This window comes from Citrobacter sp. CK188, assembly GCF_030333525.1.
GTDB classification, from domain to species: Bacteria; Pseudomonadota; Gammaproteobacteria; order Enterobacterales; family Enterobacteriaceae; genus Citrobacter_B; species Citrobacter_B koseri.
Genome location: NZ_JAOWFU010000034.1, coordinates 1 through 57,671, shown reverse-complemented (window position 1 = coordinate 57,671; position 57,671 = coordinate 1). Strand labels below are relative to the sequence as shown.

The window sequence follows — 57,671 nt, the reverse complement described above, 5'->3', positions numbered from 1 at the left end:
CGACTTTAAGCGGCGTTTTACCGCCATTAATAAACCAGCTTGCCGCATGGGCGCCCGCCATCATCCCGACTTTCCACAGTCCTGGATGGCTGTTGGCATAAGCGAACATTTTGATCGCCCGTCGCTCGGCTTTCGGGGTAATGCCCTCTTCGGCCATCACTCTGCGATGGCGCAGGATCAGTTTTGACAGCGGAATGCGCACCGGGCAGACACTGTCGCAGGCCGTGCATAATGAACAGGCATACGGCAGATCTTTAAAATCCTTATAACCGCCGAGCAGCGGGGAAATCACCGCGCCGATAGGGCCGGGATAGATTGAGCCATAGCCGTGTCCACCAATGTGGCGGTATGCCGGGCAGGTGTTCATACAGGCTCCGCAGCGAATGCAGCGCAGCACGTCGCGAAATTCAGAACCGAGTACCTGGGAACGCCCGTTATCCACGATAACCAGATGGAACTCTTCCGGCCCGTCAACGTGGCCTGCCTCGCGTGGGCCGGTCAGCCAGGTGTTGTAACCCGTCAAACGTGCGCCAACGGCGCTGCGCGCCAGCATGGTGATCAGTACGTCCACCTCGGCAAAGGTGGGGGCGATACGCTCCATCCCCATCACCGCAATGTGTGTTTTCGGCAGCGTGGTACACATCCGCGCATTGCCTTCGTTGGTCACCAGGCACACCGATCCGGTTTCCGCCACGGCGAAATTACAGCCGGTAATACCGATTTCAGCGCTGAGGAAATCCTCGCGGATCTTCTGGCGGATGAATAAGGTCATCGCTTCTGGCGTTTCCGGGCCGTCATAGCCCAGACGTTCATGCAGTACGCGACGGATCTGATAGCGATCCTTATGGATTGCCGGAACCACAACGTGTGAAGGCGGGTCCTGATCCAACTGGAGAATATATTCGCCCAGATCGGTTTCGATCACCTGAATTCCGGCATCCTGCAATACATGATTGACGCCAATCTCTTCGGTCACCATCGACTTGGACTTCACTACCTTGCGCGCGTTTTTACTTTGTGCGACCTGTAAAATGTAGCGGGTGGCTTCTTCTTTGGTTTTGGCGAAGTAGACGTGTCCGCCGTTTTCTGTCACTTTCTCGGTGAGTTGATACAGGTAAGCGTCGAGATTACTCAGAACGTGATCGCGGATCTGGCTGGCACGGTCACGCCATTCGTCCCAGTGCCCTAACTCATCGACCATTTTTTGCCGATTCGCGCCGATACGCTCCTGCGCATTGGCCACGGCTTTGCGCATGATCGGATCTTCAATTTGCTGACGAATGCGCAGTTTAAATTCTACATCGCTGGTTTTTATCGACATCTCTTTCCCCTCAGCGGCTCATCAGCACTTCAGCAATATGCATCACTTTGACCGGCTGGCCTTCCCGTTGCAGTCGACCGCCAATGTTCAGCAGGCAACTGACGTCTGCGCCAATCAAATATTCAGGCCGGGCATCCATCAGGTGTAAGACTTTCTCTTTCACCATCTCGCCGGATATTTCGGCCATTTTGACTGAGAACGTCCCGCCAAATCCGCAGCAGGTATCCTGATCGGCAAACGTCAACAGCTCCAGCCCGCGCACGTTTTTCAGTAGCGTGAGCGGCTCTTCCTTCACTCCCAGCTTGCGGGTCAGGCTACAGGATGGGTGATAGACGGCTCTGCCCTGAAGGCTGGCTCCCACATCCACCACACCCAGTTTATTAACGATAAAGGAGGTGAGATCCTGCATGCGCGCGGCGACCTTTTCCGCACGTAACGCCCATTCAGGTTCATCGACCAGATATGTCGGGTAGCTTTTTACCGCGTAGGTACAGGAGCCAGCAGGAGAGATAATCGGGTCGTCGTTGTCTTCCAGCGCTGCGATCAGGTTTTTCATCCCAGGGATCGCTTCTTTGATGTAGCCGCTGTTGATGGCTGGCTGGCCGCAACACCCTTGCTTCTCAGGGAAATTAACGCGGCAGCCCAGTTTTTCCAGCAGCAATACGGAGTCTCGTGCCATCCGTGATTTCAGCGCGTCACCAATACAGGTAACAAAGAAATTTACATTCACAATCAATGCTCCATTGCTTCACTTCTATTTAGCCCCGATGGCAACCGGCCACCGGGTCATAAATCAATAATAAAAACGACCATTGTTTTTCGGTTTATCCTACTCTATGTTCATTTGTATGACAAAATAGAATAATCCACCAATCAATACCCATATGCAATACCCGGGTTTATTTATTTCGGCATCGCTCACATTTTTATAATGAAAACTACAGCGATGTGAACGTCCGAAAAATAGTTTCAAGTGATTACTAATTTCGTCAATATCATTATTAAACAGGTTGTTAAATAACTATTTATAGGTATCTGTCTTGCTCTTAAGTATATTTGCCTGGCATTGGATTTTAATTAAAAGATTACAATAGTTACAAAACTACAAATCATAATTACTTTATTCACTGAAGCGATTCAGTTTACATATTTCATTTGACCAGCAATGTAGCCTCCCCACCATAAATATAAATCAGGTTTAATGAACCAATCAGGAATAGTAATGAACGAATATTTTATGTTTGCCCTGGCACTCTCTCCTTTGCTGCTTATGGTATTTTTAATTCTGAAATTGAAAATGCCCATCCATTATTCAGTTTTGATTTCGTTGGCATTCACTGCCGCGCTGTCTGCAATATTCTGGGACATGCCAGTACAAAATCTTAAAGCCTCGATGGGTTATGGCGCACTGAAAGGATTATGGCCGATCGTGATTGTGATCCTCGGCGCTATATTCAGTTATAACGTCATGCAGGCGACCAAAGCGCTGGATATTCTCCGCGATATTCTCGCCAGTATTAGCGAAGATAAGCGTATTCAGGTACTGCTGATTTCGTGGTGTTTCGGTGGATTCCTTGAAGCGGCTGCCGGGTACGGTACGGCGGTCGCGATACCTATCGGTATTCTCATCGCGCTGGGATTCAACCCACTGAAGGCAGCAATTGCTTCACTTGTGGCCAACACCGTCCCCACGGCGTTCGGGGCGGTTGGTATTCCGGTCTCTATCCTGGCTGAACAGGTTAATCTGCCGGTTTACACCTTAGGCGGAACGATTATTCTGCAATTAGCCCTTTTTAATATCCTGCTGCCGTTTGTCATAATTTGCATTATTGGCGGTGGCCTGAAAGCCATTCGCGGCGTGTTCCTTATTACGCTGCTTTGCGGTATCACAACGCTTGTTCCGCAGTATTTTGTCGCCATACATCTCGGGGCAGAATTACCCGCCTTTGCCGGCAGTCTGGTCAGTCTTTTTGCCGTCGCAATTGCCAGCCGCCTGCGCAAAGGGAAAACAGATCCCGAGTGGCGCATTGAAGTCAGCCACACCCGTGAAACGACGCCGCGCTCGGCGAAAGTGCTGTTCCGGGTCGGTTCTATCTATCTGTTTATTTTTGTCTTTATTCTGCTGTGCTCGCCGTTATTCCCAACGATAAAAGCGGCGGCTTCTCAGTTGGCTTCGGTGCTGCATTTTACGCTGGCCGATGGCAAAACGCTGGCGCTGAAAGTCGAATGGGTCACCACGCCCGGAATGTTGATCATCTTTGCGACCATTATTGGCGGTTTTATTCAGGGGGCATCAGCACGCGGTATGCTGGAAGTGTTTGTCAAAACCGTGTTCCAGCTTAAAAATTCCATTGTCGCGATTATGGCGATCGTCGCCCTGGCAACGGTAATGGATCTTAGCGGTATTATCTCCACGCTGGCCCAGTCGATTGTCGATCTGACCGGAAGCTCGTACGTTTTTCTCGCTCCGGTGATTGGCGCGCTGGGAACGTTTGTTACCGGCAGCGACACCAACTCGAATATTCTGTTTGGTAAACTACAAACCATTGCCGCCAGTAAATTAAATATTGATCCAAACTGGCTGGCTGCGGCAAATACCTCCGGCGCAACGGGCGGGAAAATGATTTCACCGCAAAGTATCGCCATTGCGGTTTCGGCAACCAAAATGGAAGGACAGGCGAATCAGATAATGTCTGGCACCATGAAGTACTGCTGTGCCTATATTGTGATCCTTGGATTAAAAGTTGGTCTCTTTTATTACTGGTTTATGACTTAACGTTATTTTGCGCAACGACGACTTTTCATCAACTGGCAAATGCCTCTGTTTTCCTGTAGCCACGCCACTTTGACGGGGCTATGCTTACTAGCGAAAACATAACAATTACAGAGGCAATGTCATGGATCAGGAACTACTGGATGCGGGTTACCGGGCCTATACCGGCGAGAAAATCGATGTCTATTTCAATACGGCCATTTGTCAGCACTCGGGTAATTGCGTGCGCGGTAGTGCGAAGCTCTTTAATCTGAAACGTAAGCCGTGGATCATCCCGGATGAAGTGGATGTGGCAACGGTTGTGCATGTTATTGATACCTGTCCGAGCGGCGCGCTGAAATACCGCCAGAAATAAGTGAGGAAATGATGGAGATACTCGAAGGCCACAACAAATTTTATGTGAATGATGCTGCGGGTAATCAGGTCGCCGAAATCGTATTTGTACCGACGGGCGAACATCTGAGCATTATTGAGCATACGGATGTCGATCCCAGTCTGAAGGGGCAGGGCGTCGGTAAACAGCTTGTCGCGAAGGTGGTTGAAAAGATGCGCCAGGAGAACCGCAAGGTTATTCCGCTTTGCCCTTTCGCCAAACATGAGTTCGATAAAACGCGCGAGTATGACGATATCCGCGCCTGATGCGTTTTACCGGTCATCGCCGTGGGTTTCTGCCCACGGTATTTTCCGGCGCCCCGCTGTTTATTATCGGTTTCTCATAAACCCAGCGATTACCGTGGTCGTTGATAAGCTCGTACCTGACGGTACGACAATGTCCCACTTTCCCGGATAACGCTAGCGGTTGTGAAGACAGCGGAGCGATCATCAGCGGCGTTGCGCTGGTGTTGTCGCACGCCAGCGCTGCCAGCGTGATGTACCACGGCGTCGGGTTATTAACATAAAGCTGCGCCTCCTGCGGCTGGAATGTGAAGGTCAGCCGTTCGCCATCCTGCTCTCTCAATGGCCCAACGCCCTGTGGACGAATAAACACTTTCATGCGGATGCGCAGCGGCAGAACGAGTTTTTGCCGCGTTTTTGCGTCCTGATCGGTCATCGGCGGGATCTGGTAGATATTCAGCCAGTAAAGCGACTCCCGCTCGCGCGCTAACCCAGGCTTCTCTGCGAGCTGTAACTTTACCGTCCGAATTTCCGTTGGCTGCATTTTGAATACGGGCGGTATCGCGACGATGGGCGTGATGGTCTCAGCAGGCTGACTCAGCGGATCGCCTTCATCCGTCCAGATTTGAACCAGGGCAGGGTGCTGCGCTGAATTTGCCAGCGCCAGCGAATAATGGCTCTCTCCGGCGTTAAAAATAACGCGAGTCACTTCCGTATTGACCACGGCCCGTGCGGGAGCCGCCGTCCAACCTGTCCAGACGATAAGAAGCGTGTATGTGGGCCAGTTACTGAAAACTGACCACCACCTGGAGCTGTGCATAGACCGTTCCTGCTGTTACGTTTTCCCCCGGAATCGCTTCCAGAGAGGCGGTAAAGTCGCCGCTGTAGAGGCTGGTTGAGCCGCTGGCGGTTTGCGTGGTCAGATCCTGATAGCCGTACCAGCCGCCCGCGTTGCCCGTGGCTGTGGCTATTTGGTTGGGCAGAAGATTCAGCGCATTGCCATTTTGCTTGTCGCTGTAGAGGCGAATGCCGACGCCTGATGCAACGCCGTTTACGCCATAATGATTGTCGAGTAGCCATGTATAGGCGCCGGAACCGGTCTTGAGGCCCAACTGAGAGGCCGCATTGGCTGCGGTGGGATTGCTGACCAGGAATCCCATCGCTACATATGCTCTTAAGCTGGTGGACGCCGTCGTGCCGGACAACGCCCCGGTTTCGCATTCGACGCTAATGCTAAAAGGAGCCTGACTGCTGCCGCCGCTGATGAGTTCGCCAACGCTGGTAGGCGGTAACCTGACAATGGCAGGATAGTCGTTGACCCGGCAGGCGGCGCCGCGCACGAACACGGTCTGGCTGGTTAACGTCCAGCCGCCGGGCCACTGCGCTGCGCCCCAGCCGCTATAGTTGGTTCGGCTGTCAGCGCCCTCGAAAAGCCCTGAACTCATGCCGCCGCCGTGGAAAGCGATATAGCCTGCCGGTCCCGCGTAGGGATAGGTATAACGGTTGGAACCATCAACGCCTCTGGCGCTGTCATCAACCCGAAACAGTTCAACAAATACGTCGCTAAAGGCGCTGGCTGGGACGTAGATATAGGTGCCGTCATTGAACATTTCACTTTCCGGGATTGCGCGCGCTTTCCAGTAACGGGAGTAATATTCTCCGGTTTTTAGATTGGTCAGCCTGACCGCCACGTTTTTAACGTAGGTGTAGTAAGCGCCGTCGATTCCCGGTACGTCGACCATGCCTCCCCAGTAATCGTCGCCGTTGGTGGCGTAGTATTCATATACCTGGCCGATTTCGGAAACGGTACAGCGAAACATAATCTGATTGGCCGTGACGCCCTGCGTTCGTCCATTGGGGACGAAACTGGCAGCGGCGCTGCCCAGCAACGTGCCTTCGCTCTGAAATCCCGCCCCGTTGCTTAAGGTAATGACGCCGGGCAAGCCCAGTTTCCCTTTTACATCGCCGTCCCCCACGCCGCCCCAACTGGCGCCCACATAGCCTGCGTCTTTCGCCGCCTGAGAAAGGGGGCTGGCTGACGTGACCTTAATGCAGGCGGACAGGGCAGGATGCGCAACCATGCCGCTGAATAACAGGCCGTAAAAGAGCTGTCTGATTTTCATACGTTATTCCTGACGACAAGGTAGTGTGAGCTGATACAGCGGCGCATGCGTTTTAGCCGGTAGTTGATACCAGACCTGGCACCGCTGCGTGGATTTTTGCCCCCACTGTACGAACAGCACGCCGGACTGTTCCGCCAGTCGGGCGTAAATTTGCCCGCCCTGGCCGACCATTCCCACGGATTCGCCGTGGCCGTCCGTCACGTCAGAGCCCATCGGCGGCTGGTCGCCATCGGGAAGCGTTGTGTTGATGAGCGCCGCTTTACCGCTGGTGGTCGTGAATTTCACGCGGGAAATCGCGCCGGCGTAGGGCACGATGCGCTTGCTGCCGCTCTGTAGCTCAACTTCGGCATTCATGTTTCCGCTGTCCAGGCTTACGGTGTTATAGCGATAGGGGGTCATGGAAGGGAGCAGGGCATAGCCGAAATAATCGACCGTTGCGCCTTGCCCGTTACGTACCGCCGCGCCGCGTGCGCCTGGCGCTTCGATAAGCGCAAATGTATCGCTGGTGTAGGGGCCAGCGGTGATCCCGCCGCGGTGCGCAACCAGCGTGCCGGACATCCCCAGACCATATTGCTGGTAATCGCTGCCGCGGGAGGCAAAGCCGCGAAACGCGCCGACGGCGGTTCGTTGCTCCACGTTGCCGCCCCAGGTTGCGCTGCTGCCGTCGTGCTTATCTCGCTCCAGGCCGCTATAAACGGCCCAGGATGTGGCGCTGTTCTCGCCCGTGGCGCCGCTTATCCCCACCGTGGCGGTGCGAACGTCGCGGCTGCGATTCATATCCAGATTTAGCTGCGTGCGGCTGGCGCCAACATCGAAGGGGATGGAGATCCCCAGTGAAAGCGTGTTTTCGGTGTATTTACGCTGGTTTTCGCGGTCAAAATCCTGGTCGTTTACGCTGGTGTCGTAGCGGCTGGCATAACTGCTGCGCTGTCTGGCGGCGCTAAGATTAAAGGTGATGTTGCGCCAGCTGTTGCTGTAGCCAAACTGGAGTTGGGTGATGCGCGACGCGTCGCTGTAGTAATCTGACGTACTGCCGGTGAAGCTAACCATGCCCCAGTCGCCCATCGGCTGGCTGAGCGTGGCGGAAAAGTTATTACGCTGGTGCAGCGTATCCGAATAATACGCCACGCTGTTTTTCTGCTGACGGCGCACGCCCAGCACATCCTGCAAATCACGATAACCGCTGGTGGAGTAACGGTAGGCCGCCAGCACCAGATTTGTGCCGGTGGTAAACGTTTTGCTGTAGCTGGCCTCAATGCGCCAGCCCTGCTCGTTATCGTCGTTTTCGACTCTGGCGTTTGAGTAAACGGTATTGAGGCCGAATGCCCCGACGGATGTTGCCATCACCCCGCCCAGCAGAAACGCCTGATAATCATCGGCCAGCCGTGAACCCAAATTGGCGGTTAGCGTGTTGCTCATCCCGCGCTGCAAAACGGCTTCGACAAATTTATTCTCCACGCTGTAGTAGTGGCGAACGTAGCCCATTGCCAGCTCATAGTTCCAGTTTCCCGGTCGAACGGAATCAGGAACCGCCGAGTAGGGAACGGTAAAACTTGAGATTTGCCCGTTCGCTTCGATGACATCGACGGCCAGATCGCCCTGGCCACGGGTATTGTAGAGATCGTTAATAACAAAAGCGCCGGGCGCGACGGTGGTTTCGTAAATCACTTTACCCTGCTGGCGTACCACCACGCGGGCGGTTGTGGTCGCCACGCCGCGCACTTCCGGCGCATAACCGCGTTTGCCCTGCGGCCACATCCGTTGATCGGTGTTCAGTTTTATGCCGTTGAATGAGAGGCTGCCGAACAGGCTGCTGTTGGTGTAATTGTCCCCAAACGCTATCACGCTCTCAAACTGAGGAAGAGGGCGCTGAATCGCAGTCGCTACCGCATTGTATTTGTAGTGGCTACCCGTCTGGTTGTCATCGGCATAGCGGAGGTTCCCCTGATGGCGAAATTGCCACAGCCCGATGTTGAAACCGCCATTGATATTGCTCCACAGGTAGTCGTAGCGCAGGCGTGAGTCTGTATTTTCCGTATGATAAAAATTGGTATTGTGGCGCAAAAACAGCGCGGTTTCTCCGGCGTCCCATTCGGAAACGGGAATATACCCCCGGGGAGCGTGGTAAAGCCCGGCCTGAGGAATCGTCATATTCAGGCGCAGCTTCGCCATATCCACTTGCCAACTGATTTTTTGCCCGGTCTCGCTGATGCGCAGACAGTGCGGCGTTGAAGATGCCGCAGAGGAGCGTGTGCGAATCGCGCTGGCGCGAACCACCTCAAACGGCAGACAGGGTTCGACGGCGTTATCCGGCGTGGCGGATGCGATAAGTTCGATCTTTTCCTGCTGGCGAATCAACTGGCTATTAAGATAAATATCCAGCACGTATTCACCCGCAGGCACGCTGTCTTGGGTATGATTAAAGCGCTGGAGATCCAGACCATGACCGTATGCGGACCCCTGGAGCAGCGCGGGATCAAAATAGTAATCAGCCCTGGCCGCAGCGGAAAATGCCGTAACGCATACCATCAGGCCGAAACCCGCCGGGCGATTAAAGAGGAAAATCTTCACTGATTCTGGCTCCCTGATCGTTAATCAACGTGATGCGAACACGCTGATTTGCAGCCGATCGGGCGTCGGTAAAGACATAACGCTCACTGCTGAAAGGGGCAATCATGCCTGCTTTTTGGGCGCGGGTTTCTGAGGCATTGATCAACTGTAGCCCGGCAATGGTGATGTAATAAGGCTGATTATTTTTAATGGTGATGCCGGTTTGACCTGTCCGCGTGACCTGAAGGTTCGCCAGCATTTTTTGTGGATTACCGTTTAATTCAGCCGGACGATAAAATAACTTCACCCGGTTGCGTAGCATGATCAGCAGGCTGTTTTGATTGCCCTGATCCGGGCTACGTTGGCCCACATTCGCGGGCGGAACCTGCATAAAATTAAAATAGAACAGAGATTCCCTGTCTTGTGGCAGGGACTGGGCCGCCGTAAAAACAATCCGAATAATTTGCCCTTCGCCGGGTTGAATACGAAATACCGGCGGCGTGGCGATAAAGGGAAGTTGAGCTGATTTCTCCGGCCCGTCTACCATATTGCCGTTATCGAACCAGGTTGAGACCACATAAGGGAAGGAATCTTTATTCTTTAAATGAACATCGACAGAGTTGGCTGAACCATTATAAATAATTCGCGTCCCGGTCATGGTAATACTGGCGGCGACGTGTTCACTCCAGAGTGTAAAAAAGATAAACAGAAACCCCGCGAGAGAATACAGGGCGTCGCGAATGGGGTTCATTTATTACTCCCTGGTCGAAAGAGGGCGGGACGAAATTCCCGCCTGGGTTAAATTACTGGTAAGAAACCGCGTATTGCATGGAGGCCTGCACCGTACCGGTGGTTGCTGCGCCCCCTGAGTAATATTGGGCCTTGTAGGTTGCCGTGGCTGATGTCTCATTTGCCGCCAGCGCTAAATCTCCGCCGCCATTAAACGCGTTGCGAAAATCGATCTCTGTATCACTGGTGTCGAGGATCTGAATTTCAACATCGCTCGCCGAGCCATTGCTGGCCAGGTTCCCGGTCGTGGCGCTGATGTTATTTCCGACGAAGACGGTCGAAATATTGATCCCGGAGGCTGAGCCGGTGCATCCGCTGACGCCGATGTCGAAGGTCGTTTGTCCTGCAACCTGATTGGTGTTCAAGGTGTTTACCGTGACGGTAGGCAGTAAGACGACAGGTGAGGCCTCAGAACCATTTACCGATACGGAACAGGTTTCATCAGAAACTTCTCCCATAAATGTAATGGTATTATCAGAAGCCAGCGCGCCCGCAGAATAGATCGCGGAGATCACCAGCGCCGGAATTAGGGCACGATTCAGTTTCATAACTAAACTCCATTTTCATTCAGTCGTGTTGATTTACCCTGAGAATTCAGGGTGTTCCCAATGCTCAGGGACATTCATAAAAATGGCACTGTGCTGGAATGTTGCTGTATTAAGTCAGTGTTGGCGAAAATATTGGTATTAATCCTGGTATTGAGGCGTTGAAATAGAAAAATGTGCTGCTGCACACGCCTTCTCCGTTTTTATTCAACAATGCGTCCCAGGCGACAAATAGCCCATCTGAAAATATATCTTTTTTCTTATGCCGGAATTTTAACGACAGTAATCTTAAATATGAAAATCGTTTAAAACATCCGAATAAATCTTTTGTAATAGGTGGTGGCTATTAAAAACTGGAAATAGATCGGTTGCGTCGATATTAAGATAATTAGATATTCGCTTTATTGGTATTAATGATTTAGCCGTAAAGTCGTTCCATATCGGTGTGTTAATTAATTGAATGTGTGATGTAAATAGATACCGGTTTTATAATAATCATCAGCATCACTATACTGTTTCTGTTGCTGACTATTAGGTGCGTACTCTTTACTTTAGGAATTTTATTTTATTTTGTTGGATCTTTTGGAGCTTAAAAGGCTTAGTTTCCAATAAACCCCATTTGATTAAGATCAACAATTGATGCAATCGTATTTAAGTTGCCAGTTGATATAGTGCGTTTTGTTCGCATGAAGTGTGTTTTCTGCGCGGAATTATGCTGATGTTGAGCGTGGGAGAGAACAATTTTTCCGCAATAAATCCGCAATGCCTGCGCGCTTGTCGCAAAAGCGCGGAACTGCAATACGCGTCGGGTAATAGCATCGAATTATACGGCCAGGCGACTTTCTGGAAAGATTCGTTAATGCGCCTTACTCATCAGAGCGGCTTACCGCCTGTCTACGGTCTGCTCATGGCTTGCGAAAAATTGATATGAACGGACGTGCAGCGCCCGGGTCGCTGCACGTTTGTGGAAAAAGGCGGGGAACAATTAGTGGATAATGCCCAGATAACCATGCATTCCCATATAAAGTCCCACCAGACCGATCAGTATGCTGGAGAAATAGGGGGCTTTTCTCGCCAGGGTATTAAATCCGCTCCAGCGTTTTGCGGCCTGTTGCACGCTGATGGCTGCGCCTACGCCAACGGCTACCAGCGTTAACGCCAGACCAATGCTGAAGCACAGTACCATCGTGGCTCCCAGCGTGAAGGCTTTAAGCTGGATGCAGATCAGCAATACGGTGATGGCTGCCGGGCAAGGAATCAGGCCGCCCGTCAGGCCAAACAGTAAAATCTGTCCGTTTGTCACTTCCTGGTCGTGAAAGCGGCGCTGAATATCGGTCGCATGTGCCCGTTCATGGGCATCCTGCCAGGCGTGCGATCCGTCCGTTAGCCCCTTCAGGGAAATATGAACATGCTGGTGGTCGTGGTGATGGTCGTGGTCGTGATGGTGGTGCTCATGGTCGTGATGGTGGTGAGTGTGGGCAGGAAGCCTGTTAGCCAACCCGTCCCGCTCCCCTTTCCAGGTACGCCAGAACATCCAGAACGCCGTGCTCAGAATAATGATGGCGGAGACCAGTTGTAGCCAGGGTTCCACGGATTCTGCGGTAAACGCTCTGCTGATGTACATGCCGCCCAGGGCGATAAGCCACACAACGGCGGTATGTGAAAGCGTGGCTGCCAGCCCCAGCATCACAGCCTGCTTAATCGTTCCTTTGATGGCGATGATAAACGCCGCCATCATCGTTTTGGAGTGCCCGGGTTCCAGCCCATGTAATACGCCCAACAGAATGGCGCTGGGAATGAAGAACCAGGCGTTTCCTTGCTGAAGTAATGTTGAAAATTCGCCCATGAGAATGATTCTTAGTTGTCTTATTTCCCCGCATTCTACTCCCCCCCAGTACCAAATACTACCCCCCAGTAGCGTCACAATGCTATAATTCATAATGATTTATGTTAATAAGGCGTTGTTATGTCACATACGATCCGGGATAAACAAAAACTTAAAGCTCGCGCCAGTAAAATCCAGGGGCAGGTTGTCGCACTGAAAAAAATGCTGGATGAGCCTCACGAGTGTGCCGCGGTATTGCAGCAAATCGCGGCGATACGCGGCGCGGTGAACGGATTAATGCGTGAGGTGATCAAAGGGCATCTGACCGAACACATTGTTCATCAGAGCGATGAAGTGAAGCGCGAAGACGATCTGGAGGTGATCCTGAAGGTGCTGGATTCCTATATAAAATAGCCGGGACCGGTGCCCGACTGTTGTCTTCAATGCTAACGCCGTCTTTGCAGATGAATAAGCGAGCCTTTGCATTCCTTTGTGATCATTGGGAATGCGGCTTTTTCATTGGAGAGTGGATGCGAATGAATAAACAGCGTGTTTATCTTCCCGCCCATTCTTTTCTCGATCCTCTGTTTATAAGCATAGACGCTGCGGATATCCATACTCAGTAACTCGGCGATTTGATGCGGATTTTTCCCTGCAACCATGTTACCCATAATGATGAACTCCGTCTGGGTCAGGGTATTCCCTTTTGTAAAAGACAGATGTCGCCCAATAAATACTTGTCTGATTTTTTCATTTGCAACCGCCAGTCCATCATCGTGATAAATGACGACAGAAACCGCCGGATGATGTTTACGCCAGTAGTTGGCTAACGACTGCATGTTCCGATCGCTCACCAGTACAATACCCATACGCGTGCTGGCGAGATAATCAATCCACTGTTTGTCGAGAAACAGCCGCAAAAAGCTGATAGAGAAATCGACAAAAATATAACCATTTAATCGTGCATTATGATTATTATTTAAAATGCCCTCAATAACACCTCTGTTAAAGTAGATACTTTCTTCCGGCCACATACAAAAACATGCGTTAGCACAATATTGTAAACGAGGTGATTTTTCTGGCATTATTTTACAATGTAAAGAACAACTACTGCACGTAAGGTTTTTTAATTTAACATCCAGCTCCATACAGGAACCTCCCTATCCGTAGATAATTTCATAATTTCATCCGTTTTTAAATATGTCAATACTTTGCCAGACGGCAATTAGCGTGCGTAAAAAATCGATGTATATCACTTATTGCTATTTTTCTTAAAGCCTTGCGATGCATTTATAATAGTGGCTATTTACATGCTACTTATTTTCCTGGGGCAGTGTCTCGTCAGAGACAGAAACAATTTAGCATCCAGGACTTTTATAGCAAAATCCAGGAATAGTTATATTGCAAAAATGTTTAAGATATTTTGTTAAATGGCATTTATGGACAAAAGTTGCATCAATGTTAATTGCTGTATCTTAATTGTAAAATCGCTATTGTTTTTCATAATTAATAAATTATGTATTTGTGTGCTTTTTAAGCTTATCGTAATAATATCAGGAGAGCATGAAAATGCTTTAAAAATAGTCTTAATTAAGAACAAATGATCTTTTTTGACTTAAGGTTTTTGATTTATAAGTAATTTTACCGCTGGCATTTGACAGTAATCGCATAATCAAATATTTATAGTGATCTCGATATAAGAATTTTGTAGCATGGCATTCATCATGTGAATGCCAGAAGGAATACTGTGTCGGATTTGTTAAAACACGCCAGATGTTACACAATTAATAACCTGGTTGACTTTCACCCTGGAAACCGGGCGTTATCGAATAGCGCAATGCAGAAGACCGTAACGTTACAGAGTCCTGCAAGCCTTATCCTTTTATATCTTATTCAGCATAACAACACGGTGGTTTCTCAAAACCAGCTGATTACAGCGGGTTGGGGAGAGAAGAATCATGTTACCTCGGCGAATACTTTTTATCAGACGATTCTCATTCTAAGAAATGCGTTAAGTGATATTGGGTTACCGCGCGATCTTATAAAAACCATTGCCCGTCGCGGTATGATGATTTCAGCGAATATTCAGACGGATGAGATAACCGCAAAAGCATCAGCGACCGAAGCGCCGGCGCAGATTGTTGCACCCCAAATGGAGCCGAAGGGAGACACGCCAATAAAAAAGCGCCATCTCTCGTTGCCTGCGGCGCTTTGCGGACTGGCGCTTCTGGTGGTGATGATAAGCATTGCCGCCAGCCTGTTTTATATGTCTCCAGAGTCGCTGCTGTCGTCTTATGAGGTTCTGGACTCCGAGACTTTTTCATCCTGTACCGTCCTGCAAAAAGGGAATGATGTGCTGGAGCTAAATTATATTCGCTTTATGCACAAACATCGCGAGATTTGCGATAACAATAACTATGTGTTTCTCTCAGGAATGAGCAGCGCAAAAAATATCACGGCGATTATATGCCCGGAGGATGCCAGAGAAAATCCGTCCGTAAAGTGTATAACCTACTATTCGATAAATGATGAAAATTAAAATACTGGCAGCGGCTATTATTATCACGATCTTCATTGTGGGTGGCGGAGGATTCTGGTATGCGCACAGCATTAATCCGAAAATTGATTGCAGTGGTTATGCCGTCTGGGATATTGATCATGAACTTTTTGCTGGTGATATTACCTACCAGATGCATAATCATCAGGGGATCGTGACATTAACCGGCGTGTTGAATACGCCCGACGCTCATTCTTATAAAATTAGCCGGATTATTTATTTTACGTACCAGAAGTTGCAGCAAAACTATATTATTACGACGCATAATCTGGTCCGATATCCGTCTGACGAATTGCAGGGCAGCCATGAACGCAAGGCCATGCCGCTTATTTATTTATCAAAGGACGCGACGTTCTCGTTTTTGATACAACCCTGGCGGGAAGGCTGGACGTTTACGACAGTCGGGTCGCCCTCACTATTATGCCGATAGATTAAAGACTGAGTAAAACGGCTGGCCCCTCTTCAGGTGGATGAGCCGTTTTGTATTGAGATTAGCCAAAAAACATCACGGACACGCAAAGCAGACCCACAATCAGGGTAAGCAGATTTCCCAGAGAGCGGTATGGTTTGAGCGCGGGGATCAGATAGGTCGACAGCGTCGGCATGATAAACAAAATCATGGCGATAAGCGGGCCGCTGATCGCATAAATCATCGAAATGGCGTTGGGATTAATGCAGCAAACGACAAAGGTAATCAGCGAGACCAGCATGATAGACAGGGCGCGATTAAATGCCCGGCTTTTCTTCACGCCAGTCTGAAGTAACGCCGTTCGTACTATCTCTGTTGCCCCTTCAATCACTCCAAAATAGGTGCCCAGAAACGATTTTGACATCGCGACAACGGCGACAATAATCCCTGAAATGGAGAGCCATGCCGGTGCGGCTGGCATCATAGACAGCGCTGACAGGATGGTCACGCCTTCATGTTTCGCGGCTTCAATATAGGATGGCGGAATGGAGAGCAGACAGCTGAAAACGAAAAACAGCACGCTCAGGCAAATGATCAGATAAGCCACCTTCATGATTTTTTTGCATTTACCCATGGCCTGCTCTCCGTATCTTTCACGTCTGTCGATAGCAAACGTGGAGATAATGGGCGTATGGCTAAAAGCGAAAACCATCACCGGAATGGATATCCATACCTGATGAAGTGTGTGCCGATCGAAAGACATCTGGCTGGTCAATAACGCGGGCTGCCAGCTTCCGGTCAAATAAAGTGACAGAAATAAGAAATAGGCGATAAGCGGAAACACTAAAAAGCCCATCACGCGGATAGTCGCATGTCGTCCCATCAGGAAAATCAGATTCAGAATCAATACGACGCCCAGGCTGACCAGAACACGCACCCGCAGGTCTACCGTCATCTGCTTTGCCAGCTGTTCCGTCAGGGAATTGGTTATCGCCACGGCGTAAATCAGGACCACCACGAAAAACGCAATAAAGTATAGCGAGGTGATGAGACTGCCGATCTTCTTGCCGTAATAATGCGTTACCGCACCGGTGATCCCTTCGCCAGCGGAGGTTTTCGAAGAGAGGATAAACTGGCACAGCGCTTTATGAGGCCAGTAAGTCAGAGGCCAGGCAACCAGTGCGGTAATAAACAGCACGATAGCCCCCGCGGAACCCAACTGAATGGGGAGGAAAAGGGTGCCTGCGCCGACCGCAGTCCCATATAGTGCAAAACTCCAGAGAGTTTCTTCTTTTGACCAAATTTTCGACATTATTTGAACGTATCAACTATAAAATAAACAAAAAGAAGCGCAATTTACCATAAATGGCATGGGGCTGGGGAAACTAAAGCGGTGTGCGAGGGCAGGCAGGAAGCGCCGGAACGGGGAATGTTCCGGCTAAACAGAGCATTATCAGGCAGTAACGCGCTGCTGGCGGCGTCTTACTACGCGAAGACGCAACGTGTCATAGGCCCAGTTGTAGAACATGGTGTATGGCAGGAAGAAAAGGAAGAAACCGATTTCCAGCGTGAAGGCCTGCAACAGGCTGACGTTCAGCGCCCAGGCGACAATACTTACACCAATAACGATAAAGCCGCTTTCAAATCCCAGCGCGTGCAGTGCGCGAACTTTAGCGGTGCGCGTCACTACGTGTGACGGCCAGAAGCGGTCAAACAGCGCGTTATAGATGATATTCCAGATCATCGCCGTGGTTGCCAGCAGAATGGTTAAGCCTCCCATTTCCAGCACTGAGCGCTGCATCAGCCAGGCGGTAGTCGGGGCCAGAATGGCGGTGGCAATGCCTTCGAAGCAGACCGCATGGAAAATGCGTTCGAGTAGCGAACGGCGTTGGACTAAATCATGTTGCATAGGATCAAACCTTTTTTTTCATCTCCGGGAAAACGGAATGTCAGGCATTTTATCGTTTAATATGATATCTAAAAGATAGAATCCATCGATAAAGTAGATAGTTTATGCGCTACTCTCCCGAAGCATTGATCGCATTTGTTGAGACGGTCTCCTGCGGCTCGTTTTCCGCTGCGGCGCGCCGGTTACGGAAAAGTCAGTCCACCGTCAGTACGGCGATTGCCCACCTGGAAGCCGATCTGGGGTTTTCACTGTTTGATCGCTCTTCACGACAGCCAGTGCTGACGGAAGAGGGCAAGCGGGTGCTCAGCTATGTGCAGGCTATTCTGTCAGCAAGCGATCGTCTGGATGAGGTGGCGTTATCCCTGTCTGGCGAAACGGAAACCCGTCTGACATTCGTGCTATCCGACACCCTGCATCCAGACGTTCTGGAAGAATTAATGGTGCAGTTCGACCGCCAGTTTCCCCATACGGAATTTGAATGTCTGATCGGCGAAGATGAAGATGTCATCGATCTCCTGCAAAAGGGACGCGCGCAGGTCGGGCTGATTGAAGCGCGCAATCATTACCCTACCGAGATGGGGGTGACGCGCCTGCCCATGCAGACATGGATGGGACTCTACGTGGCGGCCTCACATCCTCTGACCGCGCAGAAAACCCTGCAATGGGATCAGCTGCATACCTGGCGTGAACTGCGGCTGAATACCTATCTGGAAAGTGGCGCCAGCGTGGCGCGCGGCCCGGCCTGGTCTGCACCTAACTATTTGTTATTACTGAGTATGGCGGTACAGGGATTTGGCTGGTGCGCATTGCCTTGCGCGCTGGTGGAAGAGTTCGCGGCTGAAAAACCGCTGGTGCAACTGGATGTGCCCGGCTGGCCAAAGGCGATCTCGATTGATCTTCTCTGGAACAAGAAGTCGCCGCCGGGCGCGGCGGGAAGCTGGCTCCGCGATCATTTACAGCAGGGGCGTATACCGGCTGATTAAAATAGCTGCAATTTCCTTTGTGATAAAACTCACCATTTTTAAACAAGCAGGATAATTATCTTTAACAATCCTCTACTATTGCGGTGTTATTTTGCGCTGAGGTGGTGATGAAAGAGGTTGTGATAGTTGGGGCTTTACGTACGCCGATCGGATGCTTCCAGGGAACGCTGTCCCGCCATTCTGCCGTTGAACTGGGCAGCATGGTGGTAAAAGCGTTGATGGAGCGTACCGGCGTTGATGTACATGCTATCGATGAAGTTATCCTCGGTCAGGTGCTCACGGCGGGCGCAGGACAAAACCCGGCGCGGCAGTCAGCCATCAAAGGTGGGCTGCCCAACACCGTTTCCGCTATCACCATCAACGATGTCTGCGGCTCCGGCCTGAAAGCGCTGCACCTGGCTACGCAGGCGATTCAGTGCGGCGAGGCGGATATTGTCATTGCCGGCGGGCAGGAGAACATGAGCCGGGCGCCGCACGTTCTTACCGACAGCCGCACAGGGGCGCAGCTCGGTAACAGCCAACTGGTGGACAGCCTGGTTCACGACGGCTTGTGGGATGCGTTTAACGATTACCACATGGGCGTTACCGCTGAAAATCTGGCGCGGGAATACGGCATCAGCCGCGAATTGCAGGACGCCTATGCCCTCAGTTCCCAGCAAAAAGCGCGGGCGGCCATTGATGCCGGGCGTTTTAAAGCTGAGATTGTCCCGGTTGTCACCCAGCGTAACGGCCAGCCTGTCGTTGTCGATACTGATGAGCAGCCAAGAACCGATGCCAGCGCGGAAGGATTGGCCCAGTTGAACCCGGCATTTGATCTCCTCGGCTCGGTCACGGCGGGCAATGCCTCGTCAATTAACGATGGCGCGGCTGCCGTCATGATGATGAGCGAAGCCAAAGCGCAGGAACTGGATTTACCCGTACTGGCGCGTATTCGCGCTTTTGCCAGCGTCGGCGTCGATCCCGCACTGATGGGCATCGCGCCCGTTTACGCCACCCGACGTTGTCTTGAACGGGTAGGCTGGCAGCTGGCGGATGTGGATCTTATCGAGGCTAACGAGGCTTTTGCTGCGCAGGCGTTATCCGTCGGCAAAATGCTGGAGTGGGACGAACGCCGGGTGAACGTTAACGGCGGAGCGATTGCGCTCGGTCATCCCATTGGCGCATCCGGCTGCCGGATTCTGGTGTCGCTGGTGCATGAGATGGTTAAACGCGATGCGCGAAAGGGCCTGGCGACGCTCTGCATTGGCGGCGGGCAAGGCGTGGCGCTTGCTATCGAACGAGATTAAAACCGCCTTCATTTTCCGCTTCCCCCGTACTGGCGCTGCCAACCGCGCCAGTCGCAATATGTGCTGATATTTCCCCGCCCTGACGCCGCGGGTTGCAGCAATCCGGCGTTTCTTTTCAGGAGCGCACGCTGCTCCCATATCCACCTGATAAACCTATCTTATTGTTTTTAATTTTATTTTAAGTATCTCCGCCTGTGCCTGCTAAAGGGAAATCTCGCGCTGACGTGATCGCAATTACACTTTTGATAATAAGATGCAGAAAAAATGAAACAACGTTTTATTTGTGATTGAAAACCCGTTTCTGGAGGGATATCATTACCGCATAAAGTAAAGCGGAACGGTGTTTCGCCTTCCGTTCTGACATTCACGGTCGGTTTATTATTGGAGGTTGATGTGGACGTAAGACAGAGCATCCACAGCGCGCACGCTAAAACGCTGGACACCCAGGGGCTGCGCAACGAGTTTTTGGTCGAGAAAGTGTTTGTTGCTGATGAATACACCATGGTTTACAGCCACATCGACCGCATTATTGTCGGCGGCATCATGCCGGTAGCGAAAACGGTTTCCGTTGGCGGTGAAGTCGGTAAACAGCTGGGCGTTACCTACTTCCTGGAGCGTCGTGAACTGGGGGTGATCAACATCGGCGGGCCGGGCACGATTGCTGTCGATGGTCAGTGCTATGAGATCGGCCACCGCGATGCCTTATATGTCGGTAAAGGCGCGAAAGAAGTTGTTTTCGCCAGCGTTGATGGCGCAAATCCGGCGAAGTTCTACTACAACTGCGCGCCGGCGCATACCACTTATCCGACTAAAAAAGTGACGCCAGCCGATGTCGCGCCGGTCACTCTGGGCGACAACCTCACCAGTAACCGCCGCACCATTAACAAATACTTCGTGCCGGACGTACTGGAGACCTGCCAACTGAGCATGGGCCTGACCGAACTGGCGCCCGGCAACCTGTGGAACACCATGCCTTGTCACACCCATGAACGCCGCATGGAAGTGTACTTCTATTTCAACATGGAAGAGAACGCCTGCGTCTTTCATATGATGGGGCAGCCTCAGGAAACGCGTCATATCGTGATGCATAACGAGCAGGCGGTTATCTCCCCAAGCTGGTCTATTCACTCCGGTGTCGGCACCCAGGCCTATACGTTCATCTGGGGGATGGTGGGTGAAAACCAGGTCTTTGATGATATGGACCACGTTGCAGTAAAAGATCTGCGCTAGTCGCGGACGGCAATCATGTCTGTCCGTGACAGGCACTAAGAAAATAAGGATTAACAATGATTTTGAATGCATTCTCTCTTGAAGGTAAGGTCGCGGTAGTCACAGGTTGTGATACCGGTCTGGGTCAGGGGATGGCGCTGGGTCTGGCGGAAGCGGGCTGTGATATTGTCGGGATCAACATTGTTGAGCCGACGGAAACCATTGAACGCGTCACCGCGCTGGGCCGCCGTTTTTTAAGTCTGACGGCGGATTTACGTCAGATTGACGGTATCCCAGCCCTGCTTGAACGTGCGGTGGCGGAGTTCGGCCACATTGATATTCTGGTGAATAACGCCGGTCTGATCCGCCGTGAAGACGCGATCGACTTCAGTGAAAAAGACTGGGATGACGTCATGAACCTGAACATTAAGAGCGTGTTCTTTATGTCTCAGGCTGCGGCGAAGCACTTCATCGCCCAGGGTAACGGCGGCAAAATTATTAATATCGCCTCTATGCTCTCCTTCCAGGGCGGGATTCGCGTTCCTTCTTACACCGCGTCTAAAAGCGGCGTTATGGGCGTAACGCGCCTGATGGCGAACGAATGGGCGAAACATAACATCAACGTGAACGCTATCGCGCCGGGTTACATGGCGACGAACAATACTCAGCAACTGCGTGCTGATGAGCAGCGTAGCGCGGAAATCCTCGACCGTATTCCGGCGGGGCGTTGGGGGCTGCCTAGCGATCTGATGGGGCCGGTGGTGTTCCTGGCATCCAGCGCATCTGACTATATTAACGGCTATACCGTTGCGGTGGATGGCGGCTGGCTGGCGCGTTAATTCTGATGTCGTAAAAGCCTCGCCCCGGTGAGGCGATAACATCCGGCCTGCGCAGGGGTTCCTGTACAGGCCGGATGCGTATGGCTTACGCGTTGAGGAAATCTTCGCGTACTGGCGTGAAGGTATCCAGCAGTGTCCCCGGTTGTAAACACACGCAGCCATGCATGATATTGGGCCGTTTATATAGCGTGTCGCCGGCGCGCACCACATGCTTTTCTTCACCAATAGTAAACTCAAATTCACCGGACAAAACGTAAGTCAGCTGTTCATGAGGATGATTGTGCAACGGCCCGATTGCGCCTTTTTCGAAATTCACCTCTACCGCCATCATGTTACCGTCGTGAGCCAGAATACGCCGGGTAACGCCATTTCCCAGATCCTCAAGCGTCGTCTCATTATGAAAAATAAACATGCGGTGATCCTGTTATTTATTGAAACAATGTTTCAACTAAATTAGTTCATACCGGGGGAAAAGAAAATGGCAGACCAAATGAACTGGAAACTTGATCACAAGTTTGCTTCACTGCTGTCATCAAGGTGAGAAGGAGAAGGTAATGAAAACGATTGGACTGCTGGGCGGCATGAGTTGGGAATCGACGATCCCCTATTACCGTTTGATTAATGAAGGAATCAAAACACGCCTGGGCGGTTTGCATTCCGCCAGCCTGTTGCTGCATAGCGTTGATTTCCATGAAATTGAAGAGTGTCAGCGCCAGGGAGAGTGGGATAAAACGGGAGATATTCTGGCGCAGGCCGCACTGGGTTTGCAGCAGGCGGGCGCAGAAGCGATAGTGCTGTGTACTAATACTATGCATAAAGTGGCGGATACGATTGAGTCGCGCTGTTCACTGCCGTTTTTACATATTGCGGATGCGACAGGGCGGGCGATTGCGCGCAAAAACATGACGCGCGTGGCGCTACTGGGGACGCGCTACACGATGGAGCAGGATTTTTATCGCGGGCGTCTGGAGCAGCGATTTGCGATTGAAACCCTGGTGCCGGAAACTGACGACCGTGCGCAGATCAACCAGATAATCTTTGACGAACTGTGCCTCGGCGAGTTTAGCGAACGCTCCCGCCAGTATTATTTGCAGGTGATCGAACGTCTGGCGGCGCAGGGCGCTCAGGGCGTGATTTTCGGCTGTACTGAGATCGGGTTGCTGGTGCCGGAAGCGCAGAGCGCGCTGCCGGTGTTTGATACTGCGGCGATCCATGCGGCTGACGCCGTGGAATTTATGCTTTCGTAACCGGCTCCAGAATGGCCTCCAGCGGATCGACAAGACGCGGAAGGCTGGTTTGCAGGTGCTCGCTGAACGCATCCACCAGCGCGGATGATGGCCGGTGCAGCGGGCGGATCAGACTGACGGTAAACGGAACGTCGACACTGAACCGCCGCACGGTCACTCCGCTGGCGGCATAATCCAGCGCGGTGAGCGGGTTAACCACCGAGAGCCCGGCGCCCGCGCGCACCATCGCGCAAACCGACGCCGCGCTGTGGGTTTCCACGACCATCCGGCGTTTAACCTGGTGTTCGTTAAACAGCGCATCCAGCAGCTGGCGATAGCTGTCGGTGCGCGACAGGCTGATGTAATTCTCTCCCTGAAAGTCGCCCGGCGTCAGCACGGACTTGGCCGCCAGCGGGTGGCCGGGCGGCAGCACGCACACTTCATTTAGCGTCAACAACGCGGTGCGTTCGGTGCCTGCCGGGGTATGCAACGTCTCCGTCAGGCCGAGGTCGTGGCGTTGAGCGGAAAGCCACTCTTCCAGCAGCGGCGACTCCTGCGGCACGATGTTCAGGCTGACATCAGGATAGCGGGCGAGAAACGGTTGCAGCAGCGTGGGTAAAAAGGACTGGGAGAAAACGGGCAGGCAGACAATCGACAGCTCGCCCTGGCGAAATTCACGCAGGCTCTCCGCCGCGTTTACAATGCGATCCAGCCCATACCAGGAACGCTGCACCTCTTCGAATAGCCGTAATCCTTGCACCGTCGGGTGCAGGCGTCCGCGCGTGCGCTCAAACAGTTTAAGCCCCAATACTTTTTCGAACCGCGCCAGTTCCCGGCTGACGGTGGGCTGCGAGGTATGCAGCAGGCGCGCCGCTTCGGTCAGGTTTCCGGCGGTCATCACGGCATGAAAGATTTCAATGTGGCGCAGGTTCACGGCTGCCATCGTTGGCTTTCCCCTCAGTGGATATCATCCATATCATTTTTGCATAGACTCGCCATAAAACGATATTTTTTATTCCCTTCAGTTTGTGGCGTAATCATAAAAAATGTCTTGCCCGGAGCCTGCTATGCCACATTCACTGAATTGCACTGATACCGACCTCAACGCTGAAAATCTGCTCAGACTACCGGCGGAATTCGGCTGCCCGGTATGGGTCTATGACGCGCAGATTATTCGCCGTCAGATCGCGGCCCTGCAACAGTTTGATGTGGTGCGCTTTGCGCAAAAGGCCTGCTCGAATATTCATATTTTACGCCTGATGCGTGAGCAGGGCGTAAAGGTGGATTCCGTCTCGCTGGGTGAAATTGAGCGCGCGCTGGCGGCGGGATACGATCCGCAAAACCATCCTGATGATATCGTCTTCACGGCTGATGTCATTGACGCCGCCACGCTGGCCCGCGTCAGCGAACTGCGCATTCCGGTGAATGCCGGGTCGGTGGATATGCTGGATCAACTGGGGCAGGTTTCGCCGGGTCATCGCGTCTGGCTGCGTATCAATCCCGGTTTTGGTCACGGGCACAGCCAGAAAACCAATACCGGCGGCGAGAACAGCAAACACGGCATCTGGCATACCGATCTGCCTGCCGCGCTGGCGGTGATGCAGCGCCATCGGCTTCAGCTTGTCGGGGTTCACATGCACATTGGTTCCGGCGTTGATTACGGTCATCTGGAGCAGGTGTGCGGCGCGATGGTGCGTCAGGTTATCGATTTTGGGCAGGATCTGGAGGCGATTTCGGCGGGAGGCGGGCTGTCGATCCCTTATCACGAGGGAGAAGAGGCGGTCGATACGCAGCATTACTTCGGACTGTGGAACGCCGCCCGCGAGCAAATCGCTCGCCATCTGGGGCATCGGGTGAAGCTGGAAATTGAACCGGGACGTTTTCTGGTGGCGCAATCCGGCGTGCTGGTGACGCAGGTACGCAGCGTGAAAGAGATGGGGCGCCGTCATTTTGTGCTGGTGGATGCCGGTTTCAACGACCTGATGCGCCCGGCAATGTACGGCAGCTACCACCATATTACGGCGCTGGCGGCGGACGGTCGCTCGCTTGAACATGCGCCGCTGCTGGACACCGTGGTGGCGGGGCCATTGTGTGAGTCTGGCGATGTCTTTACGCAGCAGGAAGGCGGTAACGTGGAAACGCGTGCGCTGCCTGCGGTCGCGCCGGGGGATTATCTGGTTCTGCACGATACCGGCGCGTACGGCGCGTCCATGTCATCAAATTACAACAGCCGACCGCTGCTGCCGGAAGTGCTGTTTGATAACGGTAAAGCGCGATTGATTCGCCGCCGCCAGACGATTGAAGAGTTGCTGGCGCTGGAAGTTTTTTAACCGGCAGGCCGGATAAGGTTCCTTTGCCTGATGGCGCTACGCTTATCAGGCCTACGGACGGCGCAATATCGTAGGCCGGATAAGGCGCTTGCGCCGCCATCCGGCAAACCATCAGCAATCCGACTGAAAAAATGGCCCGGTGGTTACTGAATCACGCAGCACTAATGTTCCTGTAAACGGTGGGATCGGCTCCAGCTCCTCGCCGCTAGCCAGCCGAATCGCTTGATCGATTGCGGTGGTGATCATACTGTCGATCGGCAGATAAACGGTGGACAGCGCCGGTTCCAGCCACTTCGCGCTGGGCGCGTCATCGAAGCCAAACAGCGAAATATCCTGCGGTATCCGCAGCCCGGCCTGATGCAGCGCCTTTGATGCGCCAAGCGCCATATCGTCGTTACAGGCAAAGAGCGCGGTAAAGGCGATCCCGTCCTCCAGCAGTTCACGGCACGCTTCGTACCCGCGTGTCATGCTGGAGTCGCCGTATTTCACTTTCGCCGGGTCCCAGGCGATCCCGTTTTTCTCCAGTGCCTTGCGGTAGCCCGTCAGGCGGGATTTTCCCGTTGGCGTGTGATTCGGTACGGTAATGCAGGCGATATCCCGATGGCCCTGTGAGATCAGGTAATCCACCGCCTGAAACGCGGCATCTTCCTGTTCAAAGAATATGGCGCGATCGCGGGCCAGACTGACATCGCGGTTGATCACGACCAGCGGCGTCTCTATGGTATTAATCAACGAGATGATCGTTTTTTCGCTCATATAGCGGGTATAGAGAATGATCGCGTCGCACTGCCTGTCGGCCAGCATCTGCACCGCCTCTTGCTCGCGTTCCGGCGTGTCATGGCCATCGGTCACGATAAGCTGCTTACCGTGCGACTCCGTCTGGCGTGACGCCTGTTGCAGCAAGCGCCCGAAGTAAAATCCGTCAAAGGTCGAGACAACAAGCCCAATGCTGTTACTGGTGCGGTTCGCCAGCGATCGCGCCAAAAAATTGGGTCGGTAATCTAACGCCTGCATCGCTTTGAAGACTTTCTGGCGCGTGCTCTCTTTCACCTGTCCCGTTCCGTTCAGCACGCGAGAAACCGTCGCTTTTGATACGCCCGCGCGACGTGAAACATCCAGCATTGTTGTCATGACGCTATCCTGATTAATCGTTTGACGAAGAATTCCCGGTTTCCGACGGCGTCGAAACGGAATGCCGACGTACCAGAGTAGGGCTAAAGACATGGGTGATTTCGGGTACAGGCCGTTTTTCCGCCAGCGCGAGCGCCAGTTCGGCGGCCTGGGTCGCCATGGTCACGATCGGGTAGCGTACCGTGGTCAGACGTGGACGCACGTAGCGCGAGACCAGCACATCATCGAAACCAATCAGTGAAATTTCGCCCGGCACGTCAATACCGTTGTCGTTTAATACGCCCATTGCGCCTGCGGCCATCGAATCGTTGTAACAGGCGATCGCCGTGAAGTTTCTTCCGCGACCTAACAGCTCGGTCATTGCCTGTTCACCGCCGCTCTCATCCGGTTCACCAAATGTGACCAGCCTGTCGTTAGCCGGAATATGGCTCTCTTCCAGCGCGTCGTAATAACCCTTGAGCCGGTCTTCCGCATCAGAAATCGAATGGTTGGAACAGATATAGCCGATGCGGGTATGGCCCTGCTGAATTAAGTGACGCGTTGCCAGCCAGGCGCCGTAACGGTCATCTAACGCCACGCAGCGCTGCTCAAACCCAGGCAGGATGCGGTTAATCAGCACCATGCCAGGCATCTGTTTCATTAATGACGCCAGATCCGCGTCCGGGATCATCTTGGCGTGTACGACTAACGCCGCGCAACGATGGCGGATCAGTTGTTCAATCGCCTGATGCTCTTTTTGTTCATTATGGTAGCCGTTGCCAATCAGTAAGAAATTACCGGTGTGGTAGGCCACCTGCTCGACCGCTTTAACCATCGCGCCAAAGAAAGGGTCGGAGACATCCCCCACGACTAAACCAATTGTCTCCGTGGATTGCTGCGCCAGCGCTCGCGCATTGGCGTTGGGGTGATAGCTGAGCGATTCCATCGCGCTGGTGACCGCGAGGCGGGATGCTTCGCTGGCTTTCGGGGAATCATTAATAACGCGAGAAACGGTGGCGACTGAAACACCAGCCAGTCGGGCTACATCCTTTATGGTCGCCATGACAGTACCTATAGTGGGTAAACGCTTACATTTCGTCAGTGTTACGGAAAATGGCTATCTGTTCAAGCAGATTGCCTGACGGGAACGCGCAAATGTGAGCGCACGCCGGGGAAGTAAGACAGAAAAGGGAGAATGCAAACCTTTGGTTACACTTTGCGAAGCGCTGTTGCGATTATTCGCTGGTGAGGGCGTCGGGCGGATTGCTAGAGTTGAGATCCCAGAGGTATTGATAGGTGAAATCAGCTTTCGGGTTGATCACAAGAATTACACCAACCTGCGCATCATGTGCAGGTTTTTTTTTGCGCTTACAGCAATCTGTAACAGTAACCGATAATTTACACAACTCGTTGCATTTGTGTTCATTCCTTTGCGTTTTGCTGGTGGCGCGCAGCGTCGCCGGAGACCACAATCAAGATCCCAGAGGTATTGATTGGTGAGATTATTCGGTACGCTCTTCGTACCTGTCTCTTGCACCAACCTGCGCGGATGCGCAGGTTTTTTTTCGTCCTTCCATTTACCTGTCGCGCCTGTTCCCCATCTCGTATAATCTGCAACCATGCATCTTTACCGAACTGTGAGCAAAGGGAGTTGACATGCTTTTGGGATTTTTTCGCAACCTGTTCCGCGTGCTTTATCGTGTGCGCGTCACCGGGGATGCCAGGGCGCTACAGGGTGAGCGCATCCTGATCACGCCAAACCATGTCTCTTTTATCGACGGTATTTTACTCGCCCTGTTTTTACCGGTTCGCCCTGTTTTCGCGGTCTATTCCTCTATCAGCCAGCAATGGTACATGCGCTGGTTAAAGTCGCTGATTGATTTCGTGCCGCTCGACCCGACGAAGCCGATGGCGATTAAGCACCTGGTACGCCTGGTAGAACAGGGCCGCCCGGTGGTTATCTTCCCGGAAGGGCGAATTTCGGTGAGCGGTTCGTTGATGAAAATCTACGACGGCGCCGGGTTTGTGGCGGCGAAGTCTGGCGCAACGGTGGTGCCGGTTCGTATTGAAGGCGCAGAGCTTACGCACTTTAGCCGCCTGAAAGGTCTGGTAAAACAGCGCTTTTTCCCGCGCATTCACCTGCATATCCTGCCGCCTACTCATTTGCCGATGCCGGAGGCGCCGCGAGCGCGCGAGCGCCGCAAACTGGCCGGAGAAATGCTGCATCAAATTATGATGGAAGCGCGCATGGCGGTGCGCCCGCGTGAAACGCTGTATGAATCACTGTTAGCTGCGCAGTACCGCTACGGGGCGGGTAAAAATTGTGTTGAAGATATTAACTTCACGCCGGACACTTATCGCAAATTGCTGACAAAAACGCTGTTTGTCGGCCGCATTCTGGAAAAATACAGCGCGCAGGGTGAAAACATCGGCCTGATGCTGCCAAACGCGGCCATCAGCGCCGCCGTCATTTTTGGCGCGGTTTCTCGTGGCCGTATCCCGGCGATGATGAACTACACGGCGGGCGTGAAAGGGTTGACCAGCGCCATTACCGCTGCGGAGATCAAAACCGTATTCACCTCCCGTCAGTTTCTTGAGAAAGGCAAACTCTGGCATCTGCCGGAGCAACTGACGCAGGTTCGCTGGATTTATCTCGAAGATTTAAAAGCTGATGTGACGCTCGCCGATAAGCTCTGGATTTTTGCGCATCTGCTGATGCCGCGCCTGGCGCAGGTCAAACAGCGGCCGGAAGAGGCGGCAATGATCCTCTTTACATCCGGTTCGGAAGGGCACCCGAAAGGCGTGGTGCACAGCCATAAAAGCCTTCTGGCGAACGTTGAGCAGATAAAAACCATTGCCGATTTCACGGCGAACGACCGCTTTATGTCAGCGCTGCCGCTGTTTCACTCCTTCGGTCTGACCGTCGGCCTGCTGACGCCGCTGCTGACCGGCGCTGAGGTGTTTCTCTATCCCAGCCCGTTGCACTATCGCATTGTGCCGGAACTGGTCTATGACCGGAACTGCACGGTGCTGTTTGGCACGTCGACGTTTCTGGGCAACTACGCGCGGTTTGCCAACCCGTATGACTTCTATCGTCTGCGCTATGTCGTCGCCGGCGCGGAAAAATTGCAGGACAGCACCCGACAGCTCTGGCAGGATAAATTTGGCCTGCGCGTTCTGGAAGGTTACGGCGTGACCGAATGCGCGCCGGTCGTGTCGATTAACGTACCTATGGCGGCGAAGCCGGGTACCGTTGGGCGCATTTTGCCAGGCATGGATGCGCGCTTGCTGGCGGTTCCGGGCATTGATGACGGCGGGCGTCTGCAACTCAAAGGGCCTAATATCATGAACGGCTACCTGCGAGTTGAAAAACCGGGCGTGCTGGAAGAGCCTGCGGCGGAAAATGCGCTGGGCGACGTTGAACAGGGCTGGTACGACACGGGCGATATTGTGCGTTTCGATGAAAACGGTTTTGTGCAGATCCAGGGGCGAGCGAAGCGCTTTGCGAAAATCGCCGGAGAGATGGTTTCGCTGGAGATGGTCGAACAGCTGGCGCTGGGCGTCTCGCCAGATAAAATGCACGCCACGGCGATTAAAAGCGACGCCAGCAAGGGCGAAGCGCTGGTGCTGTTCACGACAGACGGCGAGCTGACGCGTGAAAGCCTGCTGCAATATGCCCGCACACACGGCATTCCTGAACTTGCCGTACCGCGTGATATCCGCTATCTGAAACAACTTCCGTTACTGGGCAGCGGCAAGCCGGACTTTGTGACGCTGAAAAGCTGGGTTGATGAACCGGAAAAACAACATGCGTGAGTCAGTACATACTAACACTTCGATCTGGTCGAAAGGGATGATGTCGGTTATCGCCGCGCAGTTTCTCTCTGCGTTTGGCGATAACGCGCTGTTGTTCGCGACGCTGGCGCTACTGAAGGCGCAGTTCTACCCGGACTGGAGCCAGCCGATCCTGCAAATGGTGTTTGTAGGCGCTTACATTCTTTTTGCCCCCTTTGTTGGGCAGGTAGCGGACAGCTTTGCTAAAGGCCGGGTGATGATGTTCGCCAACGGCCTGAAACTGTTGGGCGCCGCGAGCATCTGTTTTGGTTTTAATCCCTTTGTCGGCTATACGCTGGTGGGGATTGGCGCGGCGGCTTACTCTCCGGCGAAATATGGCATTCTTGGCGAGCTGACCACGGGCGACAAACTGGTGAAAGCCAATGGTCTGATGGAAGCCTCCACCATTGCCGCGATTCTGCTGGGATCGGTGGCAGGCGGCGTACTGGCAGACTGGCATGTGATTGCGGCGCTGGTCGCCTGTGCGTTGGCCTATGCGGGCGCAGTTGTCGCTAACCTTTTTATTCCGAAACTCGCGGCGGCGCGGCCAGGCCAGTCCTGGCATTTGCGTAAGATGGTGCGCAGCTTCTTCTGCGCCTGCATATCGCTCTGGCGTAACGGGGAGACGCGTTTCTCGCTGGTTGGCACCAGCCTTTTTTGGGGCGCGGGCGTCACGCTGCGTTTTCTGCTGGTGCTGTGGGTGCCGGTAGCGCTGGGAATTACCGATAACGCCACGCCAACTTACCTGAACGCAATGGTGGCGATCGGTATTGTTGTGGGCGCAGGCGCTGCGGCGAAGCTGGTTACGCTGGAGACGGTAGCGCGTTGTATGCCTGCGGGTATTCTGATTGGCGTGGTGGTGCTGATTTTCTCTTTGCAACACGCGTTGCTTCCGGCCTATGCGCTGTTGACGCTTATTGGCGTGCTGGGCGGCTTTTTCGTGGTGCCGCTCAATGCGTTATTGCAGGAGCGCGGCAAGAAAAGCGTCGGCGCGGGCAACGCGATTGCGGTACAGAACCTGGGGGAGAACAGCGCGATGCTGTTGATGCTGGGTCTCTATTCGCTGGCCGTACTGGTGGGTATTCCGGTAGTGGCGATCGGCATTGGTTTTGGCGGGCTGTTTGCGCTGGCGATTGCGGCGCTGTGGATTTGGCAGCGCCGCCAGATGTGATTGTTGCGCCGTCGGTAGGCCTGATGAGCGTAGCGCCATCAGGCAGAAACGCCGGATGGCGGCGCAGGCGCCTTATCCGGCCTACGGTATGGTGCTGCCGGTAGGCCTGATAAGCGCAGCGCCATCAGGCAGAAGCGCCGGATGGCGGCACAAGTGCCTTATCCGGCCTACGGTATGGTGCTGCCGGTAGGCCTGATAAGCGTAGCGCCATCAGGCAGAAGTGCCGGATGGCGGCACAGGTGCCTTATCCGGCCTACGGTATGGTGCTGTCGGTAGGCCTGATAAGCGCAGCGCCATCAGGCAGAAGTGCCGGATGGCGGCACAGGTGCCTTATCCGGCCTACGGTATGGTGCTGCCGGTAGGCCTGATAAGCGCAGCGCCATCAGGCAGAAGCGCCGGATGGCGGCGCAGGCGCCTTATCCGGCCTACGGTATGGTGCTGCCGGTAGGCCTGATAAGCGCAGCGCCATCAGGCAAAGGTGCCGGATGGAGGCACAGTGCCTTATCCGGCCTACGGTATGGTGCTGCCGGTAGGCCTGATAAGCGTAGCGCCATCAGGCAGAAGTGCCGGATGGCGGCACAGGTGCCTTATCCGGCCTACGGTATGGTGCTGCCGGTAGGCCTGATAAGCGCAGCGCCATCAGGCAGAAGCGCCGGATGGCGGCACAAGTGCCTTATCCGGCCTACGGTATGGTGCTGTTGGTAGGCCTGATAAGCGTAGCGCCATCAGGCAGAAACGCCGGATATGCGCATTACGGTGCCGGGTAGGTATAAACCTGATGCACCGCTTCGATCTCTGCCAGCACCTCTTCGCTTAACTCCAGATGCAAACTCTCAACGTTGGTTTTTAACTGCGCCATCGTCGTTGCGCCCAACAGGGTGCTGGCGACGAACGGCTGACGACGCACAAACGCCAGCGCCATCTGGGCCGGATCGAGGTTGTGGCGTCTGGCGATGTCGACGTAGGCCGCAACCGCCTTTTGCGCCTGCTCGCCGCTGTAGCGCGTAAAGCGGCTAAACAGGGTGTTGCGCGCGCCGGCGGGTTTGGCGCCATTCAGATATTTACCGGTCAACGTACCGAATGCCAGGCAAGAGTAGGCCAGCAGCTCGACGCCTTCATATTGGCTGACTTCCGCTAATCCCACCTCATAACTGCGGTTCAGTAGGCTGTAAGGGTTCTGGATAGTGACAATGCGCGGCAGGTCATGTTTATCCGCCAGATGCAGATAGCGCATGACGCCGAAGGCCGTTTCGTTAGAGACGCCGATGTAGCGAATTTTGCCCGCGCGCTGGAACTCCGTCAGCGCATCCAGCGTTTCGAGCAGCGTGACAACCGGAGCCGAATCCGTCCAGCTGTAGCCCAGCTTGCCGAAGCAGTTGGTCGGGCGCTGCGGCCAGTGAACCTGATACAGATCCAGATAGTCGGTTTGCAGGCGTTTGAGGCTGTCGTGTAAGGCCTCACGGATATTTTTACGATCCAGCGCCTGATTGGGGCGAATTCCGCTGTCGTTATTACGCGATGGGCCGCTTACCTTGGAAGCGATAACCAGCTTCTCACGGCTGCCGTGTTTAGCAAGCCAGTTACCGACATAGGTTTCCGTTAGCCCCTGGGTTTCCGGGCGTGGAGGCACCGGATACATTTCGGCGACGTCGATCAGGTTAATGCCCTGATCCACGGCGTAATCGAGCTGTGCATGTGCGTCGGCTTCGCTGTTTTGTTCACCAAACGTCATTGTGCCCAGCCCCAGTGTACTTATTTCAAGCGAGCTGTGGGGTATACGGTGATAGTGCATAGCCGTTTCCTTCTTATTATGAAGTCAGTAAATCCCGACAAAGGAATATAAAAATGGCAGAGGGAAGAGAAAAGGGAAAGAGAAAATTCTAAGGCCAGCAGGGCTGCTGACCTCAACAATTAGCGTTCAATGATCTGAGAGACTTCGTCACGATTGATTTGCATCGCGTTGCCTTGCTGATCGTGGTAGCTCACCAGACCCGTATCATCGTCAATTTCTGGTTTACCGTCGGTCAGAATCATCCGACCATCTTTGGTCGCCATTACATAATCGCTGCTACATCCAGAAACAGCAAAAGCCAGTCCTACAGCGGAAATCACAACTGCCCATTTTTTCATCCATTTATCCTCACGTGGCCTGCGTCTGATAATAGTCTAGTAATAACCTGAAGTTATGTCTGATAAAAGCAGTAAAATCTTAAACTGTGAGGAACGGGAGCGGCATTGCGGGTATTCGCTCCCCTTACAGGGAGCGAAAGAGTGAATCAGAGAGGGTTCTTTTTATTGCGCATCAGGTTCAGGCTCTCTACCGCGATAGAGAAGAACATGGCGAAGTAGATGTACCCTTTCGGAACGTGTACATCGAAACTTTCCAGAATCAGGGTAAAGCCGACCAGAATCAGGAAAGAGAGCGCCAGCATTTTTACGGAAGGGTGGCGGTCAACAAACTCGCCGATAGGGCGCGCCGCGAACATCATCACGCCGACGGCAATCACAACTGCCGCCATCATGATAAACAGATGATCTGAGAGGCCCACCGCCGTGATGACGGAATCAAGGCTGAAAATAATATCCAGCATCATGATCTGGACAATCGCGCCCAGGAAGGAGGAGACGCGCGTTTTCAGCCCTTCTTCCTCGCCTTCAATCGATTCGTGAATTTCTTTACTGGCTTTCCAGATCAGGAACAACCCACCCAGCAGCAGGATCAGATCGCGGGCGGAAATCGCTTCGCCGAAAACCTCGAACAGCGGGTTTGTCAGGCGTGTGACCCAGGCGATAGAAGCCAGCAAAGCCAGGCGCATTACCATCGCCGCCGCCAGCCCAAGGCGTCGGGCGTGATTCCGTTGCGCTGTAGGAAGTTTCGCCACCACCAGAGAGAGGAAAATAATATTGTCGATCCCAAGAACGATCTCCAGCAGCGTCAGCGTACCGAGCGCGAGCCAGGCGTTAGGATCGGTTACCCATGCAAATAACATCGAACAAAGTCCTGCCAAAAAAAAGAAGCGCTAATTATAGGCGCGCAATGCGGCAGGTGAAAGTCCAGTCTGTGCCTGTTAGCCCTGTAACAGGAAATGGCGGGCCAGCAGCGTGCGAGTGAAGTTCTTTTTCAGATAAAAGCCGCGCGGCAGCGTCAGAATGGTCTCTCCCTGCGCGCCAATTGCTTCGGTAAGGGCTTTGGCATTCGCCGCTTTTGGCCGCAGTTGTAAAAATTCGCCATGCCGGGCGGTGATCCGCTCAACCTGACCCAGCACAATCATGTCCATCAACTCTTCCCAGTCGAGGCGAAGCTGCTGGTCTTCTTCTTCATTTGGGCTCCACAACAGTGGGGAACCGACGCGCCGATCGGCTAACGGAATACTGCGATCCCCCTCTACGGGAACCCATAACACACGTTTTAATTTGTGGCGGACGTGACTTGTTTCCCACGTCACGCCGCTGTTGCCGGTTAGCGGCGCGACGCAGACAAACGTGGTTTCCAGCGGGCGGCCAAGGCTATCGACGGGAATGGTTTTCAGCTCCACGCCAAGCGCGGCGAAATCTTGTTCCGGTTTGCTACCGGCGCTGGCGCCGAGCCAGATCTCCAGCAGCACGCCAATCCAGCCTTTATCCCGCTTCAAATCTTTAGGGGCCACTAAACCGGCCAGCGCCGCCAGTTCGCCCAGCGAGTAACCTGAAAGCTGCTGCGCCTGGGCAAGCAAAAGGGCTTCAGATGCTGGCGGAGAAAGTAGCGGGTGGAGTCCGGGCATGACGTTATACCTTAGGCGAAAAAGTGAACAATGATTTTATACCGTATGAACAGAGTTTAACGATTTCCACACGCGATGTTCAATCGCATGATTTATATTGGTTTTTAGGATCTGATTCTGCAAGTTGCGCAACAGAGAAATGGGTTTTCCAAATCTGGTCACTGAAAATAAACAGGATCTTACACCATGTTATCCACAGAAAGATGGGATAACTGTGAAAAACCGCCACTACTGTTTCAATTTACAGCCTTGACGTGCGACGAAAATCGAATTTTTACACAAATTGTGCCTAACTTATTGGCACAATCTGTGGATAAAAGCGACGGTGGTTGATCTTTCATCAGCCTGACGATCTTCAATGTGATGGCTGTCACGATTTAGCACGAATGGTCGCAGGTTTTGCATTTAACTTAATGAATTTACGAGGCTATTTTTTGATGGTGTTTGCCGCCCAATTCAGACTGTTCCGGGTTTTCCCGTAGTAATTCCGTACTTCTTCACAACTATATCCACAGAAAAGGTGAATAAAATCGTCTGTGAACACACCTCTCTGTTTATAACTCGGCTATTTGCTGTGAGTTATTCAATTGTTATTAGTAGCGCGTACGCCTAACAGAGTGGTTTACCGTCTCTCTGGAGTGTGAAACAATCATTCATATATAAGGTTTATGTTGAGGTAGTCCGGTGATTGATGACGATGGCTACCGCCCAAATGTAGGTATCGTAATTTGTAATCGCCAGGGGCAGGTTATGTGGGCCCGGCGATTTGGTCAGCACTCCTGGCAATTCCCGCAAGGCGGGATAAATTCAGGGGAGTCAGCAGAACAAGCGATGTACCGGGAACTGTTTGAAGAAGTCGGGTTGAGCCGTAAAGATGTGCGGATACTTGCTTCTACTCGCAACTGGTTGCGTTACAAGTTACCGAAACGTTTGGTGCGTTGGGACACGAAGCCGGTTTGTATCGGCCAGAAACAAAAATGGTTTCTTCTGCAATTGATGAGCGCTGATGCGGAAATCAATATGCAAACCAGCAGCACCCCTGAGTTTGATGGCTGGCGCTGGGTAAGTTACTGGTACCCGGTCAGGCAGGTGGTGTCATTTAAACGCGATGTCTACCGCAGGGTGATGAAAGAGTTCGCAAGTGTCGTGATGGCGCTTCAGGAGAGTACGCCGAAGCCACAAAACGCACCTGCCTGGCGACGTAAAAGAGGTTAAAGCTACGCAAATTATGCTCACCCGCCTGCGCGAAATAGTGGAAAAGGTGGCCAGTGCGCCGCGCCTTAACGAGGCGCTGAATATTCTGGTCACTGATATCTGTCTTGCGATGGATACAGAGGTCTGTTCGGTCTATCTGGCCGATCACGACCGACGTTGTTACTACCTCATGGCGACGCGAGGGCTAAAAAAACCGCGTGGCCGTACTGTCACACTCGCATTTGATGAAGGTATCGTCGGCCTGGTTGGCAGGCTGGCGGAACCGATCAACCTTGCCGATGCGCAGAAACACCCCAGCTTTAAATACATCCCGTCAGTAAAAGAGGAGCGTTTCCGCGCTTTTCTGGGCGTGCCGATTATCCAGCGCCGCCAGCTACTGGGGGTGCTGGTGGTACAGCAGCGTGAACTGCGCCAGTACGATGAAAGCGAAGAGTCTTTCCTCGTTACGCTGGCGACCCAGATGGCGGCTATCCTTTCGCAGACGCAGCTAACCGCGTTATTTGGTCAATACCGCCATACGCGCATCCGTGCGCTACCCGCCGCGCCCGGCGTGGCGATAGCGGAAGGCTGGCAGGATGCAACGTTGCCGCTGATGGAGCAGGTCTACGAAGCCTCCACCCTTGACCCGGCGCTTGAGCGCGAGCGGCTGACCGGCGCGCTGGAAGAGGCCGCTAACGAATTTCGTCGTTACAGTAAGCGCTTTGCCGCTGGCGCGCAGAAAGAGACGGCGGCGATCTTCGATCTGTATTCACACCTGCTTTCTGATGCCCGACTGCGTCGTGAACTGTTTGCCGAAGTCGATAAAGGCGCGGTGGCGGAGTGGGCCGTCAAAAAAGTCATCGAAAAGTTTGCCGAGCAGTTTGCCGCCCTGACGGATGGCTACCTCAAAGAGCGTGCCGGAGATTTACGCGCGCTGGGCCAGCGTCTGTTATTCCACCTGGATGACACCATTCAGGGGCCGAACACATGGCCCGAGCGTTTTGTGCTGGTGGCGGACGAACTCTCAGCCACCACGCTGGCGGAACTGCCGCAGGACAGACTGGCCGGCGTCGTGGTTCGCGACGGCGCGGCTAACTCGCATGCGGCGATTATGGTGCGCGCGCTCGGTATTCCGACCGTGATGGGCGCGGATATTCAGCCTTCGGTTCTTCATCACCGCACGCTGGTGGTGGATGGCTATCGCGGGGAACTGCTGGTCGATCCTGAACCGGTATTGTTGCAGGAATATCAGCGGCTTATCAGCGAAGAGAATGAACTAAGCCGGCTGGCGGAAGATGATGTCAATCTGCCCGCGCATCTGAAAAGCGGCGAACGCGTTAAGGTGATGCTTAATGCAGGGTTAAGCCCGGAACATGAAGAGAAGCTGGGCAGCCGTATCGACGGTATCGGGCTTTATCGCACCGAAATTCCGTTCATGTTGCAAAGCGGTTTCCCCTCGGAAGAAGAGCAGGTGGCGCAGTATCAGGGGATGCTGCAAATGTTTAACGACAAACCGGTGACTCTGCGTACGCTGGATGTCGGCGCGGACAAGCAACTGCCCTATATGCCGATCAGCGAAGAAAACCCGTGCCTGGGCTGGCGCGGCATTCGTATTACGCTCGATCAGCCGGAGATCTTCCTGATCCAGGTGCGTGCGATGCTGCGCGCCAACGCCGCGACCGGCAACCTGAGCATTTTACTGCCGATGGTCACCAGCATTGATGAAGTGGATGAAGCGCGACGCCTGATTGAGCGTGCCGGGCGTGAAGTCGAAGAGATGATCGGTTACGCGATCCCCAGGCCGCGCATTGGGATCATGCTGGAAGTGCCGTCGATGGTATTTATGCTGCCGCAACTGGCGAACCGGGTCGATTTTATCTCCGTTGGCACCAACGATCTGACGCAGTATATCCTGGCGGTTGATCGCAACAATACGCGTGTGGCCAGTATTTACGACAGCCTGCACCCGGGGATGTTACGTGCGCTGGCGATGATCGCTCAGGAAGCCGAAAAACAGGGGCTTGATTTGCGGCTATGCGGTGAAATGGCGGGCGATCCGATGTGTGTGGCGATCCTGATAGGCCTGGGATTCCGCCATCTGTCGATGAACGGTCGCTCCGTCGCGCGCGTGAAATACCTGCTGCGGCACATTGATTATGAAGACGCGCAAACGCTGGCGCAGCGCAGTCTGGAAGCGCAAATGGCGACGGAAGTGCGTCATCAGGTGGCGGCGTTTATGGAGCGCCGTGGCATGGGGGGCCTGATACGCGGGGGGTTGTGACAGGCGCAGTGCCCTTGATTGCCGGATGGCGGCGCACGCGCCTTATCCGGCCTACGGCGCGGTGCCATTCGTAGGCCTGATAAGCGCAGCGCCATTAGGCAAAGATGTTGTGCGGTCCGTAGGCCTGATAAGCGTAGCGCCATCAGGCAAAGGTGTTGTGCCGTTTGTAGGCCTGATAAGCGTAAGCGCCATCAGGCAAAGGTGTTGCGCGGTCTGTAGGCCTGATAAGCGTAAGCGCCATCAGGCAAAGGTGTTGCGCGGTTCGTAGGCCTGATAAGCGTAGCGCCATCAGGCAAAGATGTTGTGCCGTCTGTAGGCCTGATAAGCGTAAGCGCCATCAGGCAAAGGTGTTGTGCCGTCTGTAGGCCTGATAAGCGTAAGCGCCATCAGGCATTCCTGGGATTGTCATTGATAGCCTATACAGATCTTTTACATCTTCCCGGCATCACCGATGCACCCCTTGTGCTATCATTCGCTCCTTTGGAGCGCCTGTGAACGGCTGGCGTGCATATCAATTGCTGTCTATTTTCAGCGAAATAACAAGAACTTGTGGTGACAGATGACCAGTAGCTATCTGCATTTTCCGGAATTTGATCCGGTCATTTTCTCAATTGGGCCCGTTGCGCTGCACTGGTACGGCATGATGTACCTGGTCGGTTTTGTCTTTGCAATGTGGCTGGCGATTCGCCGGGCAAACCGTCCGGGCAGCGGCTGGACCAAAAACGAAGTTGAAAACTTACTCTATGCCGGTTTTCTCGGCGTTTTCCTCGGTGGCCGTATTGGTTACGTCCTGTTCTACAACTTCCCGCTGTTCCTGGAAAATCCGCTCTATCTGTTCCGCGTCTGGGATGGCGGCATGTCCTTCCACGGCGGCCTGATCGGTGTCATTCTGGTGATGGTGATCTTCGCCAGACGCACTAAACGTTCTTTCTTCCAGGTATCCGATTTTATCGCGCCGCTGATTCCTTTTGGTTTAGGCGCAGGGCGTCTGGGGAACTTTATCAACGGCGAGCTGTGGGGGCGTGTCGATCCGAGCTTCCCGTTTGCCATGCTGTTCCCGGGTTCTCGCGCGGAAGATATCGCGCTGTTGCCGTCAAACCCGCAGTGGCAGTCGATCTTTGATACCTATGGCGTTCTGCCCCGCCATCCGTCCCAGCTGTATGAGCTGGTGCTGGAAGGTATCGTGCTGTTCATTATTCTTAACCTGTTTATCCGCAAGTCGCGCCCGATGGGGGCTGTCTCTGGCCTGTTCCTGATTGGCTATGGCGCGTTTCGTATCATTGTTGAATTCTTCCGCCAGCCGGATGCGCAGTTTACCGGCGCATGGGTACAGTACATCAGCATGGGGCAGATTCTCTCTATCCCGATGATTGTCGCTGGTGTGATCATGATGGTTTGGGCTTACCGCCGCAGCCCACAGCAACACGTTTCCTGAGGAACCATGAAACAGTATTTAGAACTGATGCAAAAAGTGCTGGATGAAGGCACACAGAAAAACGACCGTACCGGAACCGGAACGCTTTCCATTTTTGGTCATCAGATGCGTTTTAACCTGCGGGAAGGATTTCCGCTGGTGACGACGAAGCGCTGCCATTTACGCTCCATCATTCACGAGCTGTTGTGGTTCCTGCAAGGCGATACCAACGTCGCTTACCTGCATGAAAACAATGTGACGATCTGGGACGAATGGGCCGATGAAAACGGTAATTTAGGCCCGGTATATGGCAAACAGTGGCGCGCATGGCCTGCGCCGGACGGTCGCCATATTGACCAGATCACCACGGTCATGAACCAGTTGAAAAATGACCCGGACTCCCGCCGTATTATTGTTTCCGCCTGGAACGTCGGCGAGCTCGATAAAATGGCGCTGGCGCCGTGTCATGCGTTCTTCCAGTTCTATGTTGCGGACGGCAAGCTCTCCTGCCAGCTGTATCAGCGCTCCTGCGACGTCTTCCTGGGACTGCCGTTTAATATCGCCAGCTATGCGTTACTGGTGCATATGATGGCGCAACAGTGCGACCTGGAAGTGGGCGACTTTGTCTGGACCGGCGGCGACACGCACCTGTACAGCAACCATATGGAACAGACGCACCTACAGTTAAGCCGCGAACCGCGCGCGCTGCCGAAACTGGTGATCAAACGTAAGCCTGACTCTATCTTCGACTACCGTTTTGAAGATTTTGAGATTGAAGGCTACGATCCGCATCCTGGCATTAAAGCGCCGGTCGCTATCTGACCTGAGCTCATCCTGTCATAACCGACGCCCTTGCGCGTCGGTTTTTTTTATCCTGTACGCCATTCTTCGGCGCTGATTCCCGAATTTTTGCAACGCGCTGTAATACGATAACTGTTTCTCGTAACGCGCCGAATAATCTGCATTCTTGCCTCGTCATTTTCTCCGCCCCCGGCATACTGCCGCTATGAAAAAACAACAGGGCTATACGCTCATTGAAACAATGGTCGCAATGCTTCTTATGGTTAGCCTTAGCGCCACAGGACTCTATGGCTGGCAGCGTTGGCAACAGCAGCAACGGTTATGGCAAACCGCCAGCCAGCTGCGGGATTATTTGCTGCAACTGCGTGAGGATGCGAACTGGCACAACCGGGATCACATTGTTCAGGTCATCAGAGAACGCGGCGGCTGGTGCTTTGTCAGCGCTGCTTCGGCGCAAGGTGCCTGTACACCAGACGCGCCGTTTGTCTTTATTCCAGCATGGCGCGATATCGACATGGTGGAGATCACCCCCTCGCTGGCGTTTTTTGGTCTGCGCAATACCGCCTGGGCCGGGCATATCCGCCTGAAAAATGCCGCGGGCGAATGGCGTCTGGTGGTTTCGTCCTGGGGGCGAATCCGGCTCTGTGAGGGACGCGAGGCCGAAGCATGTCGATGAACGAGCGCGGTTTTTCTCTGCTGGAGGTACTTATCGCGATGGCGATAAGCAGCATGCTACTGCTCGGCGCGGCACGATTTTTACCCGCGCTACAGCGTGAGATTCTACAGACCACGCGGCAGCTGTTGCTGGAAGATGAGATCTGGCAGCGTGCTTATACCGTGGCAAAACACCTGCAACGCGCGGGATATTGCCGGGGAAACTGCGCAGGGAGAGGACTGGTGATTGCCGGGCAGGGGGAGTGCGTTATCGTACAGTGGGATGCCAATAATAACGGGCGCTGGGAGACTGCGCCGGGAAAAGAGGCCGAACAGACCGGGTTTCGTTTAAACAATAAAACGCTGGAAACACTGCGTGGGGCAATATCATGCGCAGATAAAGGGTGGGATAAAATGACCGATCCCGATACGGTACAGATTGAGGCATTTAACGTTGAGCGTCAGGAGATGCCCGGTTTTGCGCCGGTACTGACGCTGTCTCTTCAGGGGCGTAGTAAAGCGGCTTCTAAAACCGCTGTTGAGGCGCAATACAGCGTCACCGGGTTTAATCTGTGAAACGTGAACGGGGTGTGTCTTCTCTGGCGATGGTGCTTTTGCTGCTGGTATTAGGCAGCCTGCTGCTTCAGGGGGCAAACCAGCAGCAGGCGAGTTTTTCCACTCTGGTGGCGACAGAAAGCCGGGCCTTGCAGCGTCAGGCGGTGGCGCAGTCGGCGCTGGAATGGGGAAGGATGCAGTCATGGTCGGCGCAGGCTGCGGTTGAGTGTCGGCAATACACCACGCCGAATGCCCGCGTTTGCCTGCGCCTGCTCGGGAACAACACCGCTTTATTGATTGCGCAGTATGATGGCGCATCGGTCTGGCGCCTGGGTGCTCTGGAGGAAAGCGGCGTTGTATTTTCTCCGCATGGATGGAGCGATTTTTGCCCGTTGAGTGAGGTGGCGTTATGCCAGATACCCTGAACAGGCAGCGTGGTTTTAGTCTGCCGGAAGTGATACTGGCGATGGCGCTGCTGGTGATCACCGTCACCGCGTTATCGGGTTATCAGCGGGCGTTGATGACGAGTCTTGTCGTCAGGGCGCAATATCAACAGCTCTGGCAGTACGGCTGGCAGCAAACGGCGCTGTATTCATTTTCACCTCCCGAAAGCTGGCAGGCCAACCGAATGCAGACAACACAAGCGGGATGTGTCAGCATCAGCGTTAAACTCATTTCCCCTTTGGGCAGGCAAGGCCAGATGTCGCGCTTACATTGCCCGAAAAGTCAGTAGTCAGGAGTTGCTATGTTAAGGGTCTACCACTCCAACCGTCTGGACGTGCTGGAAGCGTTAATGGAATTCATCGTTGAGCGCGATCGGCTTGACGATCCTTTTGAACCCGAAATTGTGTTGGTTCAAAGTACCGGTATGGCGCAGTGGCTGCAAATGACCCTTTCGCAGAAATTTGGTATCGCCGCGAATATCGATTTTCCGCTACCCGCGAGTTTTATCTGGGATATGTTTGTACGCGTGCTGCCTGATATCCCGAAAGAGAGCGCGTTCAGCAAGCAAAACATGAGCTGGAAGCTGATGACGCTGCTGCCGCAACTGCTGGAGCGTGAGGATTTTACACTACTGCGCCACTATCTGACGGACGACGCTGACAAGCGCAAGCTATTCCAGCTTTCCTCGCGTGCCGCCGATCTTTTCGATCAGTATCTGGTCTATCGCCCCGACTGGCTTACCCAGTGGGAGGCGGGGCAGATGGTTGACGGGTTAGGGGAGGCTCAGATCTGGCAGGCGCCGCTGTGGAAGGCGCTGGTGGAATACACGGCTGAACTGGGGCAGCCGCGTTGGCACCGTGCGAATGTGTATCAGCGTTTTATCCAGACGCTGGAAAATGCGACAACCAGCCCGACGGGGCTGCCTTCGCGCGTCTTTATTTGTGGTATTTCCGCGCTGCCGCCGGTGTATCTCCGGGCCTTGCAGGCGCTGGGAAAGCACATCGAAATCCATCTGCTGTTCACTAACCCCTGCCGTTATTACTGGGGGGATATCAGAGACCCTGCCTGGCTGGCAAAACTGGTGGCTCGTCAGCGTCGTCACAGCTTTGAGGAGCGCGACTTACCGCTGTTTCGCGATAACCAACGCGCCGGGGAGTTATTTAATAGCGACGGCGAGCAGGATGTCGGGAACCCGATGCTGGCGTCCTGGGGGAAACTGGGGCGGGATTACATCTACTTGCTTTCCGAACTGGAAAACACGCAGGAACTGGATGCGTTTGTCGATATTCCCCCGGACAACCTGCTTCATAACATTCAGGCGGACATCCTTGAGCTGGAAAGTCGCGCCGTGGCTGGGGTGAACCTCGAAGAGTACGCCCGAAGCGACAACAAGCGTCTGCTTGACCCGAATGACGCCAGCGTGACCTTTCACGTATGCCATAGCCCGCAGCGTGAAGTGGAGATCCTGCACGATCGTCTGCTGGCGATGCTGGAGGCCGACCCGACGCTGATGCCGCGCGATATTATCGTCATGGTGGCGGATATCGACAGCTATAGCCCCTTTATTCAGGCCGTATTTGGCAGTGCGCCTGCCGAACGCTATCTGCCTTATGCCATCTCCGATCGCCGGGCGCGTCAGTCGCATCCTGTTTTGCAGGCGTTTATCAGCCTGCTGTCGTTGCCGGACAGCCGTTTTGTCTCTGAAGATGTGCTGGCGCTGCTGGACGTGCCGGTTCTGGCGGCTCGATTTAACATCAACGAAGAAGGGCTGCGCTATCTTCGCTTATGGGTCAATGAGTCGGGTATCCGCTGGGGGATTGATGATGACAACGTGCGCGAACTGGCGCTTCCTGCAACGGGGCAGCATACCTGGCAATTTGGCCTGACGCGTATGCTGCTGGGTTACGCGATGGAAAGCGCGCAGGGCGAATGGCAGTCCGTGCTGCCTTATGACGAGTCCAGCGGGCTGATTGCGGAGCTGGTCGGGCATCTGGCGTCCCTGCTTATGCAGTTGAACCTCTGGCGTCGCGGGCTGGCGCAGGCGCGTCCGCTGGAAGAGTGGCTCCCGGTTTGCCGCGACATGCTCAATGACTTTTTCCTGCCCGATGCGGAAACGGAAGCCGCAATGACCCTTATCGAGCAGCAATGGCAGGCGATTATCACCGAAGGGCTTGAGGCGGAGTATGGCGATGCGGTGCCGCTGTCTCTGTTACGGGACGAGCTGGCGCAAAGGCTGGATCAGGAACGCATCAGCCAGCGTTTTCTGGCGGGGCCGGTAAACATCTGTACGCTCATGCCTATGCGTTCTATCCCCTTTAAGGTTGTGTGTCTCCTTGGTATGAATGACGGCGTCTATCCGCGTCAGCTGGCGCCGCTCGGTTTTGACCTGATGAGCCAGAAACCGATGCGCGGGGATCGTAGCCGTCGCGATGATGACCGCTACCTGTTCCTTGAGGCCTTAATTTCTGCGCAGCAGACGCTCTATATCAGCTACATCGGGCGCTCTATTCAGGATAACAGCGAACGTTTCCCGTCAGTCCTGGTGCAGGAACTGATGGATTATATCGGGCAAAGTCACTATTTGCCGGGAGATGAAGAACTGACCAGCGATGAGAGCGAGGCCCGCGTGAAAGCGCATATCGCTCGCCTGCACACGCGGATGCCGTTTGATGCGCAAAACTATCTTCCCGGTGAACAGCAAAGCTACGCGCGCGAATGGCTGCCTGCTGCAAGTCAGTCAGGCGAGGCCCATTCTGATTTTGTACAGCCGTTGCCCTATGAACTCCCTGAGACGTTGACGCTGGAAAAACTTCAGCGCTTCTGGGCGCATCCGGTGCGGGCGTTTTTCCAGATGCGGCTACAGGTGAATTTCCGCGCGGAAGAGAGTGAAATTCCCGATACGGAGCCGTTCATTCTGGAAGGGCTAACCCGCTATCAGCTTAATCAGCAGTTGCTTAATACGCTGGTCGAAGAAGAGGATGCCGGGCTTTTATTCCGTCGCTTCCGGGCGGCGGGCGATCTCCCGTATGGCGCTTTTGGCGAGATCCTCTGGGATACGCAGCGTCAGGAGATGCAGTCGCTGGCAGACAGGATTATCGCGTGTCGTCAGCCGGGGAAAAGTATGGAAGTTGATCTGCTCTGCAATGGCGTGCAGATCACGGGGTGGTTGCCGCAGGTGCAGGAAGACGGTTTGTTGCGCTGGCGCCCATCTTTAATAAGCGTTGCGCAGGGAATGCAACTTTGGCTGGAACACCTTGTCTATTGTGCCTGTGGCGGAAAAGGCGAAAGTCGTTTGTTCCTGCGTAAAGAGGGAGAGTGGCGCTTCCCGCCGTTAGAGGCTGAACAGGCGTTAACTTACCTCGCACAGCTGATTGACGGTTATCGGGAAGGGATGTCGTCCCCACTGCTGGTTCTTCCTGAAAGCGGCGGCGCATGGATAAAAGCTTGTTATGACGCGGCGAATGATGCCATGTTAGATGATGCTGACACGCTGCAAAAAGCCCGGACGAAGTTCTTGCAGGCTTATGAAGGTAACATGGTGATACGCGGAGAAGGGGATGATATCTGGTATCAACGGTTGTGGCGTCAGCTGGAGCCGAAGACGATAGAGAGCATTATTTCTCAGTCTCAACGTTATCTGTTACCGCTATTTCGTTTTAATCAGTCGTGAGGGCTGTATAAAAATTGCGCAATTAAATGGCTTCATTTATGATGCGTTTTCTGTCACGGACTGATTTTACAATAAGAGATGCTGACTCGTTTAGCACACAGTTTTGTCCTGCTCAATAAGCGCCAGCGTCGCGCTCGCGCTTCACCTGAGCGGGAAAGAAAGTTAATGATGAGGTTCGTGAATGCCCCGCAGCACCTGGTTCAAAGCGTTATTGTTGTTTGTCGCCCTTTGGGCACCCTTAAGTCAGGCAGATACCGGTTGGCAGCCTTTGGCGGAAACCATCCGTAAAAGCGAGAAAGATACGCGTCAGTATCAGGCGATTCGTCTGGACAATGACATGGTGGTTTTGCTGGTATCCGACCCGCAAGCGGTGAAATCGCTTTCGGCGCTGGTGGTGCCTGTTGGATCGCTGGAGGACCCCGATGAACATCAGGGGCTGGCGCACTATCTCGAACATATGAGTCTGATGGGATCTAAAAAATATCCCCAGCCTGACAGCCTTGCCGAATACCTTAAAATGCACGGCGGCAGCCATAATGCCAGCACCGCGCCGTATCGTACCGCCTTCTATCTGGAGGTGGAAAACGACGCCCTGTCAGGTGCGGTCGATCGCCTTGCCGATGCCATTGCCGCCCCGTTGTTGGATAAAAAATATGCCGAGCGTGAGCGCAATGCGGTCAATGCCGAACTGACGATGGCGCGTACGCGAGACGGTATGCGTATGGCGCAGGTCAGCGCAGAAACCATCAACCCGGCGCACCCGGGTTCGCGCTTCTCTGGCGGCAATCTGGAAACTTTAAGCGACAAACCGGGCAACCCGGTTCAGCAGGCGTTGCAGGCGTTTCACGAAAAATATTATTCAGCGAACCTGATGAAGGCGGTGATTTACAGTAACAAACCGCTGCCGGAACTGGCGCGTATTGCGGCTGAAACCTATGGCCGGGTGCCGAATAAAAATATCAAAAAGCCGGAAATTACCGTGCCGGTAGTAACGGACGCGCAAAAGGGCATCATCATTCATTATGTGCCTGCTCTGCCGCGTAAAGTGCTGCGCGTAGAGTTTCGTATTGATAACAACAGCGCGCAGTTTCGCAGCAAAACCGACGAACTGGTGACCTACCTGATTGGCAACCGTAGCCCGGGAACGCTCTCCGACTGGCTGCAAAAACAAGGATTAGTGGAAGGCATTCGTGCGGACTCCGACCCGGTGGTTAACGGTAACAGCGGCGTACTGGCTATTTCCGCTACCCTGACGGACAAAGGGCTGGCGAACCGGGACGACGTTGTCGCCGCCATCTTCAGCTATCTCAATCTGTTACGTGAAAAAGGCGTGGATAAACGTTACTTCGATGAGCTGGCGCATGTGCTGGATCTCGACTTCCGTTACCCCTCTATCACCCGTGATATGGATTACGTCGAATGGCTGGCGGATACGATGATTCGCGTTCCGGTGGAACATACGCTGGATGCGGTGAATATCGCCGATCAATACGATGCGGCGGCGGTGAAATCACGCCTGGCGATGATGACGCCGCAGAATGCGCGTATCTGGTACATCAGCCCGAAGGAACCGCACAACAAAACGGCCTATTTTGTCGACGCGCCTTATCAGGTGAATAAAATCGACGACAAAACGCTCGCCGACTGGCAGCAAAAAGCGCAGGGCATTGCGCTGTCATTACCGGAGCTTAACCCCTATATTCCAGACGATTTCACGCTGATCAAACCGGAGAAGGAATATCCCCACCCGGAGCTGATTGTCGATGAACCGGATTTGCGCGTGGTTTATGCGCCGAGCCGTTATTTTGCCAGCGAGCCTAAGGCGGATGTCAGCGTTATTCTGCGTAACCCGAAAGCAATGGACAGCGCCAGAAACCAGGTGATGTTTGCGTTAAACGATTATCTCGCGGGGATCGCGCTCGACCAGTTAAGCAACCAGGCATCGGTTGGCGGGATTGGCTTTTCCACCAACGCCAACAATGGTCTGATGCTTAACGCGAACGGTTACACGCAGCGCTTGCCGCAGCTTTTCCAGGCATTGCTGGAAGGGTATTTCAGCTACACCGCGACGGAAGAACAGCTGGAACAGGCGAAATCCTGGTATGCACAGATGATGGATTCCGCAGAAAAAGGGAAGGCCTACGATCAGGCGATTATGCCGGTACAGATGCTTTCTCAGGTGCCTTACTTCCAGCGTGATGAACGCCGTAAGCTGTTGCCTTCGATCACGCTGAAAGAGGTCATGGCTTACCGCGATACGTTAAAAGCAGGCGCGCGACCGGAGTTCCTGGTGATTGGCAATATGCGCGAAGCTCAGGTGAAAACCATGGCGCGGGATATCCAACAGCAGCTTGGCGCCAACGGTTCAGAGTGGTGTCGCAATAAAGACGTACTGGTGGATAAAAAGCAGTCGGTCATCTTTGAGAAGGCGGGCAGCAGCACTGACTCCGCGCTGGCGGCGGTATTCGTTCCAACCGGTTACGATGAATATGCCAGTTCAGCCTACAGCGCGATGTTAGGGCAAATCGTTCAGCCGTGGTTCTATAATCAGTTGCGTACTGAAGAACAGTTAGGTTATGCGGTGTTCGCTTTCCCGATGAGCGTCGGGCGTCAGTGGGGGATGGGTTTCCTGCTGCAAAGCAGCGACAAGCAACCGTCTTATCTCTGGGAGCGTTACAAAGCATTCTTCCCAACGGCGGAAGCGAAGCTGCGGGCGATGACGCCGGAAGAGTTTGCGCAAATTCAGCAGGCGATCATCGCGCAGATGTTGCAAGCGCCGCAAACGCTGGGCGAAGAAGCGTCGAAATTAAGCAAAGATTTCGATCGCGGCAATATGCGCTTTGATTCACGTGATAAAATCGTGGCTCAGATTAAACTGCTGACGCCGCAAAAACTTGCCGATTTCTTCCATCAGGCGGTGGTTGAGCCGCAAGGCATGGCGATACTGTCACAGGTTTCCGGCAGTCAGAACGGGAAAGCAGAGTACGTGCGCCCGGAAGGCTGGAAAGTGTGGGAGAACGTCAGCGCGTTGCAGCAAACCTTACCCCTGATGAGTGAAAAGAATGAATGATGCCGCTGAGTCCCTTGATCCTTTACGCTTGCCCCTTACGGGCGAGCGTCTGATTGAAGCCTCTGCGGGCACTGGCAAAACGTTTACTATCGCCGCGTTGTATCTGCGCCTGCTGCTCGGATTGGGCGGCTCTGCCGCCTTTCCCCGACCGCTGACCGTGGAAGAACTGTTGGTCGTGACGTTTACCGAGGCGGCCACCGAAGAGTTACGCGGCCGCATCCGCAGCAACATCCATGAACTGCGCATCGCCTGTCTGCGTGAAACTACCGATAACCCGTTATATGCTCGCCTGCTGGAAGAGATCGAGGATAAAAAGCAGGCGGCGCAGTGGTTACTGTTGGCGGAAAGACAGATGGATGAGGCGGCAGTATTCACCATCCACGGTTTTTGCCAGCGCATGCTCAGCCTGAATGCGTTTGAGTCCGGCATGCTGTTCGAGCAGCAATTAATCGAAGATGAATCCCTTCTGCGCTATCAGGCCTGCGCCGACTTCTGGCGGCGTCACTGTTATCCGCTGCCACGCGAAATTGCCCAGGTTGTCTTTGAAGCGTGGAAAGGCCCCCGGGCGCTACTGAAAGATATCGATCGTTATTTGCAGGGCGAAGCGCCGGTCATCAAAGCACCGCCGCCGTCAGACGAGACGCTGGCGTCTCGCCACGAACACATTTTGTCGCGTATTAACGCCCTGAAGCAGCAATGGTGCGCGTCCGTTGATGAACTGGATGGGGTGATAGAGTCGTCGGGAATCGATCGCAGAAAATTCAATCGCGGCAACCAGACGAAATGGATCGAGAAGATCACGGCGTGGGCGCAGGCGGAAACGCAAACCTATCAATTACCCGACGCGCTGGAGAAATTCTCCCGGCGATTCCTGGAAGAGAGAACCAAAGCGGGCGGCATAACCCCGCAGCATCCGCTGTTTGTCGCCATTGAGGAACTGCTGGCTGAACCGTTGACGATAAAAGATCTGCTGATTACCCGTGCGCTGGCAGAAATCCGCGAGACGGTTGCGCAGGAAAAACAACGCCGGGGTGAATTAGGTTTCGACGACATGCTGAGTCGTCTGGATGTTGCGCTGCGTAGTAATAGCGGCGATGCGCTGGCAAGCGCAATTCGTGGCCGTTTCCCGGTGGCGATGATTGATGAATTTCAGGATACCGACCCGCAGCAGTACCGCATTTTCCGCCGCATCTGGCGGCATCAGCCGGACACCGCGCTGTTGCTGATTGGCGATCCGAAACAGGCGATTTATGCGTTTCGCGGCGCGGATATCTTCACCTACATGAAAGCCCGCAGCGAGGTCAGCGCCCATTATACGCTGGATACCAACTGGCGTTCCGCACCGGGCATGGTCAACAGCGTGAATACGTTGTTCAGTCAGATGAACGACGCCTTTATGTTCCGCGAAATTCCATTTGCGCCGGTTAAATCGGCCCAGAAGAACCAGTCGCTGCGCTTTGTGCTGAACGGCGAGACGCAGCCCGCCATGAACATGTGGTTGATGGAAGGGGAAAGCTGCGGCATTGGCGACTATCAGAGTTACATGGCGCAGGTGTGCGCGACGCAAATTCGTGACTGGCTGAAAGCCGGGCAAACTGGCGATGCGCTGCTTGTTAGCGAGAAAACCTCACGCCCGGTTCGAGCCTCGGATATCAGCGTGCTGGTGCGAAGCCGCCAGGAAGCGGCGCAAATTCGTGATGCGCTGACGCTGCTGGCGATTCCGTCCGTTTATCTCTCCAACCGCGACAGCGTATTTGAGACGCTGGAAGCGCAGGAGATGCTGTGGATCTTACAGGCCGTCATGACGCCTGAGCGTGAAAATACGCTGCGTAGCGCGATGGCGGCCTCAATGATGGGGTTGACCGCGCAGGACATCGAAACGCTGAATAACGACGAAAATGCCTGGGATACGGTGGTCGAAGAGTTCGACGGCTATCGTCAAATCTGGCATAAGCGCGGCGTCATGCCCATGCTGCGCGCGCTGATGTCAGCGCGGAATATTGCCGAAAACCTGCTGGCGACGGCGGGAGGCGAGCGCCGCCTGACCGATATTCTGCACATCAGCGAATTGTTGCAGGAAGCCGGTTCGCAGCTGGAAAGTGAGCATGCGCTGGTGCGCTGGCTGTCGCAGCATATTCTTGAGCCGGACAGCAATGCCGCCAGCCAGCAACTGCGGCTGGAAAGCGATAAACATCTGGTGCAAATCGTCACCATCCATAAATCAAAAGGGCTGGAATACCCGCTCGTCTGGCTGCCTTTTATTACCCATTTCCGCGTGCAGGATCAGGCGTTTTATCACGATCGCAATTCGTTTGACGCGGTGCTGGATCTCAGCCACGCCGAGGAGAGCGTTGAACTGGCGGAAGCAGAGCGTCTGGCGGAAGACCTGCGTTTGCTTTATGTGGCGCTGACCCGTTCGGTGTGGCATTGCAGCCTCGGCGTTGCGCCGTTGGTGCGTCGTCGCGGAGATAAGAAAGGCGATACCGATGTACACCAGAGCGCGCTCGGGCGCCTGCTGCAAAAAGGTGAGCCGAAAGATGCCGCTGGGCTTCGCGCCTGCATTGACGCGCTTTGCGGGGAGGATATCGCCTGTCGGACGCCAGACGAACCGGACAGCGAACGCTGGCAGGTAACGGAAGCGTCGCGTGCGGCGCTAAGCGCCAGAGAATTACGCCGAATGCCTGCCGACAACTGGCGAGTAACCAGTTATTCCGGCTTACAGCAGCAAGGCCATAGCGTCGCCCAGGATTTAATTCCGCGTCTGGATGTGGATGCCGCCGGGGTAGGGGACGTGGTGGAAGAGCCGGAGCTGACGCCGCACCAGTTCCCGCGAGGGGCATCGCCGGGTACATTCCTGCATAGCCTGTTTGAAGACCTCGACTTTACGCAGCCCGTTGACCCGGCCTGGGTACGGGAAAAACTGGAGCTTGGCGGTTATGACGCGCACTGGGAGCCGGTTTTAACGCAGTGGCTGGACGCTGTTTTGCAGGCTCCCCTGACCGAACGCGGCGTGAGTCTGCGTCATCTTTCCGCCCGTGAAAAACAGGTGGAGATGGCGTTTTATCTGCCGATCGCACAGCCGCTTATCGCCAGTCAACTGGATGCGCTGATTCGCCGGTTTGATCCGCTCTCGGCGGGCTGCCCGCCGCTCGACTTCATGCAGGTTCGCGGCATGCTGAAAGGGTTTATCGACCTGGTGTTTCGCCATGAAGGGCGGTATTACCTGCTCGATTACAAATCAAACTGGCTGGGCGAAGACAGCACGGCCTACACTCAGGAGGCGATGGCCTCAGCGATGCAGGCGCATCGCTATGACCTGCAATATCAGTTGTATACGCTGGCGTTGCACCGCTATCTGCGCCATCGCATCGCCGATTATGACTATGAACGTCATTTCGGCGGCGTGATCTACCTTTTCCTGCGCGGCGTTGACCGTGAATATCCACGGCAGGGCATTTTCTCGACCCGGCCGGACGGCGAACTGATTGCGTTAATGGATGAGATGTTTGCAGGCGTTGTAGCGGAGGAGGCGCAATGACAATTCAGAAGCGATTACTGGAGGCCGTAGAACAACAGTTGTTGCGGCCATTAGACGCTCAGTTTGCGCTGGCGGTTGCCGGGCAGGACGATCCGTGCGTGACGCTGGCCGTTGCATTGCTCAGCCGCGATGCCGGGGAAGGGCATGTCTGTATGCCGCTTTCGCGCCTGGCGATAACGGAAGAGTCGCATCCGCTACTGGTCTCCTGGTTTAGCGAGAGGGACGCGCCTGAAGACTGGGCATCGTGTCTGCTGGCTTCCGGGGCGGTCAGTCGGGGAGAGCGGCCAACGCCGTTGATTCTGCATGAAGATCGCCTTTACCTGAACCGGATGTGGAGTAACGAGCGCACGGTAGCCCGCTTTTTTAGCGAGGTTAACCAGGCGATCGCGGTAGATGAACTGCAACTGGCCCGCACGCTGGATGCGCTTTTCCCGCCGACGGATGACGTCAACTGGCAAAAAGTGGCGGCGGCCGTGGCGTTGACGCGCCGTATTTCCGTCATTTCCGGCGGGCCTGGCACCGGTAAAACCACTACCGTGGCGAAGCTGCTGGCCGCGTTGATTCAGATGGCGGACGGCGAGCGATGCCGTATACGACTGGCGGCGCCGACGGGGAAAGCGGCGGCGCGTCTGACCGAGTCGCTTGGCGCGGCATTGCGCCAGCTTCCGCTCACGGATGAGCAAAAAAAACGCATCCCGGATGACGCCAGTACGTTGCACCGGCTGTTGGGCGCACAGCCCGGTAGCCAGAGGCTGCGCCATCACGCGGGAAACCCGCTGCATCTGGACGTGCTGGTGGTGGATGAGGCATCAATGATCGATTTGCCGATGATGTCGCGGCTAATTGAGGCGCTGCCGCCGCACGGACGCGTGATTTTTCTCGGCGATCGCGATCAGCTGGCTTCCGTTGAGGCGGGGGCGGTGCTGGGCGATATCTGCGCCTGGGTAAATGCCGGATTTACCGCCGGGCGCGCGCAGCAGCTGAGCCGACTGACGGGAAGCCCCATTCCTGCGGGCGCAGGCACGGAGGCGGCCTCTTTGCGCGATAGCCTGTGTTTGCTGCAAAAAAGCTATCGCTTCGGGCATGATTCCGGCATTGGTCAACTGGCGGCAGCCATTAATCGCGGCGATAAAGCGGCGATGAAAACGGTCTTTCAGCAGGGATTCAGCGATATTAAAAAACGAACGCTACAGAGCAGCGAGGATTACGCCGCCATGCTCGACGAGGCGCTGGCCGGTTATGGGCGTTATCTGGCGCTTGTTCGCGAGGGCGCGGAGCCGGAGGCGATTATTCAGGCTTTCAATGAGTACCAGTTGCTGTGCGCGCTGCGTGAAGGGCCGTTTGGCGTTGGCGGTCTGAATGAACGTATCGAACAGGTTATGCTGCAAAAGCGCAAAATTCAGCGTCACCCGCACAGCCGCTGGTATGAAGGGCGTCCGGTAATGATTGCGCGCAATGACAGCGCGTTGGGGTTGTTCAATGGCGATATCGGTATTGCGCTCGATCGCGGCCAGGGGTTGAGGGTGTGGTTCGCCATGCCGGATGGCAGCATTAAGTCGGTGCAGCCCAGCCGTTTGCCGGAGCATGAAACAACCTGGGCGATGACGGTGCATAAATCGCAGGGATCGGAGTTCGATCATGCGGCGCTGATTTTACCCAGCCAGCGCTCGCCGGTTGTGACCCGCGAGCTGGTGTATACCGCCGTGACGCGCGCACGTCGTCGCCTGTCTCTCTATGCCGATGAACGGGTTTTGAGCGGGGCAATTGCGACGCGCACGGAACGACGTAGCGGACTGTCCGCGTTTTTTAATAACGGGCTGTGAGGCAAGTTGCCGGATGGCGCCTGCGCTTATCCGGCCTACAGCATCCCCGTAGACCCGATAAGACGCTTTAGCGTCGTCGTCAGGCAAAATGGGTTATCCCAAATCTGCCATCAACACCTTTGAACGACGCTGATAGTTGTACATCTCTTTTTTGCTCTCGGGCAGCAGCTCGATATCCACCGGCGTAAACCCACGTTCCTGGAACCAGTGAATACTGCGCGTTGTCAGCACAAACAGCTTGCTGAGGCCCATCTGTCTTGCCTGCACGGCGATCCGCTCCAGCAAGACTTCGCCACGCGATGAACTGCGATAATCTGGATGTACCGCCACGCAGGCCATTTCGCCGATTTTTTCTTCGGGGAAAGGGTACAGCGCGGCGCAGGCGATGGTCAGATTATCTCGCTGGATAATCGTGAATTTGTCGATCTCCATCTCCAGTTGTTCACGGGAGCGGCGCACCAGAATCCCCTGTTGTTCCAGCGGGCGAATCAGCTCCAGGATCCCGCCGATATCGTTAATGGTGGCGCGGCGAATCTGCTCGGCGCTCTCCATCACGATTTGCGTCCCGATCCCGTCGCGTGAGAACAGCTCCTGCAATAGCGCGCCGTCTTCCTGGTAGCTAATCAGATGGCAGCGACGCACGCCGCTGCGGCAGGCTTTCACCGCGCCGCGCAGGAACCGCACGGTGCCTGAATTGTAATCGCCTTTTTCTTCCTGCGCTTCAACGCGTGCCTGCGCTTCGTTCGGGAAAAGTTCGGAAACGATGTCGCCTTCGTCGTTAGTTACCCCTTGCGATGAACAGAAGCCGATCATCTTCTCCGCCTTCAGTTTGATGGCGAGCTGCGTGGCGATCTCTTCTGAGGTCAGGTTAAAACTTTCGCCTGTGACGGAAACCGCGACCGGCCCCATCAGCACAATTGCGCCGCTGTCTAACTGGCGATGAATCGCCTCTTCATCAATACGGCGAATGCGTCCGCTGTGGCAGTAATCCACGCCGTCATCCACGCCCAGCGGCTGTGCAATAATAAAATTGCCGCTGACGACGTTGATGTGCGCGCCCTGTAAGGGGGTGTTGTTCAGGCTCATCGACAGACGGGCGGTGATATCCAGCTGCAACGTGCCTGCCGCTTGCTTAACCAGTTCCAGCGTTTTGGCGTCCGTTACGCGGGTATTTTTGTGGTACAGCGGCTCATGATGATGTGCGGCAAGGTTCGCGTCGATTTGCGGACGCGCGCCATACACCACCACCAGGCGAATACCCAGACTGTGCAGAAGCCCGATGTCATTGACGATACTGGAGAAATTTTCATGCTCAATGGCCTCACCGCCAAGCATAATGACAAACGTTTTTCCCCGATGGGTATTGATATAGGGAACAGAATGGCGGAATCCCTGTACCAGTTCGGTTCTACGTTCCTTCACCACGGCACACCCTCATTGCATGATTATTCGAAATTAATGTATTTTTATTCTGTTTTTCCGTCGTGCGCAAGCGCAAATTTTAATCCCGCTGAAGTTTTCTCCCAGTAATACCGTGAATACAAAAAGAAAGTTTACCCTTTTATAGATGACAGATTATGCGTCATTCGCTAAAGTTTCCGGTCAATTTAGACGTTTTGTACATCAGCACCGTTAAGTTTGTTTTGCTCGGGAGAAGCATGTCGGGATCCAACTCAGCAATCAGTCGCCGTCGTTTACTACAAGGGACGGGCGCCATGTGGCTATTGAGCGTAAGTCAGGTCGGTTTGGCTGCCGTCAGCCAGGTCGTCGCGGTACGCATCTGGCCTGCGTCCAGCTATACCCGCGTCACGGTGGAATCGAACCGTCTGCTGAAATACAAACAGTTTGCCCTGAGTAACCCTGAGCGCGTGGTGGTGGATATTGAAGGCGTGAATCTGAACTCGGTGCTTAAAGGCATTGGCGCGCAGATCCGCGCGGACGATCCGTATATCAAGTCAGCGCGAGTGGGGCAGTTTGATCCACAGACGGTGCGGATGGTGTTTGAGCTGAAGCAAAACGTGAAACCGCAGCTGTTTGCCCTTGCGCCAGTGGCGGGCTTTAAAGAACGCCTGGTGATGGATCTCTACCCTGCCAATGCGCAGGATATGCAGGATCCGTTGCTGGCGCTGCTGGAAGATTACAACAAAGGCGATCTGGATAAGCAGGTGCCGCCTGCGCAGAGCGGGCCGCAGCCGGGCAAGGCGGGCCGCGATCGCCCGATCGTGATCATGCTCGATCCCGGTCATGGAGGGGAAGATCCCGGCGCCGTGGGGAAATACAAGACGCGCGAAAAAGACGTGGTGTTGCAGATTGCCCGCCGCTTGCGCGCGTTAATTGAGAGAGAAGGCAATATGAAGGTCTACATGACGCGTAATGAGGATATCTTCATTCCGCTGAAAGTGCGCGTGGCAAAAGCCCAGAAGCAGCGCGCCGACCTGTTTGTCTCTATCCATGCGGACGCGTTTACCAGCCGACAGCCCAGCGGTTCATCTGTTTTTGCGCTCTCGACGAAGGGCGCGACCAGTACGGCGGCAAAATACCTCGCGCAAACTCAGAACGCCTCGGATTTGATCGGCGGCGTGAGTAAAAGCGGCGATCGCTATGTCGATCACACAATGTTCGACATGGTGCAATCGTTGACCATCGCCGATAGCCTGAAGTTCGGTAAAGCGGTGCTCAACAAGCTGGGAAGAGTTAATAATCTGCACAAAAATCAGGTCGAGCAGGCCGGCTTTGCGGTGCTGAAAGCGCCGGATATTCCCTCTATTCTCGTGGAAACCGCCTTTATCAGTAATATTGAAGAGGAGCGTAAGCTCAAAACGGCGAAGTTCCAGCAGGAAGTGGCGGAGTCGATTCTGGCGGGTATTAAAGCCTACTTTGCCGATGGGGCGACGCTGGCGAGAAGGGGATAATAAAAAAGCGCTGAAAGGCGCTTTTTTTACGGACCGCAGAAACGAAAAAACACCCGTTAAGGTGTTTAATATTGGTTGCGGGGGCCGGATTTGAACCGACGACCTTCGGGTTATGAGCCCGACGAGCTACCAGGCTGCTCCACCCCGCGT

Annotated in this window: 48 protein-coding genes and 1 tRNA gene (1 of these 49 running past the window's edge); 28 read left to right on the top strand and 21 right to left on the bottom strand. The window is 54.2% G+C overall.

The genetic code is table 11. From position 1 onward, the window contains the following. On the bottom strand, positions 1–1,321 hold the 5' portion of the coding sequence (locus tag OGV67_RS13940; protein WP_047461453.1) for a LutB/LldF family L-lactate oxidation iron-sulfur protein. Its footprint begins 107 nt before the window's first position; 1,321 of the gene's 1,428 nt are visible here — the first part of the coding sequence; it begins with the start codon at positions 1,319–1,321; its stop codon lies off the left edge, out of view. Positions 1,322–1,331: 10 nt separating this feature from the next. Further along, entirely contained in the window at positions 1,332–2,051 is a 720-nt protein-coding gene (locus OGV67_RS13935; protein ID WP_024130919.1) for a (Fe-S)-binding protein, read from the bottom strand. Positions 2,052–2,543: 492 nt separating this feature from the next. On the opposite strand from OGV67_RS13935, the gene OGV67_RS13930 reads away from it, so the two are divergent. From OGV67_RS13930 to OGV67_RS13920, 3 genes are all read left to right on the top strand, one after another. Beyond that, the gene (locus tag OGV67_RS13930; protein ID WP_058668056.1) at positions 2,544–4,097 is read left to right on the top strand and encodes an L-lactate permease; all 1,554 of its coding nucleotides are present in this window, start codon (positions 2,544–2,546) and stop codon (positions 4,095–4,097) included. A 121-nt stretch (positions 4,098–4,218) separates the two neighbouring features. Then, complete coding sequence (gene yjdI / locus OGV67_RS13925) at positions 4,219–4,449, top strand: 4Fe-4S mono-cluster protein YjdI (RefSeq protein WP_071257888.1); 231 nt, start codon at positions 4,219–4,221, stop codon at positions 4,447–4,449. An 11-nt stretch (positions 4,450–4,460) separates the two neighbouring features. Then, positions 4,461–4,733, top strand: coding sequence for a GNAT family N-acetyltransferase (locus OGV67_RS13920; RefSeq protein WP_047463941.1), 273 nt, complete (start codon positions 4,461–4,463; stop codon positions 4,731–4,733). Between the two features lie 13 nt (positions 4,734–4,746). On the opposite strand, the gene OGV67_RS13915 is transcribed toward OGV67_RS13920, so the two are convergent. The 6 genes from OGV67_RS13915 to OGV67_RS13890 all read right to left on the bottom strand — a co-directional run bounded on the left by OGV67_RS13915 (position 4,747) and on the right by OGV67_RS13890 (position 12,562). Continuing rightward, positions 4,747–5,529, bottom strand: coding sequence for a fimbria/pilus periplasmic chaperone (locus OGV67_RS13915; RefSeq protein WP_115614444.1), 783 nt, complete (start codon positions 5,527–5,529; stop codon positions 4,747–4,749). Then, on the bottom strand, positions 5,495–6,832 hold the full coding sequence (gene stbD, locus OGV67_RS13910) for a fimbrial usher protein StbD (protein ID WP_115614445.1): 1,338 nt from the start codon (positions 6,830–6,832) through the stop codon (positions 5,495–5,497). The genes OGV67_RS13915 and stbD overlap by 35 nt, the downstream gene beginning before the upstream one ends. Before the next feature lie 3 nt (positions 6,833–6,835). Then, positions 6,836–9,403, bottom strand: coding sequence for a fimbrial outer membrane usher protein (locus tag OGV67_RS13905; RefSeq protein WP_115614446.1), 2,568 nt, complete (start codon positions 9,401–9,403; stop codon positions 6,836–6,838). Continuing rightward, on the bottom strand, positions 9,384–10,133 hold the full coding sequence (locus OGV67_RS13900; RefSeq protein WP_115181194.1) for a fimbria/pilus periplasmic chaperone: 750 nt from the start codon (positions 10,131–10,133) through the stop codon (positions 9,384–9,386). The genes OGV67_RS13905 and OGV67_RS13900 overlap by 20 nt, the downstream gene beginning before the upstream one ends. A gap of 52 nt (positions 10,134–10,185) precedes the next feature. Further along, positions 10,186–10,719 carry a fimbrial protein gene (locus OGV67_RS13895; RefSeq protein ID WP_012134978.1) on the bottom strand — a complete coding sequence of 178 codons (534 nt, stop codon included), beginning with the start codon at positions 10,717–10,719 and terminating at the stop codon, positions 10,186–10,188. A 982-nt stretch (positions 10,720–11,701) separates the two neighbouring features. Next, positions 11,702–12,562: a nickel/cobalt efflux protein RcnA gene (locus OGV67_RS13890; protein WP_115614448.1), complete on the bottom strand. Its 861-nt coding sequence runs from the start codon at positions 12,560–12,562 to the stop codon at positions 11,702–11,704. 120 nt (positions 12,563–12,682) lie between these two features. Between OGV67_RS13890 and rcnR the strand changes: the two genes are divergently transcribed. Next, the gene (gene rcnR, locus OGV67_RS13885) at positions 12,683–12,955 is read left to right on the top strand and encodes a Ni(II)/Co(II)-binding transcriptional repressor RcnR (protein ID WP_012134972.1); all 273 of its coding nucleotides are present in this window, start codon (positions 12,683–12,685) and stop codon (positions 12,953–12,955) included. 32 nt (positions 12,956–12,987) lie between these two features. Here the strand turns inward: rcnR and OGV67_RS13880 are convergent, their stop codons facing one another. After that, positions 12,988–13,689: a helix-turn-helix transcriptional regulator gene (locus OGV67_RS13880; protein ID WP_024130913.1), complete on the bottom strand. Its 702-nt coding sequence runs from the start codon at positions 13,687–13,689 to the stop codon at positions 12,988–12,990. A gap of 689 nt (positions 13,690–14,378) precedes the next feature. Between OGV67_RS13880 and OGV67_RS13875 the strand changes: the two genes are divergently transcribed. Continuing rightward, on the top strand, positions 14,379–15,080 hold the full coding sequence (locus OGV67_RS13875; protein ID WP_112001586.1) for a winged helix-turn-helix domain-containing protein: 702 nt from the start codon (positions 14,379–14,381) through the stop codon (positions 15,078–15,080). Next, complete coding sequence (locus tag OGV67_RS13870) at positions 15,067–15,528, top strand: YqeJ family protein (protein WP_071257892.1); 462 nt, start codon at positions 15,067–15,069, stop codon at positions 15,526–15,528. Before OGV67_RS13875 ends, OGV67_RS13870 begins: the two co-directional genes overlap by 14 nt. A 61-nt stretch (positions 15,529–15,589) precedes the next feature. On the opposite strand, the gene OGV67_RS13865 is transcribed toward OGV67_RS13870, so the two are convergent. Both OGV67_RS13865 and OGV67_RS13860 read right to left on the bottom strand, forming a co-directional pair. After that, positions 15,590–16,819 carry an amino acid permease gene (locus OGV67_RS13865; protein ID WP_047461483.1) on the bottom strand — a complete coding sequence of 410 codons (1,230 nt, stop codon included), beginning with the start codon at positions 16,817–16,819 and terminating at the stop codon, positions 15,590–15,592. A gap of 141 nt (positions 16,820–16,960) precedes the next feature. Then, the gene (locus tag OGV67_RS13860) at positions 16,961–17,416 is read right to left on the bottom strand and encodes a multidrug/biocide efflux PACE transporter (RefSeq protein ID WP_024130912.1); all 456 of its coding nucleotides are present in this window, start codon (positions 17,414–17,416) and stop codon (positions 16,961–16,963) included. A 104-nt stretch (positions 17,417–17,520) separates the two neighbouring features. Between OGV67_RS13860 and OGV67_RS13855 the strand changes: the two genes are divergently transcribed. From OGV67_RS13855 to kduD, 4 genes are all read left to right on the top strand, one after another. Then, on the top strand, positions 17,521–18,399 hold the full coding sequence (locus tag OGV67_RS13855) for a LysR family transcriptional regulator (RefSeq protein WP_115614449.1): 879 nt from the start codon (positions 17,521–17,523) through the stop codon (positions 18,397–18,399). A gap of 107 nt (positions 18,400–18,506) precedes the next feature. Then, positions 18,507–19,685, top strand: a complete 1,179-nt coding sequence (locus tag OGV67_RS13850) for an acetyl-CoA C-acetyltransferase (protein ID WP_104868233.1) — start codon at positions 18,507–18,509, stop codon at positions 19,683–19,685. Between the two features lie 393 nt (positions 19,686–20,078). After that, the gene (kduI, locus tag OGV67_RS13845) at positions 20,079–20,915 is read left to right on the top strand and encodes a 5-dehydro-4-deoxy-D-glucuronate isomerase (protein WP_024130911.1); all 837 of its coding nucleotides are present in this window, start codon (positions 20,079–20,081) and stop codon (positions 20,913–20,915) included. Positions 20,916–20,971: 56 nt separating this feature from the next. Beyond that, positions 20,972–21,733, top strand: a complete 762-nt coding sequence (gene kduD / locus OGV67_RS13840; RefSeq protein ID WP_005123393.1) for a 2-dehydro-3-deoxy-D-gluconate 5-dehydrogenase KduD — start codon at positions 20,972–20,974, stop codon at positions 21,731–21,733. An 85-nt stretch (positions 21,734–21,818) separates the two neighbouring features. Here kduD and OGV67_RS13835 read toward each other — a convergent pair whose 3' ends face one another. Continuing rightward, the gene (locus OGV67_RS13835; RefSeq protein ID WP_012134962.1) at positions 21,819–22,145 is read right to left on the bottom strand and encodes a cupin domain-containing protein; all 327 of its coding nucleotides are present in this window, start codon (positions 22,143–22,145) and stop codon (positions 21,819–21,821) included. 142 nt (positions 22,146–22,287) lie between these two features. Here OGV67_RS13835 and OGV67_RS13830 point away from each other — a divergent pair, with 142 nt between their 5' ends. Beyond that, positions 22,288–22,980: an aspartate/glutamate racemase gene (locus OGV67_RS13830; RefSeq protein WP_115614450.1), complete on the top strand. Its 693-nt coding sequence runs from the start codon at positions 22,288–22,290 to the stop codon at positions 22,978–22,980. Here OGV67_RS13830 and OGV67_RS13825 read toward each other — a convergent pair. Next, positions 22,967–23,902: a LysR family transcriptional regulator gene (locus OGV67_RS13825; RefSeq protein ID WP_115614451.1), complete on the bottom strand. Its 936-nt coding sequence runs from the start codon at positions 23,900–23,902 to the stop codon at positions 22,967–22,969. The two genes, OGV67_RS13830 and OGV67_RS13825, sit on opposite strands and share 14 nt — an antisense overlap. A gap of 124 nt (positions 23,903–24,026) precedes the next feature. On the opposite strand from OGV67_RS13825, the gene lysA reads away from it, so the two are divergent. Further along, on the top strand, positions 24,027–25,289 hold the full coding sequence (gene lysA, locus OGV67_RS13820) for a diaminopimelate decarboxylase (RefSeq protein WP_012134958.1): 1,263 nt from the start codon (positions 24,027–24,029) through the stop codon (positions 25,287–25,289). 111 nt (positions 25,290–25,400) lie between these two features. Here lysA and OGV67_RS13815 read toward each other — a convergent pair whose 3' ends face one another. Beyond that, complete coding sequence (locus OGV67_RS13815) at positions 25,401–26,420, bottom strand: LacI family DNA-binding transcriptional regulator (RefSeq protein ID WP_058668043.1); 1,020 nt, start codon at positions 26,418–26,420, stop codon at positions 25,401–25,403. Positions 26,421–26,433: 13 nt separating this feature from the next. After that, a complete protein-coding gene (gene galR, locus OGV67_RS13810; RefSeq protein WP_012134956.1) occupies positions 26,434–27,462 on the bottom strand; it encodes an HTH-type transcriptional regulator GalR in 1,029 nt (342 codons plus the stop codon). A 593-nt stretch (positions 27,463–28,055) separates the two neighbouring features. On the opposite strand from galR, the gene aas reads away from it, so the two are divergent. Together aas and lplT are read left to right on the top strand one after the other, a co-directional pair. After that, complete coding sequence (gene aas / locus OGV67_RS13805; protein ID WP_286465649.1) at positions 28,056–30,215, top strand: bifunctional acyl-ACP--phospholipid O-acyltransferase/long-chain-fatty-acid--ACP ligase; 2,160 nt, start codon at positions 28,056–28,058, stop codon at positions 30,213–30,215. Continuing rightward, entirely contained in the window at positions 30,208–31,404 is a 1,197-nt protein-coding gene (gene lplT / locus OGV67_RS13800) for a lysophospholipid transporter LplT (protein WP_012134953.1), read from the top strand. Before aas ends, lplT begins: the two co-directional genes overlap by 8 nt. Positions 31,405–32,155: 751 nt before the next feature. Here the strand turns inward: lplT and OGV67_RS13795 are convergent. From OGV67_RS13795 to mutH, 4 genes are all read right to left on the bottom strand, one after another. Beyond that, on the bottom strand, positions 32,156–33,196 hold the full coding sequence (locus OGV67_RS13795; RefSeq protein WP_047461513.1) for an NADP(H)-dependent aldo-keto reductase: 1,041 nt from the start codon (positions 33,194–33,196) through the stop codon (positions 32,156–32,158). Positions 33,197–33,315: 119 nt separating this feature from the next. Further along, complete coding sequence (gene ygdR, locus OGV67_RS13790; RefSeq protein ID WP_012134951.1) at positions 33,316–33,534, bottom strand: lipoprotein YgdR; 219 nt, start codon at positions 33,532–33,534, stop codon at positions 33,316–33,318. Between the two features lie 146 nt (positions 33,535–33,680). Further along, on the bottom strand, positions 33,681–34,394 hold the full coding sequence (locus OGV67_RS13785) for a TerC family protein (RefSeq protein ID WP_049012027.1): 714 nt from the start codon (positions 34,392–34,394) through the stop codon (positions 33,681–33,683). A 78-nt stretch (positions 34,395–34,472) separates the two neighbouring features. Next, positions 34,473–35,165, bottom strand: coding sequence for a DNA mismatch repair endonuclease MutH (gene mutH / locus OGV67_RS13780; RefSeq protein WP_115614453.1), 693 nt, complete (start codon positions 35,163–35,165; stop codon positions 34,473–34,475). 186 nt (positions 35,166–35,351) lie between these two features. On the opposite strand from mutH, the gene OGV67_RS22175 reads away from it, so the two are divergent. The 13 genes from OGV67_RS22175 (at position 35,352) to recD (ending at position 54,609) form a co-directional block, all read left to right on the top strand. Beyond that, positions 35,352–35,498 carry a hypothetical protein gene (locus OGV67_RS22175; RefSeq protein ID WP_047461519.1) on the top strand — a complete coding sequence of 49 codons (147 nt, stop codon included), beginning with the start codon at positions 35,352–35,354 and terminating at the stop codon, positions 35,496–35,498. Between the two features lie 351 nt (positions 35,499–35,849). Continuing rightward, positions 35,850–36,380 carry an RNA pyrophosphohydrolase gene (rppH, locus tag OGV67_RS13775; protein WP_024130909.1) on the top strand — a complete coding sequence of 177 codons (531 nt, stop codon included), beginning with the start codon at positions 35,850–35,852 and terminating at the stop codon, positions 36,378–36,380. Positions 36,381–36,393: 13 nt separating this feature from the next. Continuing rightward, positions 36,394–38,640 (top strand): phosphoenolpyruvate--protein phosphotransferase, encoded by a 2,247-nt coding sequence (gene ptsP / locus OGV67_RS13770; RefSeq protein ID WP_012134945.1) that lies wholly within the window; start codon positions 36,394–36,396, stop codon positions 38,638–38,640. A gap of 559 nt (positions 38,641–39,199) precedes the next feature. Next, positions 39,200–40,075 (top strand): prolipoprotein diacylglyceryl transferase, encoded by an 876-nt coding sequence (gene lgt / locus OGV67_RS13765; RefSeq protein ID WP_047461522.1) that lies wholly within the window; start codon positions 39,200–39,202, stop codon positions 40,073–40,075. A 6-nt stretch (positions 40,076–40,081) separates the two neighbouring features. Beyond that, positions 40,082–40,876, top strand: coding sequence for a thymidylate synthase (gene thyA, locus OGV67_RS13760; RefSeq protein WP_012134943.1), 795 nt, complete (start codon positions 40,082–40,084; stop codon positions 40,874–40,876). A 184-nt stretch (positions 40,877–41,060) separates the two neighbouring features. Continuing rightward, the gene (locus tag OGV67_RS13755) at positions 41,061–41,531 is read left to right on the top strand and encodes a prepilin peptidase-dependent protein (RefSeq protein WP_012134942.1); all 471 of its coding nucleotides are present in this window, start codon (positions 41,061–41,063) and stop codon (positions 41,529–41,531) included. After that, on the top strand, positions 41,522–42,085 hold the full coding sequence (locus OGV67_RS13750) for a prepilin peptidase-dependent protein (RefSeq protein ID WP_115614455.1): 564 nt from the start codon (positions 41,522–41,524) through the stop codon (positions 42,083–42,085). The genes OGV67_RS13755 and OGV67_RS13750 overlap by 10 nt, the downstream gene beginning before the upstream one ends. Continuing rightward, positions 42,082–42,489 (top strand): DUF2509 family protein, encoded by a 408-nt coding sequence (locus OGV67_RS13745; protein WP_112001589.1) that lies wholly within the window; start codon positions 42,082–42,084, stop codon positions 42,487–42,489. The genes OGV67_RS13750 and OGV67_RS13745 overlap by 4 nt, the downstream gene beginning before the upstream one ends. Then, positions 42,474–42,797 carry a prepilin-type N-terminal cleavage/methylation domain-containing protein gene (locus OGV67_RS13740; protein ID WP_115614456.1) on the top strand — a complete coding sequence of 108 codons (324 nt, stop codon included), beginning with the start codon at positions 42,474–42,476 and terminating at the stop codon, positions 42,795–42,797. The genes OGV67_RS13745 and OGV67_RS13740 overlap by 16 nt, the downstream gene beginning before the upstream one ends. 12 nt (positions 42,798–42,809) lie before the next feature. Beyond that, positions 42,810–46,178: an exodeoxyribonuclease V subunit gamma gene (gene recC / locus OGV67_RS13735; protein ID WP_115614457.1), complete on the top strand. Its 3,369-nt coding sequence runs from the start codon at positions 42,810–42,812 to the stop codon at positions 46,176–46,178. 181 nt (positions 46,179–46,359) lie between these two features. Continuing rightward, positions 46,360–49,248: a pitrilysin gene (ptrA, locus tag OGV67_RS13730; protein WP_114848281.1), complete on the top strand. Its 2,889-nt coding sequence runs from the start codon at positions 46,360–46,362 to the stop codon at positions 49,246–49,248. Continuing rightward, positions 49,241–52,786, top strand: a complete 3,546-nt coding sequence (gene recB / locus OGV67_RS13725) for an exodeoxyribonuclease V subunit beta (protein WP_114848280.1) — start codon at positions 49,241–49,243, stop codon at positions 52,784–52,786. Before ptrA ends, recB begins: the two co-directional genes overlap by 8 nt. Continuing rightward, on the top strand, positions 52,783–54,609 hold the full coding sequence (gene recD / locus OGV67_RS13720; protein WP_114848279.1) for an exodeoxyribonuclease V subunit alpha: 1,827 nt from the start codon (positions 52,783–52,785) through the stop codon (positions 54,607–54,609). Before recB ends, recD begins: the two co-directional genes overlap by 4 nt. A gap of 93 nt (positions 54,610–54,702) precedes the next feature. On the opposite strand, the gene argA is transcribed toward recD, so the two are convergent. Next, a complete protein-coding gene (argA, locus tag OGV67_RS13715) occupies positions 54,703–56,034 on the bottom strand; it encodes an amino-acid N-acetyltransferase (RefSeq protein ID WP_024130906.1) in 1,332 nt (443 codons plus the stop codon). 233 nt (positions 56,035–56,267) lie between these two features. Between argA and amiC the strand changes: the two genes are divergently transcribed. After that, positions 56,268–57,521: an N-acetylmuramoyl-L-alanine amidase AmiC gene (gene amiC / locus OGV67_RS13710; protein ID WP_024130905.1), complete on the top strand. Its 1,254-nt coding sequence runs from the start codon at positions 56,268–56,270 to the stop codon at positions 57,519–57,521. A gap of 72 nt (positions 57,522–57,593) precedes the next feature. Here the strand turns inward: amiC and OGV67_RS13705 are convergent. Then, a tRNA-Met gene (locus tag OGV67_RS13705) sits at positions 57,594–57,670 on the bottom strand. Between the last annotated feature and the right edge of the window lies 1 nt (position 57,671).

Excerpts from the sequence above, each read along its gene's own strand:
- ptsP (WP_012134945.1), top strand. The coding sequence starts at position 36,394 with ATGCTCACCCGCCTGCGCGAAATAGTGGAAAAGGTGGCCAGTGCGCCG.
- galR (WP_012134956.1), bottom strand. The coding sequence starts at position 27,462 with ATGGCGACCATAAAGGATGTAGCCCGACTGGCTGGTGTTTCAGTCGCC.
- OGV67_RS13915 (WP_115614444.1), bottom strand. The coding sequence starts at position 5,529 with ATGCACAGCTCCAGGTGGTGGTCAGTTTTCAGTAACTGGCCCACATAC.
- OGV67_RS13930 (WP_058668056.1), top strand. The coding sequence starts at position 2,544 with ATGAACGAATATTTTATGTTTGCCCTGGCACTCTCTCCTTTGCTGCTT.
- OGV67_RS13755 (WP_012134942.1), top strand. The coding sequence starts at position 41,061 with ATGAAAAAACAACAGGGCTATACGCTCATTGAAACAATGGTCGCAATG.
- OGV67_RS13890 (WP_115614448.1), bottom strand. The coding sequence starts at position 12,562 with ATGGGCGAATTTTCAACATTACTTCAGCAAGGAAACGCCTGGTTCTTC.
- amiC (WP_024130905.1), top strand. The coding sequence starts at position 56,268 with ATGTCGGGATCCAACTCAGCAATCAGTCGCCGTCGTTTACTACAAGGG.
- OGV67_RS13795 (WP_047461513.1), bottom strand. The coding sequence starts at position 33,196 with ATGCACTATCACCGTATACCCCACAGCTCGCTTGAAATAAGTACACTG.
- kduD (WP_005123393.1), top strand. The coding sequence starts at position 20,972 with ATGATTTTGAATGCATTCTCTCTTGAAGGTAAGGTCGCGGTAGTCACA.
- ptrA (WP_114848281.1), top strand. The coding sequence starts at position 46,360 with ATGCCCCGCAGCACCTGGTTCAAAGCGTTATTGTTGTTTGTCGCCCTT.
- yjdI (WP_071257888.1), top strand. The coding sequence starts at position 4,219 with ATGGATCAGGAACTACTGGATGCGGGTTACCGGGCCTATACCGGCGAG.
- OGV67_RS13815 (WP_058668043.1), bottom strand. The coding sequence starts at position 26,420 with ATGACAACAATGCTGGATGTTTCACGTCGCGCGGGCGTATCAAAAGCG.
- mutH (WP_115614453.1), bottom strand. The coding sequence starts at position 35,165 with ATGCCCGGACTCCACCCGCTACTTTCTCCGCCAGCATCTGAAGCCCTT.
- OGV67_RS13740 (WP_115614456.1), top strand. The coding sequence starts at position 42,474 with ATGCCAGATACCCTGAACAGGCAGCGTGGTTTTAGTCTGCCGGAAGTG.
- OGV67_RS13900 (WP_115181194.1), bottom strand. The coding sequence starts at position 10,133 with ATGAACCCCATTCGCGACGCCCTGTATTCTCTCGCGGGGTTTCTGTTT.
- OGV67_RS13835 (WP_012134962.1), bottom strand. The coding sequence starts at position 22,145 with ATGTTTATTTTTCATAATGAGACGACGCTTGAGGATCTGGGAAATGGC.
- recD (WP_114848279.1), top strand. The coding sequence starts at position 52,783 with ATGACAATTCAGAAGCGATTACTGGAGGCCGTAGAACAACAGTTGTTG.
- thyA (WP_012134943.1), top strand. The coding sequence starts at position 40,082 with ATGAAACAGTATTTAGAACTGATGCAAAAAGTGCTGGATGAAGGCACA.
- OGV67_RS13865 (WP_047461483.1), bottom strand. The coding sequence starts at position 16,819 with ATGTCGAAAATTTGGTCAAAAGAAGAAACTCTCTGGAGTTTTGCACTA.
- recC (WP_115614457.1), top strand. The coding sequence starts at position 42,810 with ATGTTAAGGGTCTACCACTCCAACCGTCTGGACGTGCTGGAAGCGTTA.
- OGV67_RS13750 (WP_115614455.1), top strand. The coding sequence starts at position 41,522 with ATGTCGATGAACGAGCGCGGTTTTTCTCTGCTGGAGGTACTTATCGCG.
- aas (WP_286465649.1), top strand. The coding sequence starts at position 28,056 with ATGCTTTTGGGATTTTTTCGCAACCTGTTCCGCGTGCTTTATCGTGTG.
- stbD (WP_115614445.1), bottom strand. The coding sequence starts at position 6,832 with ATGAAAATCAGACAGCTCTTTTACGGCCTGTTATTCAGCGGCATGGTT.
- OGV67_RS13830 (WP_115614450.1), top strand. The coding sequence starts at position 22,288 with ATGAAAACGATTGGACTGCTGGGCGGCATGAGTTGGGAATCGACGATC.
- recB (WP_114848280.1), top strand. The coding sequence starts at position 49,241 with ATGAATGATGCCGCTGAGTCCCTTGATCCTTTACGCTTGCCCCTTACG.
- OGV67_RS13860 (WP_024130912.1), bottom strand. The coding sequence starts at position 17,416 with ATGCAACATGATTTAGTCCAACGCCGTTCGCTACTCGAACGCATTTTC.
- lysA (WP_012134958.1), top strand. The coding sequence starts at position 24,027 with ATGCCACATTCACTGAATTGCACTGATACCGACCTCAACGCTGAAAAT.
- ygdR (WP_012134951.1), bottom strand. The coding sequence starts at position 33,534 with ATGAAAAAATGGGCAGTTGTGATTTCCGCTGTAGGACTGGCTTTTGCT.
- OGV67_RS13920 (WP_047463941.1), top strand. The coding sequence starts at position 4,461 with ATGGAGATACTCGAAGGCCACAACAAATTTTATGTGAATGATGCTGCG.
- OGV67_RS13880 (WP_024130913.1), bottom strand. The coding sequence starts at position 13,689 with ATGGAGCTGGATGTTAAATTAAAAAACCTTACGTGCAGTAGTTGTTCT.
- lplT (WP_012134953.1), top strand. The coding sequence starts at position 30,208 with ATGCGTGAGTCAGTACATACTAACACTTCGATCTGGTCGAAAGGGATG.
- OGV67_RS13785 (WP_049012027.1), bottom strand. The coding sequence starts at position 34,394 with ATGTTATTTGCATGGGTAACCGATCCTAACGCCTGGCTCGCGCTCGGT.
- OGV67_RS13895 (WP_012134978.1), bottom strand. The coding sequence starts at position 10,719 with ATGAAACTGAATCGTGCCCTAATTCCGGCGCTGGTGATCTCCGCGATC.
- OGV67_RS22175 (WP_047461519.1), top strand. The coding sequence starts at position 35,352 with ATGTTATCCACAGAAAGATGGGATAACTGTGAAAAACCGCCACTACTG.
- OGV67_RS13870 (WP_071257892.1), top strand. The coding sequence starts at position 15,067 with ATGATGAAAATTAAAATACTGGCAGCGGCTATTATTATCACGATCTTC.
- OGV67_RS13855 (WP_115614449.1), top strand. The coding sequence starts at position 17,521 with ATGCGCTACTCTCCCGAAGCATTGATCGCATTTGTTGAGACGGTCTCC.
- OGV67_RS13825 (WP_115614451.1), bottom strand. The coding sequence starts at position 23,902 with ATGGCAGCCGTGAACCTGCGCCACATTGAAATCTTTCATGCCGTGATG.
- lgt (WP_047461522.1), top strand. The coding sequence starts at position 39,200 with ATGACCAGTAGCTATCTGCATTTTCCGGAATTTGATCCGGTCATTTTC.
- OGV67_RS13875 (WP_112001586.1), top strand. The coding sequence starts at position 14,379 with ATGCAGAAGACCGTAACGTTACAGAGTCCTGCAAGCCTTATCCTTTTA.
- OGV67_RS13850 (WP_104868233.1), top strand. The coding sequence starts at position 18,507 with ATGAAAGAGGTTGTGATAGTTGGGGCTTTACGTACGCCGATCGGATGC.
- rcnR (WP_012134972.1), top strand. The coding sequence starts at position 12,683 with ATGTCACATACGATCCGGGATAAACAAAAACTTAAAGCTCGCGCCAGT.